The sequence below is a fragment of the Pseudomonas sp. D4002 genome, assembly GCF_013385665.1.
Classification (GTDB): domain Bacteria; phylum Pseudomonadota; class Gammaproteobacteria; order Pseudomonadales; family Pseudomonadaceae; genus Aquipseudomonas.
In genome coordinates, this window is record NZ_JACAPN010000039.1 from 1 (window position 1) to 49,288 (window position 49,288).

The window sequence follows — 49,288 nt, forward strand, 5'->3', positions numbered from 1 at the left end:
CGGGCCGGAGTGCGGGCATGCCGAGCCTAAGCGAGGCACCGAGTGGTGGGGCAAAGACCTTTTGGTTACTTTTGGGGCGTTTGCCAAAAGTGACCCGCTGTAAGAGCGGAACCATAGGTGGCCGTTACCTAAATAACGGATATGTACACATACCCAGAAACAATTCCCCCCGCACTCCGCCGCTACCAAAACTGTTCCCATGACGCGCACGTAACCCCCGCCTGTGACCTTTCTCTACGGCAAGGTGCCATCACCGCAAATGCAGTTACCCGCCTACACACTTAAACTCGGAAAAATCACGCACCCTTTTCGCGCATGCATTTCCTACACTGCCCTTTCCTGGATCAGAATCCACGGCGAAACCACCACCGCCCACAAACTCGGGTCCCGCTCAACCAGGTCCAATGCCCGCGTCGCAGACACCTCGCCAAGACTCCCCGCAGCCAGCCAGGCAGCGACTTTCTCACGGTTATCCTCAGCCATGCCCTCGGCGGCCTCGATCAAATCCAGCCCGGCGTCGACCCACAATAGGGCACCCTTGGCAAAGAACGGCTCAAGCTCCTTCCAGGAAATTTCGGCAGTTTCACCAAGCAGCTTGGCATAGAGGGTGCTAGGTTCTTGCGTCATGGGAGTTCACCTGAAGAAAAAATCGGCGCAATCATACCGTCGAGCCCCAGGCAGAAAAACCCAGTTGCAAATGAGGCACCGAACGAAAGTGTCAGGAAAGCCAAGGATTGCCCGAAACTCTGGCATCACCCCGCCGCAATTCTGTCTTTTTCTTTCATTTAAGCGACATACCCGGGTTTTGCCCCCAGCAGCCAGCTTTTCAAGCGATCAACCGGCGCTCTACACTGTACCGGTACAGTTGCCAGGCCGCTGCCGGGGGATATCCGAGATATCTGATCCGGTTCTGCAGCTCACAAGGCCGCTAGAACTATAAAAAATACAACAGTAAGAGTGGAGCACTATGAATAAGGCTACTAAGCAGATTTCCAAACTGTTTGCCGCTATGGTCCTGGCCGGGGTTGCCAGCCATTCGTTCGCAGCTGACACCATCAAGATCGGTATTGCCGGCCCTAAAACCGGCCCTGTGACCCAGTACGGCGACATGCAGTTCATGGGTGCCAAGCAGGCCATCGCCGACATCAACGCCAAGGGCGGCGTAGATGGCAAAATGCTCGAAGCCAAGGAATACGACGACGCTTGCGATCCAAAACAAGCCGTGGCCGTAGCCAACAAAGTGGTCAACGACGGCGTCAAGTTCGTGGTCGGTCACCTTTGCTCCAGCTCCACTCAGCCAGCATCCGACATCTACGAAGACGAAGGCGTGATCATGATCACCCCGGCTGCCACCAGCCCGGAAATCACGTCCCGTGGCTACAAGCTGGTCTTCCGCACCATCGGCCTGGACAGCGCCCAGGGCCCTGCCGCCGGTAACTACATCGCCGACCACGTGAAGCCGAAAGTCGTAGCCGTTATCCACGACAAACAGCAATACGGTGAAGGCATCGCCACCGCCGTTAAACAAACCCTCGAGAAGAAAGGCGTGAAAGTTGCCCTCTTCGAAGGCATCAACGCTGGCGACAAAGACTTCGGTTCGCTGATCCAGAAGCTCAAGCAAGCCAACGTCGACTTCGTCTACTACGGCGGCTACCACCCTGAGCTGGGCCTGATCCTGCGCCAAGCCAAGGAAAAAGGCGTGAACGCCAAGTTCATGGGCCCTGAAGGCGTCGGCAACGACTCCATCTCGCAAATCGCCCAGAACGCTTCCGAAGGCCTGCTGGTTACCCTGCCGAAATCCTTCGACACCGATCCTGCCAACAAGGCAATCGTTGAAGAGTTCACCAAGAACAAGCAGGACCCAACCGGTCCGTTCGTGTTCCCGGCCTACTCGGCTGTTGAAGTGATCGCCGGCGGTATCGCTGCCGCGAAGAGCGAAGACACCGCCAAGGTGGCAGCGGCCATCCACGCCGGTACCTTCAAGACCCCGACCGGCGACCTGAGCTTCGACGCCAAGGGCGACCTGAAGGACTTCAAGTTCGTGGTCTACGAATGGCACTTCGGCAAACCAAAAACCGAAGTTTCCCCTCAGTAAGCCAGGCGTTACTGGTCAACAAGCCCACTGTGCAAGCAGTGGGCTTTGTTTTACGAGGTTTATGGGCCTGTCACCCGCGATCCGGGCGCTGGCTCACCTGAAAATCTTAAAACCGTCACCAGCGGTTCGCTGGCAAACGCTTTGTGCAACCTGATCACAGAACAGGGCACCGAGCCGGAAATTGACTCCACCAGTGAAATGCGTATCGGGTTTTTAGGAGCGCTGTAATGCCTGAGATCTATCATTTTTTCCAAACGCTGGTTAACGGCATGACCGTTGGCAGCACCTATGCCTTGATAGCCATTGGCTACACAATGGTTTACGGCATCATTGGAATGATTAACTTCGCCCATGGCGAGGTGTACATGATTGGTTCCTACGTGGCCTTCATCGCCCTTGCCGGGCTGGCCATGCTGGGTATCCATTCCCTGCCGCTGTTGATGACCGCTGCATTCCTGGCGTCCATCGTCGTAACCAGTGCCTATGGCTACAGTATCGAACGCGTTGCGTACCGCCCCTTGCGTGGCAGCAACCGCTTGATCCCGCTGATCTCTGCGATCGGCATGTCGATTTTCCTGCAGAACACCGTATTGCTGTCCCAGGATTCCAAGGACAAATCCATTCCCAACCTGATCCCGGGGAGCTTCTCCTTCGGCCCAGGTGGCGCACAAGAAGTGCTGATTTCCTACATGCAGGTCCTGGTCTTCGTCGTCACTCTGGTGGCAATGCTCGGCCTGACCCTGTTCATCTCTCGCTCCCGTCTGGGGCGCGCCTGCCGGGCCTGCGCCGAAGACATCAAGATGGCCAACCTGTTGGGCATCAACACCAACAACATCATCGCCCTGACCTTCGTCATCGGTGCCGCACTGGCGGCCATCGCCGCTGTATTGCTGAGCATGCAGTACGGCGTGATCAACCCCAACGCCGGTTTCCTGGTGGGCCTCAAGGCCTTCACCGCAGCGGTATTGGGCGGCATCGGCAGCATTCCGGGTGCGATGCTCGGCGGGCTGGTGCTGGGGGTGGCTGAAGCCTTTGGCGCCGACGTATTCGGTGACCAGTACAAGGACGTGGTGGCATTCGGTCTATTGGTTCTGGTGCTGTTGTTCCGGCCGACCGGCATTCTGGGCCGTCCGGAGGTTGAGAAAGTATGAGCAGATATCTTAAATCGGCGTTTTTCAGCGCCTTGCTGGTCTGGGCCGTGGCCTTCCCGGTACTCGGGCTCAAGTTGAGCATTGTCGGGATCAACCTCGAAGTGCATGGCACCGGTCCCGTGACGTTGACCATCATTGCCCTGTGCTCGGTGCTGATGTTCCTGCGCGTGCTGTTCACTCAGCAGGTCGGGGCACTCCTCAAGTCCAACCGTGGCCCGTTGGTATCGCCCAAGGTCAGCCAGTTCCTGACCCTGCCGCGCACCCAGCGCTACATCATCATCGGCCTGATCGTGGCCGCGTTGATCTGGCCTTTCTTCGGCTCCCGTGGTGCGGTGGATATCGCGACGCTGATCCTGATCTACGTGTTGCTGGGCCTGGGCCTGAACATCGTGGTGGGTCTCGCCGGCCTGCTCGACCTGGGCTATGTGGGCTTCTACGCGGTGGGTGCCTACACCTACGCGCTGCTCTCGCATTACCTGGGCTGGGGCTTCTGGATCTGCCTGCCACTGGCCGGCATGGCGGCGGCCACATTTGGCTTCCTGCTGGGCTTCCCGGTACTGCGCTTGCGCGGTGACTACCTGGCGATCGTGACCCTGGGCTTCGGTGAAATCATCCGTCTGTTCCTGCGTAACCTCACCGATATCACCGGCGGCCCCAACGGCATCAGCAGCATTCCCAAGCCGACGTTCTTCGGGCTGACGTTCGACCGCACCGCGGCCGAAGGCATGCAGACGTTCCACGAGTACTTCGGGATCGACTACAACCCGGTGAGCAAAGTGGTGTTCCTGTACCTGGTGGCCCTGCTGCTGGCACTGGCGGCGCTGTTCGTGATCAACCGCCTGCTGCGCATGCCGATCGGCCGCGCGTGGGAAGCGCTGCGCGAAGATGAAATCGCCTGCCGTGCACTAGGCATGAACCCGACCGTCATCAAGCTTTCGGCATTCACCCTCGGGGCGACCTTCGCCGGTTTTGCCGGCAGCTTCTTCGCCGCTCGCCAAGGTTTGGTGACGCCGGAGTCGTTCACCTTCATCGAGTCGGCAATCATCCTCGCCATCGTGGTACTGGGCGGCATGGGCTCGCAGCTCGGCGTGATCCTCGCGGCGATCGTGATGATCCTGCTGCCGGAAATGATGCGTGAATTCAGCGAATACCGCATGTTGATGTTCGGCGCCATGATGGTGCTGATGATGATCTGGCGACCTCAAGGCCTGCTGCCCATGCAACGTCCCCACATGGAGCTGCGCAAATGAGCCGCGAGATCCTGAAAGTCGAAAACTTGAGCATGCGCTTCGGCGGTTTGCTGGCGGTCAACGGCGTGGCCCTGACCGTGCAAGAGAAACAAGTCGTGGCCCTGATCGGCCCCAACGGCGCCGGCAAGACCACGGTGTTCAACTGCCTGACCGGCTTCTACAAGCCGGCTGGCGGCACCATCCTGCTGGACGGCCAGCCGATCCAGGGCCTGGCCGGCCACGAGATCGCCCGCAAGGGCGTGGTGCGGACCTTCCAGAACGTGCGGTTGTTCAAGGACATGACGGCGGTCGAGAACCTGTTGATCGCCCAGCATCGCCACCTGAACACCAACTTCTTTGCCGGCTTGTTCAAGACGCCGTCGTTCCGCAAGAGCGAGCGCGAGGCCATGGAATATGCAGCGTACTGGCTGGACAAGGTCAACCTCACCGAGTTTGCCAACCGTCCTGCCGGCACCCTGGCCTACGGTCAGCAACGGCGCCTGGAAATCGCCCGCTGCATGATGACCCGCCCGCGGATCCTCATGCTCGACGAACCGGCCGCCGGCTTGAACCCGAAGGAAACAGAAGACCTCAAGGCGCTGATCAGTGTGCTGCGTGAAGAAAACAACGCCACCGTGCTGCTGATCGAACACGACATGAAACTGGTCATGAGCATTTCCGACCATATCGTCGTGATCAACCAGGGCACGCCACTGGCCGACGGTACGCCGGAGCAGATCCGCGACAACCCGGAAGTGATCAAAGCCTATTTGGGGGAAGCGTAAAATGCTGCAATTCGAAAACGTTTCCACTTTCTACGGCAAGATCCAGGCGCTGCACAGCGTCAACGTGGAAGTGCGCCAGGGCGAAATCGTTACCCTGATCGGCGCCAACGGTGCCGGTAAATCCACGCTGCTGATGACCCTGTGCGGTTCGCCCCAGGCTCACAGCGGCAGCATCCGCTACATGGGTGAGGAGCTGGTGGGCCAGGCCTCCTCCGAGATCATGCGCAAGAGCATTGCCGTGGTTCCGGAAGGCCGCCGGGTATTTGCCCGCCTGACCGTGGAAGAGAACCTCGCCATGGGCGGGTTCTTCACCGACAAGGGCGATTACCAGGAGCAGATGGACAAGGTGCTGCACCTGTTCCCGCGGCTCAAGGAACGCTTCAGCCAGCGCGGCGGCACCATGTCCGGCGGCGAACAGCAAATGCTCGCCATCGGCCGCGCGCTGATGAGCAAGCCCAAGCTGTTGTTGCTGGACGAACCGTCCCTGGGGTTGGCGCCGATTATCATCCAGCAGATCTTCGACATCATCGAACAGCTGCGCAAGGACGGTGTGACGGTGTTCCTCGTGGAGCAGAACGCCAACCAGGCGCTGAAGATTGCCGACCGCGCCTACGTGCTGGAAAACGGCCGCGTGGTGATGCAGGGCAGCGGCGAACAACTGCTGACCGATCCGAAAGTACGTGAGGCTTATTTGGGCGGTTGATGCCCATCTGGTCAAATGTATGAGCGGGCTTTTGTGGGAGCGGGCTTGCTCGCGAAGGCGGTGGATCAGCCAACTTGTTTGGTGACTGACCCACTGCCTTCGCGAGCAAGCCCGCTCCCACATTTGCTTGGTGTGAACCAAAGACTTTGGCGAAACCTGAAATTATTTTCCCCGGCTTTGTAACGAATCCCTTCCCCCTTTCTCTAGTGGTGTAAGCAGGCGAACATGCTTGCCAACTCAACCCACTGCTGGAGATACACCATGACTACCAAAACCCGCTCGCTGTCCGCCGCCACCCTCGTCCTGGCCCTGGGTTCGGCCCTGAGCCTGTCCGCCCTGACCACCACCGCCCACGCCGCCGATGACATGCAGAAATGCTTCGGTGTAGCCGAAGCCGGCAAGAACGATTGCGCTGCAGGCGCGGGCACTTCCTGCGCGGGCACCTCGAAGGTCAAGGATCAGGCCAACGCCTGGAAACTGGTCCCGGCCGGTACCTGCCTGAAAACCCCAAGCACCACCTCGCCAACCGGCTTCGGCCAGGAAGCTGCCTTCACCGCCAAGTCCTGAAACCCTGCACAGCCTGAGTACTGACGATGACGCTCTCATTCACCCACTCCATCTCCCAGGCTCAGGCGCCCGGCCTCCCCCCTCGGGCCGGGCTGGGGCTCAAGAACGAGCACTTCAGTGAAGTGCTCGAGACGTCCCCCGATATCGGTTTTTTTGAAGTCCACGCCGAAAACTACATGGTGGCCGGCGGGCCTTTCCATCACTACCTGGGCTTGATCCGCGAACAGTACCCGCTGTCGCTGCACGGTGTAGGCCTGTCCATTGGCGGCGAAGGTCCGCTGAACGACGAGCACCTGGCGCGCTTGGCCACGCTGATCGAACGCTATCAACCCCACTCCTTTTCCGAACACCTGGCCTGGTCCAGCCACGGCCCGGTGTTTCTCAATGATTTGCTGCCGCTGGCGTATGACGATGAAACCCTGAAGCGGGTGTGCGAACACATCGACCAGGTACAAACCCGCCTGCAGCGGACCATGCTGCTGGAGAACCCGTCGACCTATCTGCAATTCCAGTGCTCCACCCTGGAAGAGACCGACTTCATCAGCGAAGCGATTCGCCGCACCGGCTGCGGGCTGCTGCTGGACGTGAACAATGTGTATGTGTCGTGCATCAACCATCAGCAAGACCCGCTGAAGTACATCGAGGCCTTGCCGTTGCACGCCGTGGGCGAGATTCACCTGGCAGGGTTTGCCGAAGACACCGACAGCCTCGGCGACCGTTTGCTGATTGACGATCACGGCGCCCCCATCGACAACGCGGTATGGCAGCTCTACCAGCACGTGCTCAGCCGCACCGGGCCGGTCGCCACGCTGATCGAGCGCGACAACCAGGTGCCGGCGTTCAGCGTGCTGCACGCTGAAGCACGCGAGGCCGACCGGTTTCTGCTGGAGGTGTGTGCATGAGCCGCCAGGACGTCTTTAGCCGCGCCCTGCTGTCCCCCGAGGAAAACTGCCCGCAAGGCTTGTTCAGCCGCAACGGCGCCGATCCGGCCGGTCGTTTTGCGGTGTATCGCAACAATGTCCATAGCTCGCTGATCAACGCGCTGGCCGCCGGCTACCCGGTCACCCTGCAACTGGTGGGCGATGAGTTTTTTCGGGCGATGGCCGGTGTGTATGTCCAGGGTTTCCCGCCGACAAGCCCTCTGATCAATGAATACGGCAGCGACCTGGCGGACTTTATCCAGGGCTTCGCCCCCGCCGCCAGCGTGCCTTACCTGGCTGACGTGGCGCGCCTGGAGCGATTGCGGGTGAGGGCCTACCACGCGGCGGACGCACAGCCACTGGATCAACAGGAGGTCATCGCCACCCTGCAACAACAGTCGGACCTGGGCGAACTGCGCCTGCAACTGCATCCATCCCTGGCCACCCTGAACTCGGCCTACGCCGTGGTGGCTTTATGGGCGGCGCATCAGACCGGCGAATCCCTCGCCACCCTCGACCCCTTCCATGCCCAAAGCGCGCTGGTACTACGCAATGGCCTGCACGTGCAGGTATTTCACATCGACAGCGGCTCAGCGACGTTTATCAACAGCCTGAACAACGGTTGGCCATTGGAAATGGCCGTGGCCTACGCCCTCGATGCGGCCGCCGAATTTGACCTGCACCAATGCCTGGCCCTGCTGATCGGTCACGGCGCCATCACCCACTTGCACACAGAACCCAAGGTATCGCCATGAACACCACCGCTCCGGGGCTGATCCAACGGATCATCCAGTGCTTCGAGAAAATCCCCTACAGCCTGATCGCCTTTGTCGCACGCTTCTCTATCGCAGCGGTGTTCTGGAAATCCGGCCAGACCAAAGTGGAAGGCCTCGCCGTGGACCTGATCGGCGGTACCTTCCAACTGGGCTGGCCGCACTTGGCGCCGTCCACCCTGCCGCTGTTTCGCAGCGAATACCACGTGCCGCTGCTGTCTGCGGAAGTGGCGGCGCACATGGCTGCGTTCGCCGAGCATTTCTTCCCGGTGCTGATCCTCGTGGGGTTTGCCACGCGATTCTCGGCGCTGGCGCTGCTGGGCATGACCCTGACCATCCAGCTTTTCGTCTACCCGGACGCCTACCCGACCCACGGCACCTGGATCGCATTGCTGCTGCTGTTGATGGCCAAGGGGCCGGGCAGCTTCTCGATTGATCACCTGATCGCCCGGCGCTACCGCTAAAGGCGATCGAGGGCTTCGCCGCTGCGCTTGAACCAGCCCACCAGATAATCTGCGAGTACCTGGGTGCGGCGCGGCAGGCCGCCCTGATACGGATGGACCAGGTACATCGGCATGCTGCGGGTCTGATAATCCCGCAGGAGCCAGCGCAGGCGACCGTCAGCCAATTCCGCGTGCAGCACGTAGGACGGCAAGCGCGCGATGCCCGCCCCCACCAGTGCAGCCTTCTTCAACAAGTTGTAATGGTTGGAGGCAAAGGTCCCGGATACCCGAACCCGCAGCAGCTCATGCTGCTGGTGATACAGCCACTCTTCACGACCACTGTAGTGGCTGTTCAGCAAGCAGTTGTGGCCCACCAGTTCCGCCGGCGTCAGCGGCTCGCCGTGCTGTTCCAGGTAAGCCGGGCTGGCGCAGGTCATCTCGTGCCAGGCGAGCAACGGCTTGGCGACCAGACGCTCGTCGTTGGCGACCTCCGAACGTACCGCCAGGTCGAAGCCATCCCGCGCCAGGTCCCGGTACTGGTTGTTGAGTTCCAACTCGATCTGCACCTGTGGGTACTCCCGGGAAAACTCCAGCAACAGACCGTCGAAGAAGGTTTCGCCCAGGGACACCGGAACCGTCATACGCACCGGGCCGACGAGATCATCCTTGAGCCTGGCCAATGCCTGACGTGCCCGCTCCACCTGGACCACCAACGCCTGGGCTTGCGGCAACAGCGCCGCACCCGCCGCCGTCAGGCTCAGGCGGCGGGTGGTGCGATGCAACAACACCACCGAAAACTGCGCTTCCAACTGGCTGATGCGCTTGGACAGTTGCCCTTTGCTGCAGCCCAGTTGCTGGGCCGCCAAGGTAAAGCTGCCGGCTTCGATCAACACGGCAAACGCGGCGAGGTCATCCATTTCGCTCATGGATTGTTTCCAATTGAAAACCAAAGGTTGCCTATTAGTGCACTTATCCGCGCAAAAAATCACTCTAGACTGAAACCTCACCTACACATCTGGAGGAAGGCACGATGAAAATCCTGTTGATTGGCGCAAGCGGTACCGTGGGTTCGGCGGTGAAGGCAGAACTGTCCCAACGGCATGAAGTGATCAGCATCGGTCGCAAAAGTGGCGACTTCCAGGTCGATATCAGCGACAGCGCCTCGATCCGCAAACTGTTCGAGCAGACCGGCAAATTCGACGCACTGATCTGCGCCGCCGGCAGCGTCAACTTCGTGCCCCTGGGCGACATGAGCGAAACCGATTTTGACCTGGGCCTGCAAGACAAGCTGATGGGCCAGGTCAACCTGCTGCTGATTGGCCGCGAGTTCGCCAATGACGGCGCGTCGTTCACCTTCACCAGCGGCATTCTCAACCGCGATCCGATTCGCACCGGTGCTTCGGCTGCCCTGGTCAACGGCGCGCTGGATGCATTCGTGAAAGCCGCTGCGATCGAACTGCCCCGCGGCCTGCGCATCAACTCGGTCAGCCCTACCGTCCTGCTGGAAGCCATGGGCAGCTACGCGCCATACTTCCGTGGGTACAAACCGGCTCCGGGTGCAGAAGTGGCGTTGGCCTACGCGAAAAGCGTGGAAGGCTTGCAGACCGGGCAGACGTTTATCGTAGGCTGACCAGCCTGAAAAGCCGTCACCGTTGAACCCAGGGCATCCATTTACGGAGCATGTCCTGGGGGACGGAAAACTGTATTTCTCGTGTGTTCAGCACACCCATGACAGTGGCGCCATCACTCACGTTGTAGCCGTCTACGTATGTCGAAACCTGCTTGTTGTAAGCCAGTAACGTAATTGCAGCCGTGCGGGCCCTGGCCTCCGGGCTCAGCGTGACATTGACCGAAATAAAGTCCGGGCTACTGTCAGGCGTCCTCTTCACGGTGATCGAGATCTCGGTAAAGTCAGTGGCAGAGGAGTACTCCAGCCGCGCCGGTTCACTGCCCAGTGCAGAACCCGTCACCAGTAACAGCCCCCACAGATTCCATCGAATAGTCATCGCGGCTTTCCGAATAAAAGAGAAAGACGTTCCCATGACCGTTCAGATCCCTCTATAGGAAAAGTCCCAGCAGGGATGATCGCCCCCGGCACACCTTATTCAACCTGTGTCCCGGGCTTGTGATGCACCGCCAGCCTGCGTAACGTGGCGGCACTTATCAGGAGACCCGATAATGCGTGCCGCCCGTACCCTAGCCTTGTTTGCCCTGTTGCCCCTGTTCGCCGCCTGCCAGATGTTCGATAACGAGCCGGCCAAGCCCTCTCTCGCCGGGATGACCCGCATGCAGGGCGAGTTGACGGCCCAGGGTGACAAACTGCTGTTCCAGCCCTGCAACGACAAACGCAACTACGTGGTCAACGACACCGGTGGCACCAGCATCCTGCAGGAGGCCGCCTCCCTGGCCGGCCAGCAAGGCGCACTGTTTGCCGACCTGCGTGGCAAGTTCTCCGGCGTCGCCAGCGGCACCCAGGGCACGGTGGACCTGCAACAGGTGTACCGCGTCGAGCGCTCGACCTCGGCCTGTGATGACCCGGACTTCAAGCGCATGATCCTGCGGGCCAACGGCCACAAGCCGGCCTGGGCGATGAACGTCACCGCCAAGGGCATGGTGCTGGAGCGTGAAGGCCAGCCACCATTGGCCGTGCCGTATGTGGAAGAGCAATCGGGCGACGGACGGTTCAACCTGATGACCGAAGCGAATAACCAGCACATCGAACTCTGGGTGGCCCCGCAACGCTGTGTCGACAGCGCCAGCGGCAGCCTGCAGCACATGTCCGCTGAGCTTCGGGTCAACGGCCAGGTGCAACGCGGTTGCGCGTCGTTCGGCGGTTCGCGAGACGACTGATTGCGCCCTGCGCTGTTTTAGCATGACGGGAAACCGCTGTTGGGGCTTATAATCGCCGGTTTGCAAAACAGCCGGCCTCTTTGCCCGCCGCCTACCGGATTCCTGTCATGTTACGAATCACCGAACTCAAGCTGCCCATCGACCATCCCGAAGAAGACCTGCGGCCTGCCATTGTGCAACGCCTGGGCATCGCCAGTGATGACCTGCTCGATTTCACCCTGTTCAAACGCAGCTACGACGCCCGCAAGAAATCGTCGGAGCTGTGCTTCATCTACACCATCGACCTGGAAGTCAAAGGCGAGGCGGCCCTGCTGCTCAAGTTCGCCGACGACCGCAACGTCAACCCGGCGCCGGACATCAGCTACAAGGTCGTGGGCCATGCGCCGGAAGGCCTGACCGAGCGGCCGATCGTCGTCGGTTTTGGCCCGTGCGGGATCTTCGCCGGGCTGTTGCTGGCACAGATGGGCTTCAAGCCGATCATCCTCGAGCGCGGCCGCGAAGTGCGCCAACGCACCAAGGATACCTGGGGCCTGTGGCGCAAGAATGTGCTGAACCCGGAATCCAACGTGCAGTTCGGTGAAGGCGGCGCCGGGACCTTCTCCGACGGCAAGCTCTACAGCCAGATCAAGGATCCGAAATTCCACGGTCGCAAGGTGCTGCACGAGTTCGTCAAGGCCGGTGCGCCAGACGAAATCCTCTACGTCAGCAAGCCGCACATCGGTACGTTTCGCCTGACCGGCGTCGTGGAAAACATGCGCCAGCAGATCATCGCCCTGGGCGGTGAAGTGCGCTTCGAGCAGCGGGTCACCGACGTGCTGATCGAAGACGGCCAGTTGAATGGCGTGGTGGTGGATGGCGGCGAGCAGATCCTGTCCAAGCACGTAATCCTGGCCCTCGGCCACAGCGCCCGCGATACCTTCCGCATGCTGCATGGTCGTGGCGTGTACATGGAAGCCAAGCCGTTCTCGGTGGGTTTCCGTATCGAACACCCGCAGTCGCTGATCGACGCTGCACGCCTGGGCAAGTACGCCGGCCACCCGAAACTCGGGGCCGCCGATTACAAACTGGTGCACCACGCCAAGAACGGCCGTTCGGTGTACAGCTTCTGCATGTGCCCGGGCGGTACCGTGGTCGCGGCGACATCAGAGCCGAACCGCGTAGTAACCAACGGCATGAGCCAGTACTCGCGTAACGAACGCAACGCCAACTCCGGGATCGTGGTGGGCATCACCCCGGAAGTGGATTACCCGGGCGGCCCGCTGGCCGGGATCGAGTTGCAGGAACGCCTGGAATCCCACGCGTTCATCCTCGGCGGCAGCAACTACGAAGCACCGGCGCAGCTGGTGGGTGATTTCATCGCCGGCAAGCCGTCCACCGCCATCGGTACCGTGGAGCCATCCTACAAGCCCGGCGTAGCCCTGGGTGACCTGGCGCTGGCGTTGCCGGAGTTTGCCATCGAAGCCATCCGCGAAGCGTTGCCGGCGTTCGAGAAGCAGATCAAGGGCTACTCGCTGCACGACGCGGTCCTTACCGGGATCGAGACCCGCACTTCTTCGCCGCTGCGGATTACCCGTAACGAGTCGATGCAGAGCCTGAACGTGAAAGGCCTGTTCCCGGCGGGCGAAGGTGCCGGTTATGCCGGTGGGATTTTGTCGGCGGGTGTCGACGGGATTCGGATTGCCGAGGCGCTGGCGCGGGATATGTTGGGCCTGGAGGCTTAACCACTGCGCTGAAAACGCAGCAGATCAAATGTGGGAGCGGGCTTGCTCGCGAATGCGGTGGATCAGCCGAATCATGTATTGGCTGATCCACCGCATTCGCGAGCAAGCCCGCTCCCACATTGGTAATGCGGTGTTTCAAATATTGGCGCGCAGGATGCTTTCCGGCAACGGTTGCCCCCGCTCGACACTCGCCGCAACGGCCGCAATCAAACCCTCCAACTCATACCCCTGCCCTGCCAGCCAGGCCTGATCGTAATAGGTCGTGGCATAGCGCTCACCGCCGTCGCACAAGATCGCCACGATCGAGCCCGACTCCCCTGCCGCCTTCATCTGCTGCGCCGCGATCAATGCACCGATCAGGTTGGTGCCACTTGAGCCGCCTACTCGCCGCCCCAAGCGCTGCGCCAGGTAATGCATGGCCGCCAGGGACAGCGCATCCGGCACCTTGACCATCGCATCAATCACTTTCGGCAGGAACGACGCCTCAACCCGTGGCCGGCCAATGCCTTCGATGCGCGAGCCACAGTCCAGGCGCAGGCTGGCGTCGCCGCTCAGGTAGTAGTCGAAAAACACCGAACGCTCCGCGTCCGCGCACAACACTCGGGTGCAGTGCTGGCGATAACGCACATAACGCCCCAACGTCGCCGTGGTGCCACCCGTGCCGGGGCTGGAAATCAGCCAACTCGGCTCCGGATAACGCTCAAAGCGCAGTTGCTGGAAGATCGATTCAGCGATGTTGTTGTTCGCGCGCCAGTCAGTGGCACGTTCGGCATAGGTGAACTGGTCCATGAAATGGCCACCGCTTTCCTGCGCCAGGCGCTCGGATTCGGCGTAGATCTGCGTCGGATCCTGCACCAGATGGCTCTTGCCCCCGTAGAACGCGATCTGCGCAATCTTTTCCTGGGAAGTGGTGGCCGGCATCACCGCAATAAACGGCAAGCCCAACAGCCTGGCGAAGTACGCCTCGGAAATCGCCGTGGAACCGCTGGAGGCTTCGATCACCGGTGCACCGGGCTTGAGCCAGCCGTTGCACAACGCATAGAGGAACAACGAACGCGCCAACCGATGTTTCAGGCTGCCGGTGGGATGGCTGGACTCATCCTTGAAATACAACTCGATACCCGGCAAACCCTGCATTGGCAAGGGGATCAGGTGGGTGTCGGCGCTGCGCTGGAAGTCCGCTTCAATAATGCGAATGGCTTCGCGGGCCCATTGGCGGTTGTCGCTCATGATCGGTTTCTCTAAGGATTTCAGACCTGATCTTAGGATGTTTCCTACACTCCACACAGATACAGTCATGACTCAATTGGACACACAATTTTCGGGGTCTGGCGCGCAAGTGATCAGACCGATTCCTTATAACAAATAAGAATATAACTTTTGTTTTAACAACTAACGGTACGGGTTAGGGTACCCACCTATTGAACTTTGATTGGAGAGCATCCCTTGCCTCTGCGTAGCACTTTCACCCGTTTCTTCCAGCTGGAAGCCGCCAGCGGTCTGCTCCTGATCGCTGCTGCCGCTTTGGCGCTGATCATCAACAACTCACCGCTGTCGCACCTCTACGCGAGTTTTCTCGACGTGCCGGTGGTCGCACAAATCGGCGCCCTGAAAATCGCCAAGCCGGCGCTGCTGTGGATCAACGACGGCCTGATGGCCCTGTTCTTCCTGCTGATCGGCCTTGAGGTCAAACGCGAGTTGCTCGACGGCCAACTGTCCAAGCCTTCGCAAGTGGTACTGCCGGGAGCGGCAGCCATCGGCGGCATGGTCGTGCCGGCGCTGATCTATTGGGCGCTGAACAAGGACAACCCGGCCGCCCTGGGTGGCTGGGCAATCCCCATGGCCACCGACATTGCCTTCGCCCTGGGCGTATTGGCCCTGCTGGGCAAGCGCGTGCCGGTTTCGCTGAAGTTGTTCCTGATGACCCTGGCCATCATCGACGACCTTGGCGCAATCATCGTGATCGCCATCTTCTACTCCACCGACCTGTCCGGGGCGTCATTGGCCGGCGCAGCGGCGTGCCTGATCGCCTTGATTGCGATGAACCGGCTGGGTGTCGTCAAGCTGGGGCCCTACATGATTGTCGGGCTGATCCTGTGGGTCTGCGTGCTCAAGAGCGGCGTACACGCCACCCTGGCGGGCGTTACATTGGCGTTCTGCATCCCGCTGCGCACCAAAAACGCCGAACCATCGCCGCTGCTGACCCTGGAACACGCCCTGCATCCCTGGGTGGCCTACGCGATCCTGCCGCTGTTTGCCTTTGCCAATGCCGGCGTCTCGCTGGTGGGCGTCAACCTGGAAAGCTTCACCCACCACGTGCCAATGGGCATCGCCGCCGGCCTGCTGCTGGGCAAGACCGTTGGCGTACTGGGCTTCACCTGGGTCATGGTAAAAACCGGCCTTGCCGCACTGCCCGCCGGCGCCAACTGGGGCCAGGTGCTGGGCGTGGCGGTCCTGTGCGGCATCGGCTTCACCATGAGCCTGTTTGTCGGTTCCCTGGCGTTTGTGCCGGGCAGCAGTGAATACGCGGGTATGGACCGGATGGGCATCCTGACCGGGTCGATACTGGCGGCGCTGATCGGGTATGCAGTGACGGCGATGGCCAGTCGCAAGCAGGCGCTCGTACAAGCCTGACCGTTAAGAACAATCGCTCCCCCAACAAAAAACCCCAACCGGCCACCCGGTTGGGGTTTTTCTTTTCCTGCAACCTTACCCTTAGCGAGTAACGCGGCTGGTTCCGTCCACCGTCATGATGCGGACGCGGTCGCCGATGCGGAAGATTTCGTTCTCTTGAACCGCCTGGACGTAGGCGCGCATGCTGCCATCATCTTCGCGGACGGTGATTTCAACACCCTGGGTGCGGGTCAGGCCTTCCTCGGTGGCCGAGCCCAGCAGGCCGCCGGCGACTGCGCCGATAACGGCGGTCACGATGCTGCCACGGCCGCCGCCGATGGCGCTGCCGCCAACGCCGCCGATGACTGCGCCCGCAGCGCCGCCGATTGGGGTCTTGGTGCCTTCGATTTTCACCGGACGCAGGGATTCGATGGTGCCCATGCGAACAGTCTGTACACGACGAGCTTCGTCACGGGAGTACGAGTCGCCGGTCAGACTCGAGGCGCAGCCACCCAGCAGCAGCGACAGGGTGGTAAAGCAGGCAACTAGTAAAACGGACTTACGCATAGCATCAACTCCAAAGGACAGGTATCCATTAAACCGCTGTGGCTTGCCGCCTGTCACGGCATGCCGGGCAGAAAATTGTTTTCATTCAGCCTTAGTACAGAGAACCTGTACCGAAAAACTCGACGAACGGTAGCGTTCCCACCTCCCTCAGGATCTTGATGGACGCTGTCATCATTGTAGCTAACGGCCGCATAACGCAGCGCAGCGCTACCCATCCAAGGCCTCTGACTAGAGACTTCGGCGTGCAGCGCTACATTCAGGCGAGGTGACGAAAGGTGGGCTCAGGGCGCCAGGCGCTCACGGGTCCAGTCGGCCCCCTGCAAGCGGAAGTTCAAGCGGTCGTGCAAACGACTCGCGCGGCCTTGCCAGAACTCGATGCGCTCCGGCAGCAGGCGGTAACCACCCCAGTGTTCGGGGCAATCAGGCTGGGTATCGCTGAAGCGTTGTTCGGTGGCCTTGAGCAGCGCCTGCAACTCTTCGCGGTCCCTGATTACCCGGCTTTGCGGTGAAGCCCAGGCACCCAGGCGGCTACCCAGGGGACGGACCTGGAAGTAAGCATCCGACTCCTCGGGCGAGACCTTGACCACCCGACCTTCGATGCGCACCTGGCGCTCCAGGGTCGGCCAGAAGAAGGTCATGGCGGCAAACGGTCGCGCCGCGAGTTGTTCGCCCTTGGCGCTCTGATAATTGGTGAAGAAGGTAAAGCCCTGTGTATCCAGGCCTTTGAGCAGCAGGATCCGGCAGTGCGGGCGACCGTCCTGGTCCACCGTAGCCAGGGTCATGGCATTGGCCTCCACCGGTGGCTGTTCGGTTTTCACCGCGTCGGCGAACCACTGGTGGAACAAGGCAAACGGTTCATCCGGGGCCTGGGCCTCGCTCAAACCGTCCCGTGTGTAGTCACGGCGCATATCGGCCAGTGCCTGGGTCATGCGGCTTTATCCTTCTTGCTCAAATAATCAGTTCTTCGCCTGGTCGTTGGTAGCAGCTGGAGCGGCGGCCTTGGCAGGTGCTGGCTTTTTAGCGGCAGGCTTGGCCGGGGCCTTTTTGGCAGCCGGCTTGGCGGCAGCTTTCTTGGCGACGGTTTTTTTCGCCGGAGCGGCAGCTTTTTTGACCGGAGCAGCGGCTGGAGCAGGAACGTCCTGCACAGCGACCATTTCAGCCTTCGGCGGGTTGGCCGAGTTGTACTTGCTCAACAGGGCCAGCATGGTAGTGCGCTGGGTGAACATGATTTCCATGCGACGGTTCAGGGCGCGGCCCTGGTTGCTGTCGTTGGCGGCACGCGGCATCAGGTCACCCATGCCACGCAGCATCAGGCGGTCCTGCTTCAGGCCGCTGAGGCTGAAGATCGAAGCGATGGACTGTGCACGTTCCTTGGTCAGGGCCTGGCTCACCGGCTCGGCACCCGAGGTATCTACATGGCCCAGGACCAGTACGGCGGTCTTCGGATCGCCTTCAACGGCCTTGGCAACACGGGTGAACGGACCCAGGGTCACGGGCAGCAACATCGCCGGGCGTTTCGGGTTGTAGGAGCCATCAACCGGGGCAATCACCACCAATACGTTGTCACGGCGTTCCAGTTGCAGGTTGCTGTCCTTGATCGCGAGACGCAGGCGTGGCTCGTAGTCGTCCAGCCAGGCCTGGGTGATTTTTGGATCAGGCATCGGGATGTTGGCGACGTCGACCTTGGCCAATGGCTTTGGCTTGCTTTCGAACGGCCACCACCATTTGGTATCGGTATCCGTCTTGGCAACGGCAGGTGCAGCGGCCGGTGCATCAGCCGGGGCGCCGGAGGCAGGCGTTGCCGCCTTGAGGTCGGCCTTCAGGTCTGCCTTGGCGTCGTCGGCTTTCGACGAGAACGGCCACCAGCTCGAGCCGGTATCCGCCTTCGCAACCGGTGCAGGTGCAGCAGCCGGTGCTACCGGCGCTGGCGCCTTGGCCGCGACCGCCGGCTTGGCATCCGGTTTGGAGTCGGCCTGGCTCACTGCGTCCTTGGTAGCAGCCTTATCGGAGCCAAATGACCACCAATGCCCGCCCTCGGCATCATTTTGTGGGGTTTGTGCACAGCCAGTAATAGTGAGGCATAGCGCCAGTGCCAAGGACTTGTTCGATAACATGAGATATCCACAAAATGAGAAAAAACCAGGGGCCTGAATGACCCGTTAAACAGACGCTTTTGGAACATTAAAGTTACAACATTTTGCCTAGCGTCTTTTTGTATGTGCCTTTGTAACAAAAAAACGCAAGACAGCAAGCTATTTACAGACAACCGGCCAATATTCTTACCAACTTTTGCGCCCGCGGGTCCATAAGTACATAGGGGCCCAATGTATTGGTCACAAAACCAAAGGCTACATCATGTTCCGGATCGGCAAACCCCACCGAACCACCGGCCCCGGGATGCCCAAAGGCCCGTGGGCCAAGGCCGAACGTGGCGTTCGGCACGTGCGGTTGATCCAACATGCAACCCAGCCCGAACCGGGTTTGTGTCAATAAGGTTTTATCCGGGCCGATACTGTGTTCGCGGGTCAACTCTTCGAGCATATCGGCTTCCAGCAAACTACCGTCGAGCAGCCCACTATAAAAACCCGCCAGACTTCGCGCATTACCGTGACCATTTGCCGCTGGCTGCTGCATACGCCGCCATTCGGGTTTATTAGTGCTGGTCAGAATAGACGGTGGATTGGTAAATGCACGGGTAGTCATCGCCGTCGGCTCGCGCATCGTTACTTGAAGTAAACGTTGTGCCGCCTCATCGCCAACATTGCCCTTGCCTCGGGCTATATGGGCAACTCGATAAAACTCTTCATCTGCCAACCCCACATGAAAATCCAGGCCCAGTGGCCGTGCAACCCGGGCCACGATGGACTCGCCCGGCCCACGACCGTCGGCGCGGCGCAGCAACTCGCCCACCAGCCAACCATAGGTAATCGCCGCATAACCGTGCCCTTCCCCGAGCTTCCACCATGGCGCTTCGGCGGCGAGGGCGTCGACCATCATCTGCCAGTCGTACAGGGCTTCGGCGGGCAGCGTTTCACGCAGGGCCGGCAACCCGGCCTGGTGACAGAGCAGATGGCGCAGGGTGATGGCTTCCTTGCCCGCGGCAGCAAACTCCGGCCAGTACTTGGCGACCGGCGCATCCAGCTGCAACTTGCCTTCGGCCACCAGTTGCAGCGCCGTGACGGCCGTAAAGGTCTTGGTGCAGGAGAACAGATTGGCAATGGTGTCGCTGTGCCAGGCCTCGGCACCGTCCTTGTCGGCGGTACCGGCCCACAAGTCGACGACGGTTTCGCCGCCAATCTGGATGCACAGCGCGGCACCACGTTCCTGAGGGTCGTCGAACAGCGCGGCGAAGGCTTCACGCACCGCTTCGAATTGAAGCTCGTAATGACCCTGAATCTGCACCTAAGCCCCCTTGGAAAAGTACTACAGAAAGTGGCCGACATTGTTCCAGCCATTGAGCGATTTGGGAACCCGCTCTCGTCGATCAGCCCCCATCAATGACCTTTGCCGGAATGCCCGCCGGAATGCTCTGCACCCGGCGCTGCTGCATTGCCTTCACGCCCGGGCTTGCCGCCCTCACCGGCGTGGACCGCTGCGGCAGCCTTGGCCTTTTCGGCCTCCTTGCCCAGCTGATCGACGGCAGCCAGGTTACTTTTGCGCACACTGTCGACAAACCCCTGGAACGGCACATCGGTGATGCCGACCAGGCCGAAGTGGCCGTTTTCGCCATCAAGCAAACGGCCGGTAACCGGCTGGTCCAGGTACTGGAACCAATGCACGCCGACGATCGACGGCTCGGCCATGGCCTGCTTCAGGAAGTTGGCGTAGGCAACCCCACGATCCTCTTCCCGGGCCAACTGCGTCACGCCGCCCCAGAACGGGCCGCGGTCCGCCGAGCCGAAGTTGAATTCGGTGATCAGCACCGGCTTGTCCAACGTCCGCAGGGCCGCAAAGTCGTAGCCGTCCTGAGGCTTGAGGGTGTACATATTGAAGCTCAGCACATCGCAATATTGCGCGCAGGACGCCACCGCTTCCGGCGTGCTGACCGCGTATCGGCCACCCAGCAACAGCTGGTTGGGCGCATGCCATTTCAATGCATCGGAGATGGTCTTGAAGTAGGCGTCGGCAAAGGTCTTCTGGAAGTACTTGAAGTCCGCTTCGATTTCCGGGTGCTCCGGGCTTGGCATTGGCGGCACAAAGCCCGGGTCTTCCATCAGTTCCCAGGCGGGCAGCTCGATGCCCCAGGCCCTGGAAAGCCCCTCCTGGTTGCGGTACTTATCGCGCAATTGCTTGAGAAACGCGCGCTTGGCCGGCACGTCGGTGGTCATGCGCAGGGTGCCGTAGGCCAGGGCGTAGCGGGATTTCGCATCATCACCGGGACCGGCCCAGGCCAGTTCGTTGTCGGCAAAGAAGCCGATCAGCCACGGGTCGTCGCGATGGTCACGGGCGGCAATTGCCACCGCACGCTCGGTGGCCATGGCGAAGCGCGGGTCGAACGGGTCGGGCATGCCGCCCCACCAATCGGTGCCGGTGCTGATGCTCGCGTAATCACCGACGATCGACAGTGGCAAGGTGTAAGGCACGCGGTCGGCGGTCGCCAGCTGCGGCGCACTCCAGTTGCCGACAGTATTGAAACCCCAGGCCCGCAGGCGGTCGAGGGTGTGGCTGACCCAGCGTTTCTGGTCGAAACCTTCCGGAGCACAAGGTGCCGGCGGCACGCACGGCTGGCCATAGGTACGCTGCAGGTTGGCGCCATAGAAGTCGTACCAGCGGCCGACATTAAAGCTGCGCCCCTGATCGGCACCATTGCCGCTGCGGCTGTCACCGCTGCCGTAGTATTTGTCGAAAGGCTCGCCGGCCTTGGGCAGCGCGGCAAACATCCATTCGCGGCCCGCCACGTAGGTCTGGCTGTTGTCCGGGGCGACGGTGTTGACGCCCAGGGAGTAGAACTGATGGCCTTCCGGTGTCACCAGGTACCAGCGCCCGTCGCGCTTCTCGGTGCGGAAGAAGCCGCTGGCGTCAAAGGCCGGGCCCTTGTTCCAGCCGCCGAATTTGTCCAGGGAGGCCTTGTCGCGCTCGGCCAGCCAGCCCTTGAGCTGTTGCTGTTCCTTGACCGCTGCGGCCCTCAACTGCTCGTCGCTGCTGACTTTCTCCGGCCACCGGGCGCGGGTGGACTGCCCATAGGCGTCCACCAGATCGCTGTAGGTAGCCTTGAGTACCGGCGCGATGTCCTGCACGCCAAAGCGTTCGAGCAAGATGCTTTGGGCAACGTTCGGCTTGATCATCGACAGGGTCACCGACACGATCTGGCTGCGGTCGATCTCCCCTTCGCTGCTGGCCAGCAGCACGCGCTGGCCATCGACGGTGATCGGCATCGGCGGGCCGGCCTTCATCCCCTGGCTCAGGGGCGAATTGGCTTGCAGCGGAATCAACAGCGTTTGCGCGGGACCGGCTGGCAGGTCGATACGGCTGAACAGCGTTCGGCCGTCATTGCTCTGCACCTTGACGTACAGGGTCAGCGCCCAGTCCATCGCACTTTGAATCCGCAGGCTCATGGCACCGGATTGCGACCAGTCCCAGGCGCCGGTCTGCGGGCTGAGCACCAGGCTCGGTTCGGCCGCCGGGTTGAAGGTGATACGGCGCAGCACTTCGCCTTCAGCGGTTTGTTCGGCGTTGTATTGCGGCAGGCTGGCGTCCTGGGTCGCCACCTTGACCACATCGGCGGGCCGTACAAAGTTGAACAAGGTTTGTTGCCCGGCAGGCGCAGCCAGCAATGGCGCGGCAAACAACAGGGCAAAAACAGCGGGCAGCGTGCGAATCATGTGAACAAGGTTCTCCCAAACGGCCGGTGACTGGCCTGATGACGTGAAGCGATGGTGAGATAGACCACAAAGTGGGCGAATTCGCCCACTGGGCCTTAAGAAATTTCCCGCCGAAACGGCGGTAAAGCATTCAGGATAGCTTTCCCATAGCGCTGGGTAACCAGACGCCGGTCAAGCAAGGTGATGGTGCCGCGATCTTCTTCGGTACGCAGCAGGCGGCCGCAGGCCTGGACCAGTTTCAAGGAAGCGTCCGGCACCGAGATCTCCATGAACGGATTGCCGCCCCGGGCTTCGATCCATTCGGCCAACGCGGCTTCCACCGGATCATCCGGCACCGAGAACGGGATCTTGGCGATCACCACGTGTTCGCAGTAGGCACCGGGCAAATCCACACCCTCGGCGAAACTCGCGAGGCCGAACAGCACGCTGGAATCGCCGCCATCCACCCGCGCCTTGTGCTTGTTCAGGGTTTCCTGTTTCGACAGGTTGCCCTGGATAAACACCTGCTTGCGCCAGTCACGGTCGAGGCCGTCGAACACGTCCTGCATCTGTTTGCGGGACGAGAACAACACCAGCGTGCCCCGGGAACCCTCTACCAATGAGGGCAGGTCACGAATGATCGCCGCCGTATGGGCCGGCGCATCCCGTGGGTCGGCCTTGAGGTCCGGTACCCGCAGCACACCGGCGTCGGCGTGATGGAACGGGCTGGGCACCACGGCGGTGACGGCCTTTTTCGGCAGCCCGGCGCGCATGCGGAAGCGGTCGAAGGTGCCCAGGGCCGTCAGCGTAGCCGAGGTGACCAAGGCACCGTAGGCCACGTTCCACAGGTTGCGTCGGAGCATTTCCGCCGCCAGGATCGGGCTGGCGTTGACCTCGATATCGAACAGCGCACCGCTTTCCGACAGGGTCAGCCAACGGGCCATGGGCGGGTTGTCTTCCGGGTCTTCGACGGTAAAGGCGGTCCACAACTCCCAGTTGCCCTGGGAACGGGACAGCAGGCTGCCAAACAGCGGGTACCATTCTTCAGCCTGGTTGCTGGCGATGCCGATATTGACCTCGCCATCCATGCCTTCCTTGAGCAAATCGGTGAGACGGGTGAACAAGTCGGTCAGGCGCGAAAAGCCCTTTTTCAGCTCGACGCCCATTTCGCGCATGTGCTCGGGGATCAGCCCGCCAACGAAACGATGGCGCGGCCGTTCGCGGCCTTCCACGTCTTCGCCGGGCTTGAAGTCTGCCACCTGCTCGCAGGCGCTGAACATGAATTGCTGCTGGGTCTTGATCTCCCGCGCCAGCTCCGGCACCTGCTCGATCAACTTGCCCAGGTCGCCCGGCAGCGGGTGCTGGGCGAGCAACTTGGTGAGGTTCTTGGCCGTGGTTTCCAGCCAGTCGGCGGTGGAGCGCAGCCGCGTGTAGTGAGCAAAGTGGCCGATGGCCTTGTCGGGCAGGTGATGGCCTTCGTCGAACACGTAGAGTGTGTCGCGCGGGTCGGGCAACACGGCGCCGCCCCCCAGGGCCAGGTCGGCGAGGACCATGTCATGGTTGGTGACAATAACGTCGACCTTGCCCATGCCCTCCCGGGCCTTGTAGAAGGCGCACTGGCCGAAGTTGGGGCAATGACGGTTGGTGCACTGGCTGTGATCGGTGGTCAGGCGTGCCCAGTCGGCGTCTTCCAGGGCATTGGGCCAGCTGTCGCGGTCGCCGTCCCATTTATTGCCCGCCAGTTTCTCGATCATGCTGGTAAACAGCTTCTGACTGACCTCATCGACTTCGATCTTGAAGCCTTCTTCTTCGAACAGCGAGGCAGTGGCGGTTTGCGCGTGGCCTTCCTGCAACAGCACGTCGAGCTTGGACAGGCACATATAGCGCCCACGGCCCTTGGCCAGGGCGAAGGTGAAATTCAGGCCGCTGTTGCGCATCAGGTCGGGCAGGTCCTTGTAGACAATCTGCTCTTGCAGGGCGACGGTGGCGGTGGCAATCACCAGGCGCTTGCCGGCGGCCTTGGCGGTGGGGATCGCCGCCAGGCTGTAGGCCACGGTTTTACCGGTACCGGTGCCGGCCTCGACGGCCACCACGGCGGGGTCGCCACTGCGCCGACCTTCGTCGTCGGTATCGATATCCCCGAGGACCTTGGCGACTTCGGCGATCATCAGGCGCTGGCCGTACCGCGGCTTCAAGCTCTTGGCTTCGAGAAAACGCGAGTAGGCGCCCTGGATCGTGGTTTTGAGTTCAGTGCTGATCATGGATAGTCGGGCGCAAAAAACGCTGGATAAATTTTCAGTGGTTCGGATCGGCCGCTATCATACCCCGCTAATTAATCCCGCGCAGAACGGAGTACCCCAATGACCGTCTTTAGCTTCGCTTACACCCTGCATGTACTGGCCGCCCTGACCTGGGTCGGCGGTATGTTTTTCGCCTGGATGATCCTGCGCCCCGCCGCCGTGGCCGCGCTGGACGGGCCGGCCCGGCTGAAACTCTGGGTAAATGTGTTTCAACGTTTTTTCGTGTGGGTCTGGGTGGCGGTGCTGGTGTTGCCGATCAGCGGTGTCGGCCTGCTGCAACTGCGCTTCAGCGGGTTTGAGACCGCGCCGCGTTATGTACAGGTCATGATGGGGTTGTATGTGGTGATGACGGCGCTGTTTATCCGGATTCAGGCGCTGAAGTTGCCGGAGCTGCGCGTGGCGGTGGCGGCTGAGGATTGGCCGGCCGGGGCTGCGGCCTTGGGGCAGATTCGTAAATTGGTGGGGATCAACTTGATTGTGGGGTTGGTGCTGGTGGCGATTGCTTCGGCACGGCCGATGTTCTGAAGCGCCTAGTAGACCGCTTTCGCGAGCAAGCCCGCTCCCACATTTGGAATGCGTTTCAAATGTGGGAGCGGGCTTGCTCGCGAAAGCGTCAGGCCAGTCGCCTCAGAGCCTCTGAATGGTCACAGCACCCGCAGGCCCCGCTGGCCCCGGCTGCCCTTCCAACCCGGCCCGGCCCTTTTCGCCGCCATCCGCGCGGTACACCAGGCACCCCTTGGACTGCCCGCCTTTACCCGGCTTGCCCGCCGTGCCCGCCAAACCACCGGCTCCGCCGTCCACCCAGACCTTGATTTTCTCGCCCGGGAAGTCCTGCGGCAATTCCACACGAACCTGCGCGCCCGCCGCGCCCGGCAGCCCGTCGCCGCCGTTGTCGCCATTGGCACCGCGCCCGGCCGAACCCCAGGTGCAGCCAGGGTCTTCGCCGTTGGCACCATCCAGCCCGGCATAACCCTGGGCACCCGCGCCACCGCGGGCATCCACCGACAGCTCATCGGCCGTCAGCGAGTTAATCCGCAACACCAGGTCACGCCCCGCCTTGGCCGGGCGCTCATGGGTACCGGGAGCGCCGCGTGAGGTGATCTGGCTGCCCTGCTCCAGCTGCGCCTGACGCACCTGCAGTTGCAACGTGGTGCTACCAGGCACGATGGCGATTCGCGCGTCGCGGCCCAGGTGCAGTTCATCCACGGTCACCTGGGTGATATTGGCGGGAATCAGCAAGGTGCCGTAATCCGCCACGTCCAGTCGCTCCAGTTGCAACACACCACTGCTATTGGGCAGGCGCATCAAGGAGTTGGTCTCGACGCTGACGCTCTGGGCCAGGGCAATGGGGCTGACCAGCAGGGCCAACAGAAAAACCTTACGCATGATTGGCCTCCTTGTTTACATCATTAGTCGGTGTCGGCGTCGAAAAGCTCTGCACATGGAACATACCCACCAGCAGGATCTGCAAGCGGTCACGCCAGGGATGGGCACGGGTTTTCACACTGCCGTTGAACAACAGCAGTTCCAGAACATGGGTCAGCAACAACAGGCTGCCGGCCAGGTTGACCAACAGGTGGAACGGGTTGATCAGCGGTGTGATCAGGTTGACCACCACCACGACCCAGAACAGCAACGTCAATAATTTACCCAGCCCCCAAAACACCTTCATCCCGCACGCTCCCCTTGCACATTATTCTTTGGGCGCACAGTAACGACTTCTACAGGCGTTGTGCCAGTGAAGGATTAAAAAATTGATGAAGGGGCCCCTGGGGATTCCACAGGGGCCTTGAGGCGGGGTCAGCGGTTGATCTGGATTTCCACGCGGCGGTTCAGCGCGCGGCCATCAGCGGTTTTGTTATCGGCTACGGGGTGGCTTTCGCCGGCGCCGGTCACGGAGACAAAACTGCTGCGCGGGATGCCGGAACTGACCAGGTAGTCGGTCACCGAATGAGCGCGTCGTTCAGAGAGTTTCTGGTTGTAGGCATCTTTACCGACACTGTCGGTATGCCCGCTGACGCGCAGCTGCGCACTCGGGGCCTCTTTTTTCAGGCGGGTGGCAATCACGTCGAGCTTGGTTTTGTCGGCAGCCGTGAGCTTCGCGGAGTCGAACTCGAAGTGCACGTCACGAATCACGATGGTTTCTTCCTTGACCACCACCACTTCCTCTTGAACCACCGCTACCGGCACCGGAGGGCAGCCATTGGCGTCGACCTGCACGCCTTTTGGCGTGCCAGGGCACTTGTCGCGGCTGTCCGGTACGCCATCGCCGTCCTCGTCACCGTCGCCATGCACCCAGCAATAGGCGCCAGCCATGCCGCCAATCAGCAGTGCGCCGTAGCCTGCATAGGACGAGCTTTGGGTCGCACCAATGGCAGCACCGGTCACACCGCCGACGGCGGCACAGGTGGGCCAGTCGGTTTTTTGCAAGCCTGCGCAACCTGTCAATACTCCGGTTAGCAGAACCAAGGGTAGAGCTGTCCGCATGATGCTCATCTGACTTTCTCCTGAGGGGATCGGCGGGGGCCGACGAGTGGAGTAAAGACGGCTCTTTTCATCTGCGCCAGCGTGTCACACCCCAGTATTCATTGGGCCGAGCGGTTTATTCTCGCCGCCCGCTCTAGGCCCGCACGCTCAGGCAGGCTAGTCTCTACGGTCCTGATGTGAGGATCTTCGATGACTGCCGGTATTTCTTCCCGTACACCCCAGCAAGCGCTCGCTGCGCTGCTTGATCTTCACGCGCCCAAACGCCTGCTGTTATTGGGCGCCAGCCAGTTCCCGGCGCTGGATGCCTTTAAGGAAGAACACCCGGATACCGTGGTGTCCTTCGCCGAGCCCGGCCCCTTGCCCACCGACCTCGCGGCCCAGCGTTTTGACCTGGCGCTGGTGGTCGGTTGCCTGGAACACCTGTCAAAACCTGCGGGCCTGACCTTGCTGGGGGGCATTCGCAACCTCAATGCCAGTCGCATTGCGGTGCTGGTGGACCTGGAGGCCTGCCACTGGAAAGACACCGATTTCTTCTCCCTGGCCCTGCAAGCCAGCGAGCGTTTCCAGCGCGACGATCAGGTTTTGACGCTGTTTACCTATGATCTGCTTGACTATAAACAGGTGCCGGATTGGCTGAACGCCCGCTTCTGGGCCAACCCGCAAAATTTTGGAAAGTATTGGTGGTAACCCGATGAGTACATCCATTTGCCCCTGCGGCAGCGGCAACCTGCTGGATGCCTGCTGCGGTCATTATCACGCCGGCCACCCGGCCCCCTGCGCCGAAGCGTTGATGCGTTCGCGCTACAGCGCCTATGTGCTGGGCCTGGTGGACTACCTGGTGGCCACCACCCTGCCTGCGCAGCAAGCCGGGCTGGACACCACCGCCATCGGCGCCTGGAGCGCCCAAAGCACCTGGCTGGGCCTTTCAGTGGAAAGCTCCGAGGTGTTCGGCGGCCAGCCGGAACACGCCTTCGTGACCTTTACCGCTCGCTGGCATGACAGCACCGGCGAACACAGCCACCGCGAGCGCTCATCTTTCGTACAGAACAATGAGCACTGGTACTTTATCGACCCGACGGTGGACGTGAAGGCCGGGCGTAATGACGCCTGCGTGTGTGGCAGCGGGCAGAAATTCAAGAAGTGCTGTTCCGGCTACCTCTGACATTCATTGATACCCGACAGGCTCTCGCTTGCTATGCTGACTCTTCACACGGAGTAACGGCATGGTTTCTCAGGCGCGGGTATTCAGGACTTACAGCCTTCTGCTGGCATTGATGCTGGGGCTCTCCGGCTGCGCGTCGTGGTTCGCCGACGATACGCCCGCCCCCGAGGTGCGACTGGTCAAGATCGATCCGGTGCGGGTCAAGTTGCTGGAGCAGAAGTTCAAGCTGTATTTCCGCGTGGATAACCGTGACGACAACGACCTGACCGTACGCGGCCTGGTTTACAAGGTCAGCCTCGGCACGATGGTGCTGACCGAAGGCGAGTCCAACGAATGGCTGACCGTGCCACCCCACAGCCACGCTTTTTTCCGGGTATCGGTGCGCACCAACCTGTGGCCGCAGATCCGCGATGTGGTCGACATGCTGAAAAATCCGCGCGATCCCGTGCCCTATCGTCTTGAAGGCGAGTTGAAAACCGGTTTATTTATCGGGAACGACGTGCAGGTGTTGCGCAATGGCGAGATAATCCCCGGCGATTTTATTCCGGAGCGACATCGATGACTCAGCAACCCCATGTCCATGGTCCCGACTGCAACCACGATCACGATCATCATGATCACGACCACGGCCATGTCCACGGCCCGAACTGCGGCCACGCTCACCAGGAGCCGGTGCGCAATACGTTGAAGGACGTGGGTCGTAACGATCCTTGCCCGTGCGGCAGCGAGAAGAAATTCAAGAAGTGCCACGGGGCTTGAGTTAAGAAACCCGATTCTCGAAACACTGCACATCCAAATGTGGGAGCGGGCTTGCTCGCGAAAGCGCAGTGTCAGTCAACCTCTCTGTTACTGATACACCGCTTTCGCGAGCAAGCCCGCTCCCACATTTAGCCTGTATTTCAAGGCCAGGATTTGCGCTGAAACTCCAACACCACTTCCAATCCCCCACCCTCCCGATTGCTCAAGCTCAACCGCCCGTCATGGGCACTGGCGATCGTATGCGCGATACTCAACCCCAGCCCGTAACCACCGGTTTCCACATTGCGTGAGCCTTCCACCCGGTAAAACGGCTCCATCACCTGTTCCAGTTGCTCCTGGGGAATCCCCGGCCCACGGTCGCTGATGACGATCTTCAAGCTGTCCGCCTTGTCCTCTACCCGCACCACCACCTCGGAGCCATAACGCACCGCGTTCTCCAGCAGGTTCTGCACACAACGCTTGAGACTGCGGGCATACCCCGGCAATGGCTGTTTGGCCCGCCCTTCTATCGTCACCGTCTCGCCCACGTCCTGCAGGTCCGCCTGCAAGCTTTGCAGCAAGGCGTTGATGTCGATGTTCTGGCGCTTCTCGTTGATTTCGCCGCTGCTGACGAAGTCCAGGGTGCTGGAAACCATGTGCTCCATTTCTTCCAGGTCGCTGCGAAAACGTTCTTTGGTGCGGTTGTCGTCGAGCATTTCCGTACGTAACCGCAGGCGCGTAATGGGCGAGCGCAGGTCGTGGGAAATCGCCGCCAGGAAGCGCGTGCGCTCGGCGATATTGGCGATCAGCCGCTGCTGCATGGCGTTGAACGCCTGGGCGGCACGGCGCACTTCGGTGGGCCCATCGAGGGCCAGCGGTGGCCGCTGGATGTCCCGGCCCAAGGCTTCGGCAGCCTTGGCCAGGGCGTTGAGCGGGCGAATGGCCAGGCGCACCGCCACCAGGGCAATGATCACCAGCACCAATACCCGCAGCAGATAAATGCGCATCACGTAATCGAACAGCAAGTCCATCGGCGAAGTACTGGTCCAGCCTTGTTCTTCGGTGGCCTGCACCTGCAGCCAGCGCCCGTCCGGCAAACGCAGGTCAATCAGGAATTGCCCCACCACAGGCCTGGAGCTGAGCAGAGTCGACAGCCCGGCATGCTGGCCCTCGGCATCCAGCAACTTGAGGCTCAACAGATGCAGGTTCTGGGTGTAGCCGGTTTTCTCCGAGAGCACTTTATTCAGCAAGCGCTCGGTGGCCTGGTCGCTGTCGCTGATGCTGCTTGTCACATCACTGGCCTGGTCACTCAGGGTCAGGCGAAAGCGCGGCGTATCAAGCAGCTTGATCAGCAGATCCGCCTGCGCCGGATCGCTGTGTACCAGCCGCACCACGTCCGCCAGCCGCGTGGCGATCAGCCGGCTGGGGATTTCCAGCACCTGGCCGTGGCGCATGTCGTACCAGATGCTGCTGGTCAGGGCCTGGGCCGCGAGCATGCCGCTGACCAGAATCAGCACCAGCCGGCCGAACAGCGAACGCGGCAGCAGTTTCACGATTGCAGCGCCACGTCGTCGGCGGTGAGCATGTAACCCTCGTTGCGCACGGTCTTGATCAAACCGGCCGGCAACTGCGAGCGCAGTCGGCTGACGCACACATCAATCGAGCGGTCGAACGGCGTGCTGTCTTTGTCGAACACGTGGTTGAGCAAAAAGTCGCGGCTCAGCGGCCGGTTGGGATGCTGCAACAACAGGCGCAACACCCGGTAATCGGAGTTGCCGAGGCTGACCACCACGCCTTCCGGCGAAAGCAATTGGCGGGCCCGGGTGTCCAGCTGCCAGCCGGCAAAGCTGATGCTCGGTGCTTCATCGAGCCGCGCCCGGTCCGGAAAACTCTGCACCCGGCGCAGCACCACCTTGATCCGCACCAGCAACTCCCGCGGGTCGAACGGCTTGGGCAGGTAATCGTCGGCGCCGATTTCCAGGCCGACGATCCGGTCGATCAGCGTGCCCTTGGCGGTGAGCATGATCACCGGCGTGTTGGAGCTGACGCGCAATTCGCGGCACAAACTCAGGCCGTCTTCGCCGGGCAACATCAGGTCGAGGACGATCAGGTCGATGACATTCAGCGCCAGGCGGCGGCGCATTTCCTTGCCGTCGCCGGCGGTGGACACCTGGAAGCCGGCGTCACTCAGGTAGTCGCACAGCAATTGGCGGATTTGCGGGTCGTCATCAACGATCAGCAGGTGGTCTTGCTTGGCCATGGGGCAATTCGTCCGAAACTCAAAAGGCAGGAGATAGCCGAAACTTCAGCCAGGAGTACGCGCAAATGTAATGGAATGTTGTGGGAAGCGGTAATCACGCATCCACATTACAAAGCCACGGCATGGCGGCCGGTATCGGTCTTTAGACTACCGAATCTAAATGAGATTAATTGTAATTTAGCCTAGGTCACTCCGAATGCCATTGCCTACCCCGCGCGCCCTGTCGCTGCAATCTACCCTTGCGCCGATGTTCGGCCTGCTTGCCGCCGGCAGCGTTTCTCCCACCGCCTGGGCCGATGCGCCGGTGGCGGCGTCGAATGATTCAGTGCTGAGCCTGCCGGAAATCAAGATCGACGGTGAAGCCACTTCCGCCTTTAAAGTCGACCGGGTGACCTCGGCAAAAATCAGCCAGCCGCTGCTTGATGCCCCGCAAAGCGTAACCATCGTCCCGCAGCAAGTGCTCAAGGAGCAAAACGCGCAGACCTTGCAGGAAGTGTTGCGCAACGTGCCGGGCATCACCTTCATGTCCGGCGAAGGCAACCTGGGCTGGGGCGACCTGTTTTCGATTCGCGGGTTTTCCTCGGAGCAGAGCCTGACCGTCGACGGTGTGCGCGATGCCGGCCAATCGACCCGCACCGACACCTTCAACCTGCAACAGGCAGAAGTGTTCAAGGGCACCGGCTCGATCGAATCCGGCGTTTCCGCGGTAGGCGGCAGCGTCAACCTGGTGAGCAAAGAGGCGCATCTGGGGGATGCCAACAAACTCTCGGCCGGCATCGGCACCGACAGCTACCGCCGCCTCACCGGCGATTTCAACCAACAACTGAATGACACCACCGCCCTGCGCATCAACCTGATGAAGCACTACAACCAGGTGGCCGAGCGTGACGACGTGGACTACGACCGCTGGGGCATCGCGACCTCCCTCGGCTTCGGCCTGGGCACCGACACCCGCCTGTTTATCGACACCTTCTACCAGAAGGACGACAACACGCCGGACGGCGGTGTGCCGATCCAGCGCGGCACCGACGGCGACCGCATGCCGGGAGTCAAGCGCTCCAACTGGTATGGCGACTCGCACCTGTACACCCAGCAGACCAAAACCACTTCGCTGACCACCCGCTTCGAGCATGATTTCGACTGGAACGAAGCGACCCTGAAGAACCAGACCAAGTGGGAGCGTACCGACAACTTCGCGGTGCTCTCGCCCGCGCGCTTCTTCGCCGCCAACGGCAATGGCCAAAAAACCTGCACCGGCACGCGCTGTGCGACCTTGGGCTACACCGGCGTAGGACCGATCAGCCAAGTGCCCGGCAGCACGGTAAATGCCTACCCGGGATACGCCAACAGCGGTAACACCGCCTACGGTATTTTGCGAGGGAGCGACTTCGGCCAGTCGACGCGCTATACCATCCTCGACAACCAGACCGACTTCGCCTTCAAGCTCAATACCGGCGGGCTGGAACACGCGGTGGTCAGCGGGCTCGAGTTCTATCACGAGACCTACGGCGGCCTGAAACGCAACGCCGAAGTGCCAGCCGGCGACCTGTTCTTCGACATGAACGACCCGAACCACAGCTTCGCCAGCAACGAAGTGACCAAGGGTGAAGGCCAGCCACGCTCAGTGATCGACAACGCCGGCATCTACCTGGGCGATACCGTCACCCTGAATGAACAGTGGCAAGTGCTCGGCTCCCTGCGCTACGACAACTGGCAGGCCAAAACCACCCAGCGTGGCCAAGCGTCCATCGACAGCACCGACGGTGCCGTGAGCGGCCGGGTCGGCGCGGTGTACAAGCCGTTGCCTAACGGCAGCATCTACGTGTCCTACAGCGAAGCGGCACAACCGTCAGCCCTGGGCGCGTCGACCAACAACCAGATCTACGGCGCCGCGAGCACCAGCAACTACACCCCGGCCAAGTCGAAGACCTACGAGATCGGCACCAAGTGGGACATTGCCCACGACCTGCTGAACGTCACCGCCGCGATCTTCCGCACAGAACTGGACAACTCCTGGGAATACCAGGACGGCGAAAGCGCTCCGGTACGCGCCCTCCCCGCCAAGCGCGTAGACGGTGTGGAACTGGGCCTGCAAGGCAATATCAGCCCGCGCTGGACGGTGTACAGCGGGTTCTCCGCGCTGAAAAGCACCCAGACCAAAGGGGCCAACAAAGGCGAGGAAGCCAAGAACGTTCCCGACCTGACCGCCAACCTGTGGACCACCTACGCCGTCACCGACGACCTGAGCCTGAGTTACGGCGCGCAATACGTAGGACGCCGCCGCTACAGCGACAACAAATACGTCGGCGGCCTGAACAACAACAGCAGCTACGCCACCGGCCCGTCCGGCGTGTACGCGATCTACACCCGTGACCACGAAAAGGCCCCCGGCTACTGGCTCAACAACGTGGCTGCGCAATACAAAGTGACCAGGCAAACCACGGTCAACCTCAACCTGAACAACGTGTTTAACAAGTTCTACTACAGCCAGATCGGCGCGTCCCTGGACGGCTTCCAGCTCTACGGCATTCCGGGCGCCGGGCGCACGCTCACCGCCAGTGTCGACTATGAGTTTTAAGCCGTGCTGATCGAAATCCCCGGCCTGTTGAGTGCCGAAGAAGTCGCGGTGGCCGTCGCCACCCTGCTCGATCAACCGTGGGTCGACGGCAAGGTCACTGCCGGGCAACGCTCGGCCATGGCGAAAAACAACCGGCAGCTGTCGGAAGACGCGCCGGTAGCGATTCGCCTGGGTGAGCAGATTCTGTCGCGGCTGTCGGACAACGCGCTGTTCATGTCCGCCGCCCTGCCGAAGAAAATCTACCCGCCGCTGTTCAACCGCTACAGCGGCGGCGAAGCCTTCGACTGGCATATCGACAATGCGATTCGCGGCCTCAAGGGTGTGCGCGAACGGGTGCGCACCGACATCTCCGCCACCTTGTTCCTGGCTGATCCGGCCAGCTACGACGGCGGCGAACTGGTGATCCGCGACACCTTCGGCGAGCACGCGGTGAAGCTGCCCGCCGGGCACCTGCTGATTTATCCCGGCAGCAGTTTGCACAAGATCAACCCGGTCACCCGCGGCGAGCGCATCGCCAGTTTCTTCTGGATCGAAAGCCTGGTGCGCGAAGACAGCCAGCGCCAACTGCTGCTGGACATGGACGTGGCGATTCAACGCCTCACCGCGCAACACGCCGACGACCACGCATTGCTGCAACTGAGCGGCGCCTATCACAACCTTTTGCGGCGCTGGAGCGATGTCTGATGCGCCGCCTTCACCTGGAGTTCTCGCCATGTTGAAACCCCGCAACTTCCTCAAGCTGGGCGCGCTGTTTGCCGTGCTGATCCTCGGCCACGCCGAAACCGCCGCCGCCCATGAAGTCACCGACGTGCTGGGCCGCAAGGTCGAAGTGCCAGACCACGTGCAGCGCGTGGTGCTCGGCGAAGGCCGGCTGATTTCGGCCTTTGCCTTGCTGGACAAGGACGCGCCATTCCAACGGATTGTCGGCTGGCAGAATGACTTGAAACTGTTGGACGCCCACACCTATAACGCCTACGTGGCGAAATTTCCGACGGTAAAAGACATTCCGCTGATTGGCCAGGCGTCGGAGCAAAGCGTCAGCGCCGAGGAAATTCTTTCGCTGAAACCGGACCTGGCGGTGTTCAGCATTTCCGGCCATGGCCCGACTGAACACAGCCCGGTGGCGGACGTGTTGGCCAAGGCGGGCATTGCAGTGTTGTTCGTCGACTTCCGCATCAACCCGGTGCAAGGCACCCACGCCAGCATGACCGCCCTGGGCCAGGCCCTGGGCCGGGAAACCCAGGCCAAGGCGTTCCTCGACTTTTATGACCAGCACATCAAGGTGATCACCGACGCCGTCGCCACCTTGCCGGCCGGGCCGCGCCCGAGCGTGTTCCTGGAATTGCTCGCCGGCGCCTGGCAGGCACCGGGGCACACCACTGGCAAGAGCGGCATGGGTGAAGTGATCAAGCTGGTGGGCGGGCGCAACATCGCCGCCGACGTGGTGCCGGGGGCGCTGGGAGATATCAGTGTCGAGTACGCGCTGAAGTCTGACCCGGATGTGTATGTGGCCACCGGCAATCACAAGCCCGGGTTGATTCTGGGTGCTGGCGTGAGCAACGAAGACGCGCGTGCCGCGTTTGACGCCGTGCTGGCCCGCCCTGAGTTTGTGAACCTTCGGGCGATTCGTGAGGGCAATTCCCACGGTCTGTGGCATGACTTCTACAACTCGCCGTACAACCTGCTGGCGATTGAAGCGCTGGCCAAGTGGGTGCATCCGGAATTGTTCGCCAAGCTGGATCCCAAGGCGACCATGGAAGCGATGAACCAACAGTTCCTCGGCATGCCGCTGCAGGGTGCTTACTGGATTGATGGCAAGGCCAAGTAACTAAGGCTCACAACCCATTCCCTGCCTGGACACGGTTCCTGTGGGAGCTGGCTTGCCTGCGATAGCGGTGTTGGATTCACCAACGCCATCGCAGGCAAGCCAGCTCCCACACTGACCGTGTACCGGCAGGGATTTTCGTCGTTTTCAAGGCTGCGAATCCAATGACCACTCAAACCCTCGACCTCGCCACCGCCAGCCAAGGCTATCGCCGCCTGCTCGCGCGTCGTTGCTGGCTGCTGGCCCTGCTGGGTGGCGCGCTGATGTGCGCGATCCTCGTGGACCTGGCCAGCGGCCCGTCGGGCATGGGCCTTGGCGCCCTGCTCGATGGCTTGCTGCACCCGGCCCACCTGAGCGCCACCGACCAGGTGATCATCTGGAACGTGCGCCTGCCCTACGCCTTGATGGCGGTGTTGGTCGGTTGCGCGCTGTCGCTGGCGGGCGCCGAGATGCAGGCGATCCTTAACAACCCGCTCGCCAGTCCATTCACCCTGGGGGTTTCCTCGGCGGCGGCGTTGGGCGCGTCCCTGGTGATTGTGTTTCCGGTGACGACGCTGTGGGTGTCGGTCAATACGGCGATTTCCATTTCAGCCTTTGTGTTTGCCGCCGCCTCGGTCTTTTTGCTGCAAGCCATGTCGCGCCTGCGCGGTGCCGGGGTGGAAAGCCTGGTGCTGTTCGGGATTGCCCTGGTGTTCAGTTGCAACGCGGTGGTCGCCCTGTTGCAACTGGTCGCCACCGAAGATGTGCTGCAACAACTGGTGTTCTGGACCCTGGGCAGCGTGACCCGGGCCAACTGGGACAAGCTGGGCATCCTCGCGTTGGTGGTCGCCGTGGTCATGCCCTTTTCCTTCGCGGCCGCGCCACGCCTGACCCTGTTGCGCATGGGCGAAGACCGCGCGCAAAGCTTCGGTGTCGATGTGAAGCGCCTGCGGTTTTTCTCGTTGTTGCGTATCAGCCTGCTGTCGGCCACCGCCGTGGCGTTTGTGGGAACCATCGGATTTATCGGCCTGGTGGGTCCGCACATCGCGCGGATTCTGGTGGGTGAAGACCAGCGCTTCCTGCTGCCGGCCAGCGCGCTTGTCGGCGCGTTACTGTTGTCGCTGTCATCCATCGCCAGCAAGCTGATCATGCCCGGGGTGATCGTACCCGTGGGTATCGTCACCGCGCTGGTGGGCGTGCCGATTTTCGTGTTGCTGGTGTTCAAGCGCGGGAGGCAGTTATGAGCAGCGGGCTGTCGATTCAGAACGCCCAGGTCAGCTATGGCCGGCGCCAGATTGTGCATGACCTGAGTTTGCCAACCTTGGCCCACGGCAGCCTGACCGCGTTGATCGGGCCGAACGGTGCGGGCAAGTCGACGTTGCTGCGGGCGGTGGCGGGGCTGGAAAAGATGCAGGGCGTTGTCAGATTGGGTGACCTGGACCTGACGAAAATGTCCGTCGGTGACCGCGCCCGGCGTGTGACCTATATGCCGCAAAACCTTCCGCCGGGCTTGAGCCTGAGTGTGATGGAAAGCGTGATCGCCGCGCTGCGGGTGGCGAACGTCGAGGGCATTGCGCTTTCAAGCGACGCGTGCATGCGCGAGGCCTTTGATGCGTTGCAAAGGATTGGCATCGCTCATCTGGCGGATCAGCTATTGAGCACATTATCCGGCGGCCAGCGGCAACTGGTCAGCCTGGCGCAACTGATTGCGCGCCGGCCACAGGTGATGCTGCTGGATGAACCCACCAGTGCGCTGGACTTGAACTACCAGTTGAAGGTCATGGATTGCGTGCGCGACCTGGTGCGGGAACACAACCTGATCGCCGTGGTGGTGCTGCACGACATCAACCTCGCGGCGCGCTATGCCGACCATATCGCGGTGCTGCGCCAGGGCCGGCTGTACGCCAGTGGCGCGGCGGATGACGTGCTGGATACGGCGCTGTTTGCCGAAGTCTATGGTGTGCGGGTACGCATCGAGCGATGCTCACAACAAACGTTGCAGGTGTTGGTGGACGGCGCGGTGGCTTAGATCCTCTGTGGCGAGGGAGCTTGCTCCCGTTGGGCTGCGTAGCAGCCCCAAAATCTGTGCACGCGCGTCTTCAGGCGGACTGAGGTGAGGCACTCGGGAGCGCTTCGCACTGGAGCTCCAGCCTGGTCCAGCGGGAGCAAGCTCCCTCGCCACAACGGTCACTCCAGCAACTGTTTGGAGGAAATCACTGTGGCGTACTCGCCGTGCAGGTTGCCCAACGACATGGCATGTACCGCCTGCGCCGAATGCATCTGCCCGAAAAAGTCCGCCTTGTCGAAGGTGTAGCAGGCATCTTCGATAACCCACGTCTCAAACCCCAGGTTGCCGGCACTGCGGGCCGTGGCCTCCACCGAGTTATGGGTGGCCACGCCCACCAGCACCACTTGCCGAAGCCCGGCCTCATGCAACCTCGCTTCCAGCCCCGTCCCACAAAATGCGTCCGGCACCCGTTTCTGGATCAACTGCTCACCCGCCTGCGGAATAAATGCATCCTGAAACTCCACCCCCGACTGCTGCGGCCAGAACACCGATTCCGGCGAATGAGACAGATGCTGCACATGAATCACCGGCCAGCCTTCGCGCCGCCAATGCGCCAGCAACGCCTGCATGCGCGCCTCGGCGTGCGGATTATTGCGCCGTCCCAGCCTGGGATGGTGAATGCCTTTTTGCTGGTCAATCAGAATCAACGCTGCGCCCGCACGAATTTCCATATCGATAGACCCAAATGTTTCATTGAATTTTCGTCACCCTAACATCACCTATACCTACAGGCATTCGCTCAAGCATCACCACCCTTGGAGAGCTTCATGATCGACCTGTATTACTGGACCACCCCCAACGGTCACAAAGTGTCGTTGTTCCTGGAAGAAGCCGGCCTGCCTTACGAGGTACACCCGATCAACATCGGCCAGGGCGATCAGTTCAAGCCCGACTTCCTGAAGATCGCCCCCAATAACCGCATCCCGGCCATCGTCGATCAGAACCCGACCGACGGCGGCGCGCCGATTTCCCTGTTCGAATCCGGTGCGATCCTGCTGTACCTCGCGGAAAAAACCGGCAAGTTCATTCCCCAGGACCTGCGTGGTCGTCAGGAAGCGCTGCAATGGCTGTTCTGGCAAATGGGTGGCCTGGGGCCGATGGCCGGCCAAAATCACCACTTCAGCCAGTTCGCCCCGGAAAAGATTCCCTACGCGATCAAACGCTATGTGGATGAGACCGCCCGCCTGTATGGCGTGCTGGACCGGCGCCTGGCCGACCGCACGTTCGTGGCCGGCGAGGAATACAGCATTGCCGACATGGCGATCTACCCGTGGATCGTTTCCCACAAGTGGCAGAGCCAGAAGCTGGAAGACTTCCCACATGTAGAACGCTGGTTCAACCACATCAAGCAACGCCCGGCGACGGTGCGTGCCTATGAGCTGGTGCAGAAGGTCAATCCGCCAAAATCCTGAAGGTCAACGGGATCAAAATGTGGGAGCGGGCTTGCTCGCGAATGCGGTGGATCAGCCACAACTCTTTTAGCTGATACACCGCATTCGCGAGCAAGCCTGCTCCCACACTGATTTGTGCCCGACTGGAAACCTTACGCAAATCCTGAAATAAGCATCGCCTCCCGCTTGCGTCGTTTCGCCGCGCTCACTAACGTAGCGCCTTTACTGACGCTACCCCCCGCAGGAGCTTTGCCATGGCCTCGCCAGCCCTCTCACACTTTCTTCCCCGGTTCGGCGTTGCCGCGGCAATTGCCAGTGCCTTGGGCCTGGCCGGTTGCCAGTTACAGAGCACCCAAGACACCCTGCCTCCGGTTTCCGGCGTACAGCCGATCAAGGGCCTGGCGCAGAACGTTTCGGTGCGCCGCAACAGCCAGGGCATCCCGCTGATTGAAAGCAGCACCTTCCACGATGCGCTGTTCACCCTGGGCTACGTGCACGCCAGCGACCGCATCACCCAGATGGTCGCCCTGCGCCTGCTGGCCCAGGGCCGCCTGGCGGAAATGTCCGGGCCGGATGTGCTGGATGTCGACCGTTTCATGCGGGCGGTCAACCTGCGCAAAAGCGCCGGCGAGCTTTATAACGCCTCGTCGCCGCGCCTCAAGCGCTTCTTTGAGGTGTATGCGCGCGGGGTCAACGCCTACCTGTTCCGCTACCGCGACAAGCTGCCGCCAGACCTGGCCCAGACTGGCTACAAGCCTGAATACTGGAAGCCGGAAGATTCGGCGCTGCTGTTCTGCCTGCTGAATTTCAGCGAATCGACCAACTTGCAGGAAGAGCTGTCGTCATTGGTGCTCGCGCAAAAAGTCGGTGCCGAAAAACTCGCCTGGCTGACCCCGAGCTACCCGGATGAACCGCTGCCAGTGGCCGAGTCCGACAAGCTCAAGGGCATCAACCTGGGCCAGATCCCGGGCCTCGCTGCGCTGACCAGCCTCAGCGAGCACCTCGGCACCCTCAACACCCTGGGCACGTCCAGCTCCAGCAACTGGGCGATCGGCCCGCAGCGCAGCCGCAGCAACAAGAGCCTGCTGGCCAATGACCTGTCGACCTCGATGCAGGCCCCGTCGCTGTGGAACTACGTGCAGATCCGCTCGCCGAAATACCAGGCCGCCGGTGTGTCCATCGCCGGTTTGCCAACCCTGCTTTCCGGCTTCAACGGCAAGGTGGCCTGGAGCATGAGCCAGGTCTCGGGTGACACCCAGGACGTATTCCTGGAGAAGGTCAAGCGCCAGGGCAACGCGCTGTACTACGAAAACAACGGCAAATGGCTGCCCGCCATCGTGCGCAATGAAACCTACTTCGCCAAGGGCCAGCGGCCGATTCGCGAAGCGGTGTACGAAACCCGCCACGGGCCGCTGCTCAACAGTGCCCAGTCGCTGACCAGCGGCTACGGCCTGGCGTTGCAAACCGCCGATTTCAAGGACGACAAGAGCCTGGACGCGTTCTTCGACCTGTCCCGTGCGCAAACCGCCGGTAAAGCGTCTGACGCCACCCGGGAAATTCGCGCAATTGCCTTGAACATGGTCTTCGCCGACGCCAGCAGCATTGGCTGGCAAGTGACCGGGCGGTTCCCCAACCGCCGTGAAGGCGAAGGCCTGGTGCCATCGCCGGGCTGGGACGGGCGTTTCGACTGGGATGGCTACGCCGATGCGATGCTGCACCCCTACGATCAGGACCCGGCCCAGGGTTGGATCGGCACGGCCAACCAGCGCACCATTCCCCGTGGCTACGGCATGCAACTGTCCAACTCGTGGGCCGCGCCGGAACGCGCCGAACGTATCGCGCAACTGGCCGGCAGCGGCAAGCATGACAGCCGCAGCATGATTGCCATGCAGTACGACCAGACCACCACGTTCGCCGCCAAGCTCAAGAGCATGTTCCAGGCGCCGGGCATGGCCCAGCCGCTGAAACAGGCGATCGATGGATTGCCGGTGGCAGACCAGGCCAAGGCGCGGGAAGCACTGGGCCGCCTGATGGCCTTCGACGGTCGGCTGGCATCCACCTCCGCCGACGCGGCGATTTATGAGTTGTTCCTGCAGGAAAGCGCCAAGCAGATTTTCCTCGACGAACTCGGTCCGGAAAACAGCGCCACCTGGAAAGCCTTTATCGGTAACGCCAACCTGTCGTACTCGGCGGTGGCCGACCACCTGCTGGGGCGCGAAGACAGCCCGTTCTGGAATGACGCCCGCACCGGGCAGAAAACCGACAAGCCGGCGATCCTCGCCCGTAGCCTGGCCGCCGCGATCACCGCAGGCGACAGCGCGCTGGGCGCCGATCACAAGGCCTGGCAGTGGGGCAAACTGCACAGCTACACCTGGAAGAACACCAGCGGCCAGGCCATTCGCGGCCCACTGGCCGCGGGCGGCGATCACAACACCCTGAACAGCGCACCGTATAGCTGGGGCCAGAGTTTCGACACGACCCAGGTGCCGGCGCTGCGGATGATTGTCGACTTCGGCCTGGCGGAACCGATGATGGGCCAAAGCGGCATCGGCCAATCCGGCAACCCGGCCAGCCCGAACTATGCCAATGGCATCGACCCGTGGCTGAAGGCGCAATACCTGAGCTTCCCGATGCAGCCGCAGAACTTTGACGGGGTGTACGGGAAGACGCGGTTGACGCTGGTGCCGGGCAAGTAACCCGGTTTCCCAGCCTCAACCGGATCAAAATGTGGGAGCGGGCTTGCTGTGGTGAGCGGGCTTGCCCCGCGTTGGGCTGCGAAGCAGCCCCATCAATCTGTGGTGAACCCGACGGGGGACAAGCCCCCTCACCACAGCAAGCCAGCTCCCACATTTGATTGCATGCATTCCGATAGAACTTCTCCACCCGCCCTCGCCTCATAATTAACAAGCCCACCTCCACGGCACGCCCATGGACCTTGTTATCGCCCGGCCCGAAGGCCTCTACTGCCCCGCCGGGGATTTCTACATCGACCCCTGGCGCCCGGTGGAACGTTCGGTCATCACCCACGCCCACGGCGACCACGCCCGCACCGGCAACCAACACTACCTGGCCGCCGCCCCCGGCGAAGGTATCCTGCGCTCGCGCCTCGGCCAGGACATCAACCTGCAAACCCTGGCCTACGGCGAAAGCCTGCGCCACCACGGCGTCACCTTGAGTTTCCACCCCGCCGGCCATGTCCTCGGCTCCGCCCAGGTGCGCCTGGAATACCAGGGTGAAGTCTGGGTCGCCTCCGGCGACTATAAAGTCGAGCCCGACGGCACCTGCGCGCCGTTCGAACCGGTGCGCTGCCATACGTTTATCACCGAATCGACCTTCGGCCTGCCGATCTACCGCTGGCAGCCCCAGGCGCAGATTTTTGCCGGGATCAACGACTGGTGGCAGGCCAATATCGCCGCCGGCAAGGCCAGCGTGTTGTTCTGTTATTCCTTCGGCAAAGCCCAGCGGATTCTCCACGGCATCGACGCCAGCATCGGCCCGATCCTCAGCCATGGCGCGGTCGAACCCTTGAATCGGGTGTACCGCGAAGCTGGCATCTATATCCCTGAAACCCTCTACGCCGGCGACTTCAAAAAGACCGACCCTTTGTTGCGCCAGGCCCTGATCATCGCCCCGCCCTCTGCCGGTGGCAGCACCTGGATTCGCCGCTTCGGCGACTACAGCGACGCCTTCGCCAGCGGCTGGATGCGCCTGCGCGGCACCCGGCGGCGGCGCGGCGTGGATCGCGGCTTTGTGCTCTCGGACCACGCCGATTGGCCCGGACTGTTATGGGCCATTGAGCAAACCGGTGCCGAGCGGGTAATGGTCACCCACGGTTCTGTGGGCGTATTGGTCAGGCATCTGCGGGAAAAGGGCCTGGATGCCCAGGGATTCACCACCGAATACGGCGATGACGAAGAGGAGGCCACGTCATGAAAGCCTTCGCCGAGCTGTACGCCAACCTCGACGCCACCACCTCCAGCAACGCCAAGCTCGCCGCCTTGCAGGCTTATTTCCTACAGGCGCCCGCGGAAGATGCGGCATGGGCGGTGTACTTTTTATCCGGCGGCCGGCCCCGACAACTAGTACCCACCCGGTTGCTGCGGGACATGGCCACCGAAGCCGCGAGCATTGAGCCGTGGCTGTTCGAAGAAAGTTATCAGTCGGTAGGCGACCTGGCGGAAACCATTTCGCTGCTGTTACCGGAATCGCCCCACACCTCGGACGATGGTCTGGCCGTGTGGCTGGAAGAAAAACTCCTGCCCTTGCGTGGCCTGCCGCCAGAAGAACTGGCAGAACGCCTGCCCGCGTTGTGGGCACAGCTGGATCAGCCGAGCCTGATGCTCTGCATCAAGCTGATCACCGGCAGCTTCCGGGTCGGTGTGTCGAAGTTGCTGGTCACCCGCGCCCTGGCCGCCATGGCCGGGCTGGACAGCAAACGCGTGGCCCAGCGGCTGGTGGGCTACACCGACCTGTCGAACCGTCCGACGGCCGAAGGCTACTTGAAGCTGATTGCCGCCGAATCGTCCGACGAACACGCCCAGCGTGGCGGGCAGCCTTATCCGTTTTTCCTGGCCCATGGCCTGGCCCAGCCGGTGGAGCAGTTCGATGCCTTGCTCGGCTCCCCTGCTGACTGGCAAGTGGAATGGAAGTGGGACGGTATCCGCGCACAACTGGTCAAGCGCGAAGGCCGCTTGTGGGTCTGGTCTCGGGGCGAAGAACTGGTCACCGAGCGCTTTCCGGAGCTTCATGACCTGGAAAACAGCCTGCCCGATGGCACGGTGATCGACGGCGAAATCGTGGTGTGGAAGGACTCGGTGCAACCCTTCGCCCTGCTGCAACAGCGCATTGGCCGCAAGACCCTGGGCAAGAAAATCCTCGAAGACGCGCCGGTCGCCGTGCTCGCTTATGACCTGCTGGAACACCACGGCGAAGACTGGCGCAACCACACCCAGGCCGAACGCCGGGCGCAACTGGAGCTGGTGGTCAGCGACTGCGACCAGCCAACATTGCGCACGTCGCCATTGCTGATCGGCGATAGCTGGCAAGACTTGGCAGAGCAGCGTGAGGCGTCTCGCAGCCTGGGCGTGGAAGGCATGATGCTCAAGGCCCGGGACGGGCTCTACGGCGTGGGCCGGACCAAGGACATGGGCGTGTGGTGGAAGTGGAAAGTCGACCCGTTCAGTGTCGATGCCGTGCTGATCTATGCCCAGCGCGGCCATGGCCGGCGCGCCAGCCTGTACAGCGACTACACCTTTGCGGTGTGGGACGGCCCGCCCGGTACTGAGCGTACGTTGGTGCCGTTCGCCAAGGCGTATTCGGGGCTGACCGATGAAGAAATGCGCAAGGTCGACGCCATCGTACGCAAGACCACCGTGGAGAAATTCGGCCCGGTGAGCAGCGTCACGCCGAGCATGGTGTTTGAACTGGGTTTTGAAGGGATTGCCCTGTCCAAGCGGCACAAGAGCGGAATTGCGGTACGTTTCCCGAGGATGTTGCGCTGGCGCCAGGACAAGGCCGTCGAGGAAGCCGACAACCTGGCGACCCTGCAGGATTTACTGGCCTGACACGTCTCTCACGAACGCCACCGATCAATGTGGGAGCGGGCTTGCTCGCGAATGCGGTGTGTCAGTCAATACATGTACCGACTGATCCACCGCCTTCGCGAGCAAGCCCGCTCCCACATTTGAAAACCTCACACGCCCCAAAATAATGCATAGATTGATCAATGCCCATTTTCGGGCATTTCCTACTGGCACAACTCCTTAATCTCACCTTTTAAAACGACCATTCGGAACTATGGTGCAGAAATTGCTACTTGAGTCCGGTCTGACACCGTTCAGTAACAGTCCTAACCGCGCCACAAGCGCTTATCTTGGTTTCCAGGGATTACATAATGAAAAAAGCATTGCTGACCCTTTCTGCACTGGCTCTGTGCATGGCCGCCGGTTCCGCGCTGGCCAAGGAATACAAGGAATTGCGTTTTGGTGTCGATCCGTCCTACGCGCCATTTGAGTCTAAAGCCGCTGACGGCAGCCTGGTGGGCTTCGATATCGACCTGGGCAATGCCATCTGTGCCGAGCTGAAGGTCAAGTGCAAGTGGGTCGAAAGTGATTTCGACGGCATGATTCCAGGCCTCAACGCCAACAAGTTTGACGGCGTGATTTCCTCGATGACCGTGACCGAAGCCCGTGAAAAGGCGATCGACTTCTCCAACGAGCTGTTCTCCGGCCCAACCTCACTGGTGTTCAAAAAGGGCGCGAACTTCTCCACGCCTGAGTCCCTGAAGGGTAAAAACGTGGGCTACGAGCAAGGCACCATCCAGGAAGCCTACGCCAAGGCCGTACTGGACAAGGCCGGTGTCACCACCAAGGCCTACGCCAACCAGGACCAGGTGTACGCCGACCTGACTTCCGGCCGCCTGGACGCTTCCGTGCAGGACATGCTGCAAGCCGAACTGGGCTTTTTGAAGTCGCCAGCCGGTGCTGACTACGAAGTCAGCAAGGCCATCGACGATCCACTGCTGCCGTCCAAAACTGCGGTCGGTATCAAAAAAGGTAACAAAGACCTCAAGGCCTTGTTGGATAAAGGTATCAAAGCGTTACACGATGATGGCACCTACGCCACCATCCAGAAGAAACACTTTGGCGATCTGAACCTGTACAGCGGCAAATAATGCCTGGGGCGCCCTTCCTCTGGAGGGGCGCTTTTTTATCGCCATAGGTCCTGATTTATGTTCGAAGATCTTTTGCAAACCCTGGGGCTCAGTGCCTTCAGCTTGAAGGGTTTCGGCCCGCTGTTGCTGCAAGGCACCTGGATGACCGTCAAGTTGTCGGTGTTCTCCCTGGCCGTCAGCGTATTGCTTGGCCTGCTCGGGGCTACCGCCAAACTGTCCAGCCTGCCGTTCCTGCGGATTCCCGCGCAGATCTACACCACCCTGATTCGCGGCGTGCCCGACCTGGTGCTGATGCTGCTGATTTTCTACAGCCTGCAAATCTGGCTGACCAGCTTTACCGACTTTATGGAATGGGACTACATCGAGATCGACCCATTCAGCGCCGGGGTGATCACCCTGGGCTTTATCTACGGTGCGTATTTCACCGAGACCTTTCGCGGCGCGATCCTCGCCGTGCCCCGTGGCCAGTTGGAGGCCGCCACGGCCTACGGCCTCACGCGTGGCCAGCGGTTTCGTTTCGTGACCTTCCCGCAGATGATGCGCTTCGCCCTGCCGGGCATCGGCAATAACTGGATGGTGATGCTCAAGGCCACCGCCCTGGTGTCGATCATCGGCCTGGCCGACCTGGTCAAGGCCGCGCAGGATGCCGGCAAGAGTACTTATCAGCTGTTCTATTTCCTGGTGATCGCCGCGTTTATCTACCTGTTGATCACCAGCGCGTCCAACTTCGTCCTGCGCCGCCTCGAACGGCGCTACTCCGCAGGCTCCCGGGAGGCAGTGCGATGATCGAACTTATCCAGCAATACTGGCGCCCCTTCCTTTATAGCGACGGCCAGCACATCACCGGGCTGGCCATGACGATGTGGCTGCTCAGCGCGTCGATCTTCATCGGCTTCCTGGTATCGATCCCGCTGTCCATTGCGCGGGTGTCGCGCAATCGCTGGGTGCGCTGGCCGGTGCAGTTCTACACCTACCTGTTTCGCGGCACGCCGCTGTATATCCAGTTGCTGATTTGCTACACCGGGATCTACAGCATCGCGGCGGTTCGCGCGCAGCCGGTGCTGGACGCGTTCTTTCGTGATGCGATGAACTGCACGATTCTCGCCTTCGCCCTCAACACCTGCGCCTACACCACGGAGATTTTTGCCGGGGCGATCCGCAGCATGGCCCACGGCGAAGTCGAAGCGGCGAAAGCCTACGGCCTCAGCGGCTGGAAGCTGTATGCCTACGTAATCATGCCGTCGGCCCTGCGCCGCTCGCTGCCGTACTACAGTAATGAAGTGATCCTGATGCTGCACTCGACGACGGTGGCCTTCACCGCGACCATCCCGGATATCCTGAAAGTCGCCCGGGACGCCAACTCGGCCACCTACATGACCTTTCAATCATTCGGTATCGCTGCGCTGATCTACCTGACCGTGACCTTTGCCCTGGTCGGTCTGTTTCGTCTGGCGGAGCGTCGCTGGCTGGCCTTTCTCGGCCCCAGCCACTAAGGAGCCTTCATGCGTCATCAGATTCATCCACTTGTGGCGCCGGTGCCGGGCACGGAGCGACAAATCCACAGTTTCCACTTCGGGCCGGAGCAGGCCGAAGGCAAGGTCTACATCCAGTCGTCACTGCACGCCGACGAATTGCCGGGCATGCTGGTGGCCTGGCACTTGAAGGCGCGCCTGGCGGAGCTGGCTGCGGCCGGCCGCCTGCGCAGCGAGATCGTGCTGGTGCCGATCGCCAACCCGACCGGCCTGGAACAGGTGTTGATGGACATCCCCCTGGGCCGCTATGAGCTGGAAAGCGGGCAGAACTTCAACCGCCTGTTTGTCGACCTGTCCGACGAGGTTGGCAATCAAGTCGAAGGCCTGCTGGGAGATGATCCTGCGCACAACGTCGAACTGATCCGCGATGCGCTGACCATGGCCCTGGCGGCGCAAACGCCCGTCACACAACTGGAATCCCAACGCCTGGTGCTGCAACGCCTGGCGTGTGATGCCGACATGGTGCTGGACCTGCACTGCGACTTCGAAGCCGTTGCACACCTGTACACCACCCCCGAGGCGTGGCCGCAGGTGGAGCCGCTGGCGCGCTATATCGGTTCGGAAGCCAGCCTGTTGGCTACCGATTCCGGTGGGCAGTCGTTCGATGAGTGTTTCACGCTGGTGTGGTGGCAATTGCAACAACGGTTTGGCGAGCGCTTCCCGATTCCGATGGGCAGCTTTTCCGTCACCGTCGAGTTGCGCGGCCAGGGCGACGTCAACCACGGCCTGGCCAGCCTCGACTGCCAGGCGATCATCGATTACCTGATTCACTTCGGCGCAATCAGCGGCGAGCCGGCACCGCTGCCGGAATTGCCCTACCCCGCCACACCGCTGGCGGGCGTCGAGCCGGTGGCCACACCCGTGGGCGGCTTGCTGGTATTCAGCGCGCTGCCTGGGGAATACGTGGACGCCGGGCAACTGATCGCCGAAATCATCGACCCCATTTCCGACCGCGTAACGCCAGTGCATTGCCGCAATGCCGGGCTGCTTTACGCTCGTTCGCTGCGGCGCATGGCCACTGCCGGGATGGTCATTGCCCATGTCGCCGGCACTGAAGCCTATCGCAGCGGCTACCTACTTTCGCCTTGAGGATGCACGCCCCATGTACAAATTGACCGTTGAAGGCCTGCATAAAAGCTATGGCGACAATGAGGTGCTCAAAGGTGTCTCGCTCAAGGCCAGGACCGGTGATGTGATCAGCTTGATCGGCGCCAGTGGCTCGGGCAAGAGTACCTTTTTGCGTTGTATCAATTTTCTTGAACAGCCCAATGATGGCGCGATGACGCTGGATGGGCAGCAGATTCGCATGGTCAGTGACCGCCATGGGATGCGCGTGGCGGATGATGCTGAGTTGCAGCGCCTGCGTACGCGGTTGGCGATGGTGTTTCAGCATTTCAACCTGTGGAGCCACATGAGTGTGCTGGAGAACATCACCATGGCGCCGCGCCGGGTGCTGGGTTGCAGCAAGAAGGACGCCGAGGATCGTGCTCGCCGGTATCTGGACAAGGTGGGGTTGCCGGCGCGGGTGGCCGGTCAATATCCGGCGTTTTTGTCGGGTGGCCAGCAACAGCGGGTGGCGATTGCCCGGGCGCTGGCGATGGAGCCGGAGGTGATGCTGTTTGACGAGCCGACTTCGGCGCTGGACCCGGAGTTGGTGGGTGAGGTGTTGAAGGTGATCCAGGGTTTGGCTGAGGAAGGCCGGACGATGATCATGGTGACCCATGAGATGAGCTTTGCGCGCAAGGTGTCGAGCCAGGTGCTGTTTTTGCACAAGGGGTTGGTGGAGGAACAGGGTGCGCCGGAGGATGTGCTGGGTAATCCGAAGAGCGAGCGGTTGCAGCAGTTTTTGAGTGGGAATTTGAAGTAGCCCGCAGGGGTTGGGTGTATATCCGTTATTTAGGTAACGGCCACTTATGGTTCCGCTCTTACAGCGGCTCACTTTTGAACAGCGCAAAAGTAAGCAAAACGCTCTTGCCCCACCACTCGGCACCTCGCCTAGGCTCGGTGTGCCCTCACTCCGGCTTTGGACCGTGGGCCGCCGTCATGGGCCATCCTTGGCCCAGGACGGCTAACCTGG

49 protein-coding genes are annotated in these 49,288 nt (G+C 61.4%); 33 read left to right on the plus strand and 16 right to left on the minus strand.

Going from position 1 to position 49,288, the window contains the following annotated elements; genetic code table 11:
• Positions 1-324: 324 nt before the first annotated feature.
• Positions 325-627: a DUF2288 domain-containing protein gene (locus HX824_RS24785; protein ID WP_003211652.1), complete on the minus strand. Its 303-nt coding sequence runs from the start codon at positions 625-627 to the stop codon at positions 325-327.
• A 340-nt stretch (positions 628-967) separates the two neighbouring features.
• Here HX824_RS24785 and HX824_RS24790 point away from each other — a divergent pair, with 340 nt between their 5' ends.
• The 10 genes from HX824_RS24790 (at position 968) to HX824_RS24835 (ending at position 8,687) form a co-directional block, all read left to right on the plus strand.
• Complete coding sequence (locus HX824_RS24790; protein WP_087693197.1) at positions 968-2,095, plus strand: branched-chain amino acid ABC transporter substrate-binding protein; 1,128 nt, start codon at positions 968-970, stop codon at positions 2,093-2,095.
• 45 nt (positions 2,096-2,140) lie between these two features.
• Entirely contained in the window at positions 2,141-2,323 is a 183-nt protein-coding gene (locus tag HX824_RS24795; protein ID WP_003211657.1) for a hypothetical protein, read from the plus strand.
• Positions 2,323-3,246: a high-affinity branched-chain amino acid ABC transporter permease LivH gene (gene livH / locus HX824_RS24800; RefSeq protein WP_017137212.1), complete on the plus strand. Its 924-nt coding sequence runs from the start codon at positions 2,323-2,325 to the stop codon at positions 3,244-3,246. Before HX824_RS24795 ends, livH begins: the two co-directional genes overlap by 1 nt.
• Positions 3,243-4,496, plus strand: coding sequence for a high-affinity branched-chain amino acid ABC transporter permease LivM (locus HX824_RS24805; RefSeq protein WP_003211661.1), 1,254 nt, complete (start codon positions 3,243-3,245; stop codon positions 4,494-4,496). The genes livH and HX824_RS24805 overlap by 4 nt, the downstream gene beginning before the upstream one ends.
• Positions 4,493-5,260: a high-affinity branched-chain amino acid ABC transporter ATP-binding protein LivG gene (livG, locus tag HX824_RS24810; protein WP_003211663.1), complete on the plus strand. Its 768-nt coding sequence runs from the start codon at positions 4,493-4,495 to the stop codon at positions 5,258-5,260. The genes HX824_RS24805 and livG overlap by 4 nt, the downstream gene beginning before the upstream one ends.
• 1 nt (position 5,261) lies before the next feature.
• On the plus strand, positions 5,262-5,963 hold the full coding sequence (locus HX824_RS24815) for an ABC transporter ATP-binding protein (RefSeq protein ID WP_003211664.1): 702 nt from the start codon (positions 5,262-5,264) through the stop codon (positions 5,961-5,963).
• Between the two features lie 261 nt (positions 5,964-6,224).
• On the plus strand, positions 6,225-6,530 hold the full coding sequence (locus tag HX824_RS24820; protein ID WP_003211666.1) for a DUF2282 domain-containing protein: 306 nt from the start codon (positions 6,225-6,227) through the stop codon (positions 6,528-6,530).
• A gap of 26 nt (positions 6,531-6,556) precedes the next feature.
• On the plus strand, positions 6,557-7,432 hold the full coding sequence (locus tag HX824_RS24825) for a DUF692 domain-containing protein (protein ID WP_177055264.1): 876 nt from the start codon (positions 6,557-6,559) through the stop codon (positions 7,430-7,432).
• Positions 7,429-8,205, plus strand: a complete 777-nt coding sequence (locus HX824_RS24830) for a DUF2063 domain-containing protein (RefSeq protein WP_003211670.1) — start codon at positions 7,429-7,431, stop codon at positions 8,203-8,205. Before HX824_RS24825 ends, HX824_RS24830 begins: the two co-directional genes overlap by 4 nt.
• Positions 8,202-8,687, plus strand: coding sequence for a DoxX family protein (locus HX824_RS24835; protein ID WP_003211673.1), 486 nt, complete (start codon positions 8,202-8,204; stop codon positions 8,685-8,687). Before HX824_RS24830 ends, HX824_RS24835 begins: the two co-directional genes overlap by 4 nt.
• Here HX824_RS24835 and HX824_RS24840 read toward each other — a convergent pair.
• Positions 8,684-9,592 (minus strand): LysR family transcriptional regulator, encoded by a 909-nt coding sequence (locus HX824_RS24840; protein WP_003211675.1) that lies wholly within the window; start codon positions 9,590-9,592, stop codon positions 8,684-8,686. The genes HX824_RS24835 and HX824_RS24840 overlap by 4 nt on opposite strands.
• Before the next feature lie 104 nt (positions 9,593-9,696).
• On the opposite strand from HX824_RS24840, the gene HX824_RS24845 reads away from it, so the two are divergent.
• The gene (locus tag HX824_RS24845) at positions 9,697-10,296 is read left to right on the plus strand and encodes a short chain dehydrogenase (RefSeq protein WP_003211677.1); all 600 of its coding nucleotides are present in this window, start codon (positions 9,697-9,699) and stop codon (positions 10,294-10,296) included.
• 16 nt (positions 10,297-10,312) lie between these two features.
• Here the strand turns inward: HX824_RS24845 and HX824_RS24850 are convergent, their stop codons facing one another.
• Complete coding sequence (locus tag HX824_RS24850; protein ID WP_008432073.1) at positions 10,313-10,708, minus strand: hypothetical protein; 396 nt, start codon at positions 10,706-10,708, stop codon at positions 10,313-10,315.
• Between the two features lie 136 nt (positions 10,709-10,844).
• Here HX824_RS24850 and HX824_RS24855 point away from each other — a divergent pair, with 136 nt between their 5' ends.
• A complete protein-coding gene (locus tag HX824_RS24855) occupies positions 10,845-11,516 on the plus strand; it encodes a COG3650 family protein (protein ID WP_003211681.1) in 672 nt (223 codons plus the stop codon).
• A gap of 107 nt (positions 11,517-11,623) precedes the next feature.
• On the plus strand, positions 11,624-13,237 hold the full coding sequence (locus tag HX824_RS24860; RefSeq protein WP_102368251.1) for an NAD(P)/FAD-dependent oxidoreductase: 1,614 nt from the start codon (positions 11,624-11,626) through the stop codon (positions 13,235-13,237).
• 135 nt (positions 13,238-13,372) lie between these two features.
• On the opposite strand, the gene HX824_RS24865 is transcribed toward HX824_RS24860, so the two are convergent.
• On the minus strand, positions 13,373-14,470 hold the full coding sequence (locus HX824_RS24865) for a PLP-dependent cysteine synthase family protein (protein WP_173406096.1): 1,098 nt from the start codon (positions 14,468-14,470) through the stop codon (positions 13,373-13,375).
• Positions 14,471-14,683: 213 nt separating this feature from the next.
• Here HX824_RS24865 and nhaA point away from each other — a divergent pair, with 213 nt between their 5' ends.
• The gene (gene nhaA, locus HX824_RS24870; RefSeq protein WP_003211688.1) at positions 14,684-15,871 is read left to right on the plus strand and encodes a Na+/H+ antiporter NhaA; all 1,188 of its coding nucleotides are present in this window, start codon (positions 14,684-14,686) and stop codon (positions 15,869-15,871) included.
• 81 nt (positions 15,872-15,952) lie between these two features.
• Here nhaA and HX824_RS24875 read toward each other — a convergent pair whose 3' ends face one another.
• From HX824_RS24875 to dinG, 6 genes are all read right to left on the minus strand, one after another.
• Positions 15,953-16,417 carry a glycine zipper 2TM domain-containing protein gene (locus HX824_RS24875; RefSeq protein WP_003189251.1) on the minus strand — a complete coding sequence of 155 codons (465 nt, stop codon included), beginning with the start codon at positions 16,415-16,417 and terminating at the stop codon, positions 15,953-15,955.
• A gap of 281 nt (positions 16,418-16,698) precedes the next feature.
• Positions 16,699-17,346, minus strand: coding sequence for a pyridoxamine 5'-phosphate oxidase (pdxH, locus tag HX824_RS24880; RefSeq protein ID WP_003211693.1), 648 nt, complete (start codon positions 17,344-17,346; stop codon positions 16,699-16,701).
• Between the two features lie 27 nt (positions 17,347-17,373).
• Complete coding sequence (locus HX824_RS24885; protein WP_032898895.1) at positions 17,374-18,531, minus strand: OmpA family protein; 1,158 nt, start codon at positions 18,529-18,531, stop codon at positions 17,374-17,376.
• A gap of 142 nt (positions 18,532-18,673) precedes the next feature.
• Positions 18,674-19,819: an EstA family serine hydrolase gene (locus HX824_RS24890; protein ID WP_003211696.1), complete on the minus strand. Its 1,146-nt coding sequence runs from the start codon at positions 19,817-19,819 to the stop codon at positions 18,674-18,676.
• A 92-nt stretch (positions 19,820-19,911) separates the two neighbouring features.
• Positions 19,912-22,239 (minus strand): beta-galactosidase, encoded by a 2,328-nt coding sequence (locus HX824_RS24895; protein ID WP_177055265.1) that lies wholly within the window; start codon positions 22,237-22,239, stop codon positions 19,912-19,914.
• Positions 22,240-22,334: 95 nt separating this feature from the next.
• Complete coding sequence (gene dinG / locus HX824_RS24900) at positions 22,335-24,479, minus strand: ATP-dependent DNA helicase DinG (RefSeq protein WP_008432096.1); 2,145 nt, start codon at positions 24,477-24,479, stop codon at positions 22,335-22,337.
• Between the two features lie 99 nt (positions 24,480-24,578).
• Here dinG and HX824_RS24905 point away from each other — a divergent pair, with 99 nt between their 5' ends.
• Positions 24,579-25,043: a CopD family protein gene (locus HX824_RS24905; RefSeq protein WP_177055266.1), complete on the plus strand. Its 465-nt coding sequence runs from the start codon at positions 24,579-24,581 to the stop codon at positions 25,041-25,043.
• Positions 25,044-25,145: 102 nt separating this feature from the next.
• On the opposite strand, the gene HX824_RS24910 is transcribed toward HX824_RS24905, so the two are convergent.
• The 3 genes from HX824_RS24910 to HX824_RS24920 form a co-directional block, all read right to left on the minus strand.
• On the minus strand, positions 25,146-25,904 hold the full coding sequence (locus HX824_RS24910; RefSeq protein ID WP_003213707.1) for a hypothetical protein: 759 nt from the start codon (positions 25,902-25,904) through the stop codon (positions 25,146-25,148).
• Positions 25,897-26,190: a DUF1145 domain-containing protein gene (locus HX824_RS24915; protein ID WP_177055267.1), complete on the minus strand. Its 294-nt coding sequence runs from the start codon at positions 26,188-26,190 to the stop codon at positions 25,897-25,899. Before HX824_RS24915 ends, HX824_RS24910 begins: the two co-directional genes overlap by 8 nt.
• Positions 26,191-26,318: 128 nt before the next feature.
• Positions 26,319-27,014, minus strand: coding sequence for an OmpA family protein (locus HX824_RS24920; protein ID WP_008432103.1), 696 nt, complete (start codon positions 27,012-27,014; stop codon positions 26,319-26,321).
• A gap of 180 nt (positions 27,015-27,194) precedes the next feature.
• Here HX824_RS24920 and HX824_RS24925 point away from each other — a divergent pair, with 180 nt between their 5' ends.
• From HX824_RS24925 to HX824_RS24940, 4 genes are all read left to right on the plus strand, one after another.
• The gene (locus HX824_RS24925; RefSeq protein ID WP_177055268.1) at positions 27,195-27,692 is read left to right on the plus strand and encodes a DUF6231 family protein; all 498 of its coding nucleotides are present in this window, start codon (positions 27,195-27,197) and stop codon (positions 27,690-27,692) included.
• 4 nt (positions 27,693-27,696) lie between these two features.
• Positions 27,697-28,167, plus strand: a complete 471-nt coding sequence (locus HX824_RS24930; protein ID WP_177009888.1) for a YchJ family protein — start codon at positions 27,697-27,699, stop codon at positions 28,165-28,167.
• Between the two features lie 61 nt (positions 28,168-28,228).
• A complete protein-coding gene (locus HX824_RS24935) occupies positions 28,229-28,729 on the plus strand; it encodes an LEA type 2 family protein (RefSeq protein WP_177029449.1) in 501 nt (166 codons plus the stop codon).
• Positions 28,726-28,926: an SEC-C metal-binding domain-containing protein gene (locus tag HX824_RS24940; protein ID WP_003213695.1), complete on the plus strand. Its 201-nt coding sequence runs from the start codon at positions 28,726-28,728 to the stop codon at positions 28,924-28,926. Before HX824_RS24935 ends, HX824_RS24940 begins: the two co-directional genes overlap by 4 nt.
• A 140-nt stretch (positions 28,927-29,066) precedes the next feature.
• Here HX824_RS24940 and HX824_RS24945 read toward each other — a convergent pair whose 3' ends face one another.
• Together HX824_RS24945 and HX824_RS24950 are read right to left on the minus strand one after the other, a co-directional pair.
• Positions 29,067-30,458 carry an ATP-binding protein gene (locus HX824_RS24945; protein WP_177055269.1) on the minus strand — a complete coding sequence of 464 codons (1,392 nt, stop codon included), beginning with the start codon at positions 30,456-30,458 and terminating at the stop codon, positions 29,067-29,069.
• On the minus strand, positions 30,455-31,165 hold the full coding sequence (locus tag HX824_RS24950) for a response regulator (protein WP_003213692.1): 711 nt from the start codon (positions 31,163-31,165) through the stop codon (positions 30,455-30,457). The genes HX824_RS24945 and HX824_RS24950 overlap by 4 nt, the downstream gene beginning before the upstream one ends.
• Before the next feature lie 196 nt (positions 31,166-31,361).
• Between HX824_RS24950 and HX824_RS24955 the strand changes: the two genes are divergently transcribed.
• The 5 genes from HX824_RS24955 (at position 31,362) to HX824_RS24975 (ending at position 37,576) form a co-directional block, all read left to right on the plus strand.
• Complete coding sequence (locus HX824_RS24955) at positions 31,362-33,743, plus strand: TonB-dependent siderophore receptor (RefSeq protein ID WP_102606218.1); 2,382 nt, start codon at positions 31,362-31,364, stop codon at positions 33,741-33,743.
• Between the two features lie 3 nt (positions 33,744-33,746).
• Positions 33,747-34,427, plus strand: coding sequence for a Fe2+-dependent dioxygenase (locus tag HX824_RS24960; RefSeq protein WP_102606219.1), 681 nt, complete (start codon positions 33,747-33,749; stop codon positions 34,425-34,427).
• A 28-nt stretch (positions 34,428-34,455) separates the two neighbouring features.
• On the plus strand, positions 34,456-35,571 hold the full coding sequence (locus HX824_RS24965) for an ABC transporter substrate-binding protein (RefSeq protein ID WP_177055270.1): 1,116 nt from the start codon (positions 34,456-34,458) through the stop codon (positions 35,569-35,571).
• Positions 35,572-35,732: 161 nt separating this feature from the next.
• Positions 35,733-36,791: an iron ABC transporter permease gene (locus HX824_RS24970; protein ID WP_087694269.1), complete on the plus strand. Its 1,059-nt coding sequence runs from the start codon at positions 35,733-35,735 to the stop codon at positions 36,789-36,791.
• Positions 36,788-37,576, plus strand: coding sequence for an ABC transporter ATP-binding protein (locus HX824_RS24975; protein ID WP_134325842.1), 789 nt, complete (start codon positions 36,788-36,790; stop codon positions 37,574-37,576). The genes HX824_RS24970 and HX824_RS24975 overlap by 4 nt, the downstream gene beginning before the upstream one ends.
• Before the next feature lie 158 nt (positions 37,577-37,734).
• Here the strand turns inward: HX824_RS24975 and HX824_RS24980 are convergent, their stop codons facing one another.
• Entirely contained in the window at positions 37,735-38,286 is a 552-nt protein-coding gene (locus tag HX824_RS24980) for a cysteine hydrolase family protein (protein WP_134325841.1), read from the minus strand.
• A gap of 96 nt (positions 38,287-38,382) precedes the next feature.
• Between HX824_RS24980 and HX824_RS24985 the strand changes: the two genes are divergently transcribed.
• The 9 genes from HX824_RS24985 to HX824_RS25025 all read left to right on the plus strand — a co-directional run bounded on the left by HX824_RS24985 (position 38,383) and on the right by HX824_RS25025 (position 49,078).
• Positions 38,383-39,027, plus strand: a complete 645-nt coding sequence (locus tag HX824_RS24985; RefSeq protein ID WP_003213676.1) for a glutathione binding-like protein — start codon at positions 38,383-38,385, stop codon at positions 39,025-39,027.
• Between the two features lie 233 nt (positions 39,028-39,260).
• The gene (locus tag HX824_RS24990) at positions 39,261-41,702 is read left to right on the plus strand and encodes a penicillin acylase family protein (protein ID WP_177055271.1); all 2,442 of its coding nucleotides are present in this window, start codon (positions 39,261-39,263) and stop codon (positions 41,700-41,702) included.
• A 232-nt stretch (positions 41,703-41,934) separates the two neighbouring features.
• Entirely contained in the window at positions 41,935-42,939 is a 1,005-nt protein-coding gene (locus tag HX824_RS24995) for a ligase-associated DNA damage response exonuclease (RefSeq protein ID WP_008432130.1), read from the plus strand.
• A complete protein-coding gene (locus HX824_RS25000; RefSeq protein WP_177037041.1) occupies positions 42,936-44,570 on the plus strand; it encodes an ATP-dependent DNA ligase in 1,635 nt (544 codons plus the stop codon). The genes HX824_RS24995 and HX824_RS25000 overlap by 4 nt, the downstream gene beginning before the upstream one ends.
• A gap of 329 nt (positions 44,571-44,899) precedes the next feature.
• A complete protein-coding gene (locus HX824_RS25005; protein WP_177055272.1) occupies positions 44,900-45,679 on the plus strand; it encodes a transporter substrate-binding domain-containing protein in 780 nt (259 codons plus the stop codon).
• Between the two features lie 57 nt (positions 45,680-45,736).
• The gene (locus tag HX824_RS25010) at positions 45,737-46,465 is read left to right on the plus strand and encodes an ABC transporter permease (protein ID WP_008432134.1); all 729 of its coding nucleotides are present in this window, start codon (positions 45,737-45,739) and stop codon (positions 46,463-46,465) included.
• Positions 46,462-47,172: an ABC transporter permease gene (locus HX824_RS25015; protein WP_003209532.1), complete on the plus strand. Its 711-nt coding sequence runs from the start codon at positions 46,462-46,464 to the stop codon at positions 47,170-47,172. The genes HX824_RS25010 and HX824_RS25015 overlap by 4 nt, the downstream gene beginning before the upstream one ends.
• Before the next feature lie 9 nt (positions 47,173-47,181).
• Positions 47,182-48,300 (plus strand): succinylglutamate desuccinylase/aspartoacylase family protein, encoded by a 1,119-nt coding sequence (locus HX824_RS25020; RefSeq protein ID WP_003209530.1) that lies wholly within the window; start codon positions 47,182-47,184, stop codon positions 48,298-48,300.
• Positions 48,301-48,313: 13 nt separating this feature from the next.
• Entirely contained in the window at positions 48,314-49,078 is a 765-nt protein-coding gene (locus tag HX824_RS25025) for an ABC transporter ATP-binding protein (protein WP_008432141.1), read from the plus strand.
• Positions 49,079-49,288 lie beyond the last annotated feature (210 nt).

Excerpts from the sequence above, each read along its gene's own strand:
- HX824_RS24845 (WP_003211677.1), top strand. The coding sequence starts at position 9,697 with ATGAAAATCCTGTTGATTGGCGCAAGCGGTACCGTGGGTTCGGCGGTG.
- HX824_RS24955 (WP_102606218.1), top strand. The coding sequence starts at position 31,362 with ATGCCATTGCCTACCCCGCGCGCCCTGTCGCTGCAATCTACCCTTGCG.
- HX824_RS24995 (WP_008432130.1), top strand. The coding sequence starts at position 41,935 with ATGGACCTTGTTATCGCCCGGCCCGAAGGCCTCTACTGCCCCGCCGGG.
- HX824_RS24985 (WP_003213676.1), top strand. The coding sequence starts at position 38,383 with ATGATCGACCTGTATTACTGGACCACCCCCAACGGTCACAAAGTGTCG.
- HX824_RS24990 (WP_177055271.1), top strand. The coding sequence starts at position 39,261 with ATGGCCTCGCCAGCCCTCTCACACTTTCTTCCCCGGTTCGGCGTTGCC.
- HX824_RS24805 (WP_003211661.1), top strand. The coding sequence starts at position 3,243 with ATGAGCAGATATCTTAAATCGGCGTTTTTCAGCGCCTTGCTGGTCTGG.
- HX824_RS24830 (WP_003211670.1), top strand. The coding sequence starts at position 7,429 with ATGAGCCGCCAGGACGTCTTTAGCCGCGCCCTGCTGTCCCCCGAGGAA.
- pdxH (WP_003211693.1), bottom strand. The coding sequence starts at position 17,346 with ATGACCCAGGCACTGGCCGATATGCGCCGTGACTACACACGGGACGGT.
- HX824_RS24950 (WP_003213692.1), bottom strand. The coding sequence starts at position 31,165 with ATGGCCAAGCAAGACCACCTGCTGATCGTTGATGACGACCCGCAAATC.
- HX824_RS25010 (WP_008432134.1), top strand. The coding sequence starts at position 45,737 with ATGTTCGAAGATCTTTTGCAAACCCTGGGGCTCAGTGCCTTCAGCTTG.
- HX824_RS25015 (WP_003209532.1), top strand. The coding sequence starts at position 46,462 with ATGATCGAACTTATCCAGCAATACTGGCGCCCCTTCCTTTATAGCGAC.
- livH (WP_017137212.1), top strand. The coding sequence starts at position 2,323 with ATGCCTGAGATCTATCATTTTTTCCAAACGCTGGTTAACGGCATGACC.
- HX824_RS24785 (WP_003211652.1), bottom strand. The coding sequence starts at position 627 with ATGACGCAAGAACCTAGCACCCTCTATGCCAAGCTGCTTGGTGAAACT.
- HX824_RS24855 (WP_003211681.1), top strand. The coding sequence starts at position 10,845 with ATGCGTGCCGCCCGTACCCTAGCCTTGTTTGCCCTGTTGCCCCTGTTC.
- HX824_RS24980 (WP_134325841.1), bottom strand. The coding sequence starts at position 38,286 with ATGGAAATTCGTGCGGGCGCAGCGTTGATTCTGATTGACCAGCAAAAA.
- HX824_RS25020 (WP_003209530.1), top strand. The coding sequence starts at position 47,182 with ATGCGTCATCAGATTCATCCACTTGTGGCGCCGGTGCCGGGCACGGAG.
- livG (WP_003211663.1), top strand. The coding sequence starts at position 4,493 with ATGAGCCGCGAGATCCTGAAAGTCGAAAACTTGAGCATGCGCTTCGGC.
- HX824_RS24825 (WP_177055264.1), top strand. The coding sequence starts at position 6,557 with ATGACGCTCTCATTCACCCACTCCATCTCCCAGGCTCAGGCGCCCGGC.
- dinG (WP_008432096.1), bottom strand. The coding sequence starts at position 24,479 with ATGATCAGCACTGAACTCAAAACCACGATCCAGGGCGCCTACTCGCGT.
- HX824_RS24935 (WP_177029449.1), top strand. The coding sequence starts at position 28,229 with ATGGTTTCTCAGGCGCGGGTATTCAGGACTTACAGCCTTCTGCTGGCA.
- HX824_RS24915 (WP_177055267.1), bottom strand. The coding sequence starts at position 26,190 with ATGAAGGTGTTTTGGGGGCTGGGTAAATTATTGACGTTGCTGTTCTGG.
- HX824_RS24885 (WP_032898895.1), bottom strand. The coding sequence starts at position 18,531 with ATGTTATCGAACAAGTCCTTGGCACTGGCGCTATGCCTCACTATTACT.
- HX824_RS24875 (WP_003189251.1), bottom strand. The coding sequence starts at position 16,417 with ATGCGTAAGTCCGTTTTACTAGTTGCCTGCTTTACCACCCTGTCGCTG.
- HX824_RS24940 (WP_003213695.1), top strand. The coding sequence starts at position 28,726 with ATGACTCAGCAACCCCATGTCCATGGTCCCGACTGCAACCACGATCAC.
- HX824_RS24860 (WP_102368251.1), top strand. The coding sequence starts at position 11,624 with ATGTTACGAATCACCGAACTCAAGCTGCCCATCGACCATCCCGAAGAA.
- HX824_RS24910 (WP_003213707.1), bottom strand. The coding sequence starts at position 25,904 with ATGCGTAAGGTTTTTCTGTTGGCCCTGCTGGTCAGCCCCATTGCCCTG.
- HX824_RS24820 (WP_003211666.1), top strand. The coding sequence starts at position 6,225 with ATGACTACCAAAACCCGCTCGCTGTCCGCCGCCACCCTCGTCCTGGCC.
- HX824_RS24815 (WP_003211664.1), top strand. The coding sequence starts at position 5,262 with ATGCTGCAATTCGAAAACGTTTCCACTTTCTACGGCAAGATCCAGGCG.
- HX824_RS24970 (WP_087694269.1), top strand. The coding sequence starts at position 35,733 with ATGACCACTCAAACCCTCGACCTCGCCACCGCCAGCCAAGGCTATCGC.
- HX824_RS24835 (WP_003211673.1), top strand. The coding sequence starts at position 8,202 with ATGAACACCACCGCTCCGGGGCTGATCCAACGGATCATCCAGTGCTTC.
- HX824_RS24790 (WP_087693197.1), top strand. The coding sequence starts at position 968 with ATGAATAAGGCTACTAAGCAGATTTCCAAACTGTTTGCCGCTATGGTC.
- HX824_RS24920 (WP_008432103.1), bottom strand. The coding sequence starts at position 27,014 with ATGAGCATCATGCGGACAGCTCTACCCTTGGTTCTGCTAACCGGAGTA.
- HX824_RS25000 (WP_177037041.1), top strand. The coding sequence starts at position 42,936 with ATGAAAGCCTTCGCCGAGCTGTACGCCAACCTCGACGCCACCACCTCC.
- HX824_RS24965 (WP_177055270.1), top strand. The coding sequence starts at position 34,456 with ATGTTGAAACCCCGCAACTTCCTCAAGCTGGGCGCGCTGTTTGCCGTG.
- HX824_RS25005 (WP_177055272.1), top strand. The coding sequence starts at position 44,900 with ATGAAAAAAGCATTGCTGACCCTTTCTGCACTGGCTCTGTGCATGGCC.
- HX824_RS24975 (WP_134325842.1), top strand. The coding sequence starts at position 36,788 with ATGAGCAGCGGGCTGTCGATTCAGAACGCCCAGGTCAGCTATGGCCGG.
- HX824_RS24850 (WP_008432073.1), bottom strand. The coding sequence starts at position 10,708 with ATGGGAACGTCTTTCTCTTTTATTCGGAAAGCCGCGATGACTATTCGA.
- HX824_RS25025 (WP_008432141.1), top strand. The coding sequence starts at position 48,314 with ATGTACAAATTGACCGTTGAAGGCCTGCATAAAAGCTATGGCGACAAT.
- HX824_RS24840 (WP_003211675.1), bottom strand. The coding sequence starts at position 9,592 with ATGAGCGAAATGGATGACCTCGCCGCGTTTGCCGTGTTGATCGAAGCC.
- HX824_RS24925 (WP_177055268.1), top strand. The coding sequence starts at position 27,195 with ATGACTGCCGGTATTTCTTCCCGTACACCCCAGCAAGCGCTCGCTGCG.
- HX824_RS24895 (WP_177055265.1), bottom strand. The coding sequence starts at position 22,239 with ATGATTCGCACGCTGCCCGCTGTTTTTGCCCTGTTGTTTGCCGCGCCA.
- HX824_RS24930 (WP_177009888.1), top strand. The coding sequence starts at position 27,697 with ATGAGTACATCCATTTGCCCCTGCGGCAGCGGCAACCTGCTGGATGCC.
- HX824_RS24905 (WP_177055266.1), top strand. The coding sequence starts at position 24,579 with ATGACCGTCTTTAGCTTCGCTTACACCCTGCATGTACTGGCCGCCCTG.